This is a genomic window from Streptomyces sp. NPDC058274 (genome assembly GCF_042881375.1).
Classification (GTDB): domain Bacteria; phylum Actinomycetota; class Actinomycetes; order Streptomycetales; family Streptomycetaceae; genus Streptomyces.
This window is the reverse complement of the sequence record NZ_JBHVXW010000005.1, coordinates 55,787-111,417: the sequence shown is the minus strand read 5'-3', so window position 1 is coordinate 111,417 and position 55,631 is coordinate 55,787. Positions and strand designations below refer to the sequence as shown.

The 55,631-nt window shown below is 72.3% G+C and carries 52 protein-coding genes and 2 pseudogenes (2 of these 54 running past the window's edge); 27 read left to right on the top strand and 27 right to left on the bottom strand.

The features are described 5' to 3' along the window. From ACFVYF_RS12600 to mug, 8 genes are all read left to right on the top strand, one after another. Window positions 1–527 carry the 3' portion of an LLM class F420-dependent oxidoreductase gene (locus ACFVYF_RS12600; protein WP_389454937.1) on the top strand. 364 nt of this gene lie to the left of the window's left edge, so the window shows 527 of its 891 coding nt (coding positions 365–891); its start codon lies off the left edge, out of view; the stop codon is at window positions 525–527. 138 nt (window positions 528–665) lie between these two features. Beyond that, window positions 666–1,091, top strand: a complete 426-nt coding sequence (locus ACFVYF_RS12595) for a GNAT family N-acetyltransferase (RefSeq protein WP_389454935.1) — start codon at window positions 666–668, stop codon at window positions 1,089–1,091. Between the two features lie 172 nt (window positions 1,092–1,263). Further along, window positions 1,264–2,598 (top strand): hemolysin family protein, encoded by a 1,335-nt coding sequence (locus ACFVYF_RS12590; protein ID WP_389454933.1) that lies wholly within the window; start codon window positions 1,264–1,266, stop codon window positions 2,596–2,598. Then, a complete protein-coding gene (locus ACFVYF_RS12585) occupies window positions 2,595–3,608 on the top strand; it encodes a hemolysin family protein (RefSeq protein ID WP_389454931.1) in 1,014 nt (337 codons plus the stop codon). Before ACFVYF_RS12590 ends, ACFVYF_RS12585 begins: the two co-directional genes overlap by 4 nt. 113 nt (window positions 3,609–3,721) lie before the next feature. Further along, window positions 3,722–4,504, top strand: coding sequence for an SGNH/GDSL hydrolase family protein (locus ACFVYF_RS12580; RefSeq protein ID WP_389454929.1), 783 nt, complete (start codon window positions 3,722–3,724; stop codon window positions 4,502–4,504). Between the two features lie 246 nt (window positions 4,505–4,750). After that, entirely contained in the window at window positions 4,751–5,101 is a 351-nt protein-coding gene (locus ACFVYF_RS12575) for a DUF4326 domain-containing protein (protein WP_389454927.1), read from the top strand. 59 nt (window positions 5,102–5,160) lie between these two features. After that, a complete protein-coding gene (gene purB, locus ACFVYF_RS12570) occupies window positions 5,161–6,603 on the top strand; it encodes an adenylosuccinate lyase (RefSeq protein ID WP_389454925.1) in 1,443 nt (480 codons plus the stop codon). 44 nt (window positions 6,604–6,647) lie between these two features. After that, a complete protein-coding gene (gene mug / locus ACFVYF_RS12565) occupies window positions 6,648–7,151 on the top strand; it encodes a G/U mismatch-specific DNA glycosylase (RefSeq protein ID WP_389454923.1) in 504 nt (167 codons plus the stop codon). 55 nt (window positions 7,152–7,206) lie between these two features. On the opposite strand, the gene ACFVYF_RS12560 is transcribed toward mug, so the two are convergent. Genes ACFVYF_RS12560 through ACFVYF_RS12550 form a run of 3 tightly spaced genes read right to left on the bottom strand, consistent with a single transcriptional unit; the run spans window position 7,207 to window position 9,363 of the window. Further along, a complete protein-coding gene (locus ACFVYF_RS12560; protein WP_389454921.1) occupies window positions 7,207–7,650 on the bottom strand; it encodes a hypothetical protein in 444 nt (147 codons plus the stop codon). Window positions 7,651–7,699: 49 nt separating this feature from the next. Next, window positions 7,700–8,425 carry an ABC transporter permease gene (locus ACFVYF_RS12555; protein WP_389454919.1) on the bottom strand — a complete coding sequence of 242 codons (726 nt, stop codon included), beginning with the start codon at window positions 8,423–8,425 and terminating at the stop codon, window positions 7,700–7,702. Next, on the bottom strand, window positions 8,422–9,363 hold the full coding sequence (locus ACFVYF_RS12550; protein WP_389454917.1) for an ABC transporter ATP-binding protein: 942 nt from the start codon (window positions 9,361–9,363) through the stop codon (window positions 8,422–8,424). Before ACFVYF_RS12550 ends, ACFVYF_RS12555 begins: the two co-directional genes overlap by 4 nt. Before the next feature lie 108 nt (window positions 9,364–9,471). Between ACFVYF_RS12550 and ACFVYF_RS12545 the strand changes: the two genes are divergently transcribed. The 3 genes from ACFVYF_RS12545 (at window position 9,472) to ACFVYF_RS12535 (ending at window position 12,581) form a co-directional block, all read left to right on the top strand. Further along, window positions 9,472–10,626 (top strand): sensor histidine kinase, encoded by a 1,155-nt coding sequence (locus ACFVYF_RS12545; RefSeq protein ID WP_389454915.1) that lies wholly within the window; start codon window positions 9,472–9,474, stop codon window positions 10,624–10,626. A gap of 14 nt (window positions 10,627–10,640) precedes the next feature. Further along, entirely contained in the window at window positions 10,641–11,303 is a 663-nt protein-coding gene (locus tag ACFVYF_RS12540; protein ID WP_389454913.1) for a response regulator, read from the top strand. Between the two features lie 120 nt (window positions 11,304–11,423). Beyond that, the gene (locus ACFVYF_RS12535; protein WP_389454911.1) at window positions 11,424–12,581 is read left to right on the top strand and encodes an ROK family transcriptional regulator; all 1,158 of its coding nucleotides are present in this window, start codon (window positions 11,424–11,426) and stop codon (window positions 12,579–12,581) included. 412 nt (window positions 12,582–12,993) lie between these two features. On the opposite strand, the gene ACFVYF_RS12530 is transcribed toward ACFVYF_RS12535, so the two are convergent. Beyond that, window positions 12,994–13,755 (bottom strand): GntR family transcriptional regulator, encoded by a 762-nt coding sequence (locus ACFVYF_RS12530; protein ID WP_389454909.1) that lies wholly within the window; start codon window positions 13,753–13,755, stop codon window positions 12,994–12,996. 360 nt (window positions 13,756–14,115) lie between these two features. Next, window positions 14,116–15,000: an RNA polymerase sigma-70 factor gene (locus ACFVYF_RS12525; RefSeq protein WP_389454907.1), complete on the bottom strand. Its 885-nt coding sequence runs from the start codon at window positions 14,998–15,000 to the stop codon at window positions 14,116–14,118. A 284-nt stretch (window positions 15,001–15,284) separates the two neighbouring features. On the opposite strand from ACFVYF_RS12525, the gene ACFVYF_RS12520 reads away from it, so the two are divergent. Then, on the top strand, window positions 15,285–16,115 hold the full coding sequence (locus ACFVYF_RS12520) for an alpha/beta fold hydrolase (protein WP_389454905.1): 831 nt from the start codon (window positions 15,285–15,287) through the stop codon (window positions 16,113–16,115). Between the two features lie 93 nt (window positions 16,116–16,208). Here ACFVYF_RS12520 and ACFVYF_RS12515 read toward each other — a convergent pair. Next, window positions 16,209–16,994 (bottom strand): annotated as a pseudogene (locus ACFVYF_RS12515) (EamA family transporter); the annotation flags it as partial. Between the two features lie 47 nt (window positions 16,995–17,041). Here ACFVYF_RS12515 and ACFVYF_RS12510 point away from each other — a divergent pair. The 3 genes from ACFVYF_RS12510 (at window position 17,042) to ACFVYF_RS12500 (ending at window position 22,273) form a co-directional block, all read left to right on the top strand. Continuing rightward, window positions 17,042–18,526 carry a PLP-dependent aminotransferase family protein gene (locus ACFVYF_RS12510; protein WP_389454903.1) on the top strand — a complete coding sequence of 495 codons (1,485 nt, stop codon included), beginning with the start codon at window positions 17,042–17,044 and terminating at the stop codon, window positions 18,524–18,526. Window positions 18,527–18,937: 411 nt separating this feature from the next. Beyond that, on the top strand, window positions 18,938–20,524 hold the full coding sequence (locus ACFVYF_RS12505) for an alkaline phosphatase D family protein (RefSeq protein WP_389454901.1): 1,587 nt from the start codon (window positions 18,938–18,940) through the stop codon (window positions 20,522–20,524). 285 nt (window positions 20,525–20,809) lie between these two features. After that, entirely contained in the window at window positions 20,810–22,273 is a 1,464-nt protein-coding gene (locus tag ACFVYF_RS12500; RefSeq protein ID WP_389454899.1) for a GNAT family N-acetyltransferase, read from the top strand. Here ACFVYF_RS12500 and ACFVYF_RS12495 read toward each other — a convergent pair. Then, window positions 22,270–23,484 (bottom strand): trans-sulfuration enzyme family protein, encoded by a 1,215-nt coding sequence (locus ACFVYF_RS12495; protein WP_389454897.1) that lies wholly within the window; start codon window positions 23,482–23,484, stop codon window positions 22,270–22,272. The two genes, ACFVYF_RS12500 and ACFVYF_RS12495, sit on opposite strands and share 4 nt — an antisense overlap. Before the next feature lie 59 nt (window positions 23,485–23,543). Between ACFVYF_RS12495 and ACFVYF_RS12490 the strand changes: the two genes are divergently transcribed. Both ACFVYF_RS12490 and ACFVYF_RS12485 read left to right on the top strand, forming a co-directional pair. Then, window positions 23,544–24,083, top strand: a complete 540-nt coding sequence (locus tag ACFVYF_RS12490; RefSeq protein ID WP_389454895.1) for an Lrp/AsnC family transcriptional regulator — start codon at window positions 23,544–23,546, stop codon at window positions 24,081–24,083. Between the two features lie 33 nt (window positions 24,084–24,116). Beyond that, the gene (locus ACFVYF_RS12485; RefSeq protein WP_389454893.1) at window positions 24,117–25,808 is read left to right on the top strand and encodes a DUF885 domain-containing protein; all 1,692 of its coding nucleotides are present in this window, start codon (window positions 24,117–24,119) and stop codon (window positions 25,806–25,808) included. 278 nt (window positions 25,809–26,086) lie between these two features. Here the strand turns inward: ACFVYF_RS12485 and ACFVYF_RS12480 are convergent, their stop codons facing one another. Continuing rightward, on the bottom strand, window positions 26,087–26,602 hold the full coding sequence (locus tag ACFVYF_RS12480; protein ID WP_389454891.1) for an immunity 21 family protein: 516 nt from the start codon (window positions 26,600–26,602) through the stop codon (window positions 26,087–26,089). A 211-nt stretch (window positions 26,603–26,813) separates the two neighbouring features. After that, window positions 26,814–27,305, bottom strand: coding sequence for a rhodanese-like domain-containing protein (locus ACFVYF_RS12475; RefSeq protein ID WP_389455477.1), 492 nt, complete (start codon window positions 27,303–27,305; stop codon window positions 26,814–26,816). Between the two features lie 247 nt (window positions 27,306–27,552). On the opposite strand from ACFVYF_RS12475, the gene ACFVYF_RS12470 reads away from it, so the two are divergent. After that, a complete protein-coding gene (locus ACFVYF_RS12470; protein WP_383276187.1) occupies window positions 27,553–27,999 on the top strand; it encodes an Lrp/AsnC family transcriptional regulator in 447 nt (148 codons plus the stop codon). A 56-nt stretch (window positions 28,000–28,055) separates the two neighbouring features. Here ACFVYF_RS12470 and ACFVYF_RS12465 read toward each other — a convergent pair whose 3' ends face one another. The 5 genes from ACFVYF_RS12465 to ACFVYF_RS12445 all read right to left on the bottom strand — a co-directional run bounded on the left by ACFVYF_RS12465 (window position 28,056) and on the right by ACFVYF_RS12445 (window position 34,576). Beyond that, entirely contained in the window at window positions 28,056–31,052 is a 2,997-nt protein-coding gene (locus tag ACFVYF_RS12465; RefSeq protein ID WP_389454889.1) for an AAA family ATPase, read from the bottom strand. A gap of 58 nt (window positions 31,053–31,110) precedes the next feature. Further along, window positions 31,111–32,274 (bottom strand): exonuclease SbcCD subunit D, encoded by a 1,164-nt coding sequence (locus ACFVYF_RS12460; protein WP_389454887.1) that lies wholly within the window; start codon window positions 32,272–32,274, stop codon window positions 31,111–31,113. Window positions 32,275–32,333: 59 nt separating this feature from the next. Then, complete coding sequence (locus ACFVYF_RS12455; protein ID WP_389454885.1) at window positions 32,334–32,960, bottom strand: YigZ family protein; 627 nt, start codon at window positions 32,958–32,960, stop codon at window positions 32,334–32,336. A 393-nt stretch (window positions 32,961–33,353) separates the two neighbouring features. Beyond that, complete coding sequence (locus ACFVYF_RS12450) at window positions 33,354–33,899, bottom strand: SixA phosphatase family protein (protein WP_389454883.1); 546 nt, start codon at window positions 33,897–33,899, stop codon at window positions 33,354–33,356. Next, window positions 33,899–34,576: a hypothetical protein gene (locus tag ACFVYF_RS12445; protein ID WP_389454881.1), complete on the bottom strand. Its 678-nt coding sequence runs from the start codon at window positions 34,574–34,576 to the stop codon at window positions 33,899–33,901. The genes ACFVYF_RS12450 and ACFVYF_RS12445 overlap by 1 nt, the downstream gene beginning before the upstream one ends. A gap of 205 nt (window positions 34,577–34,781) precedes the next feature. On the opposite strand from ACFVYF_RS12445, the gene ACFVYF_RS12440 reads away from it, so the two are divergent. Next, on the top strand, window positions 34,782–35,189 hold the full coding sequence (locus tag ACFVYF_RS12440) for a CoA-binding protein (RefSeq protein WP_389454879.1): 408 nt from the start codon (window positions 34,782–34,784) through the stop codon (window positions 35,187–35,189). A 614-nt stretch (window positions 35,190–35,803) separates the two neighbouring features. Continuing rightward, window positions 35,804–37,753 carry an amino acid transporter gene (locus ACFVYF_RS12435; RefSeq protein ID WP_389454877.1) on the top strand — a complete coding sequence of 650 codons (1,950 nt, stop codon included), beginning with the start codon at window positions 35,804–35,806 and terminating at the stop codon, window positions 37,751–37,753. Between the two features lie 23 nt (window positions 37,754–37,776). On the opposite strand, the gene ACFVYF_RS12430 is transcribed toward ACFVYF_RS12435, so the two are convergent. The 5 genes from ACFVYF_RS12430 to ACFVYF_RS12410 form a co-directional block, all read right to left on the bottom strand. Next, a complete protein-coding gene (locus ACFVYF_RS12430; RefSeq protein ID WP_389454875.1) occupies window positions 37,777–38,634 on the bottom strand; it encodes an ABC transporter permease in 858 nt (285 codons plus the stop codon). Then, complete coding sequence (locus ACFVYF_RS12425) at window positions 38,594–39,466, bottom strand: ATP-binding cassette domain-containing protein (RefSeq protein WP_389454873.1); 873 nt, start codon at window positions 39,464–39,466, stop codon at window positions 38,594–38,596. The genes ACFVYF_RS12430 and ACFVYF_RS12425 overlap by 41 nt, the downstream gene beginning before the upstream one ends. Then, window positions 39,463–39,918 carry a MarR family winged helix-turn-helix transcriptional regulator gene (locus ACFVYF_RS12420; RefSeq protein ID WP_389454871.1) on the bottom strand — a complete coding sequence of 152 codons (456 nt, stop codon included), beginning with the start codon at window positions 39,916–39,918 and terminating at the stop codon, window positions 39,463–39,465. The genes ACFVYF_RS12425 and ACFVYF_RS12420 overlap by 4 nt, the downstream gene beginning before the upstream one ends. 70 nt (window positions 39,919–39,988) lie before the next feature. Further along, the gene (locus ACFVYF_RS12415; RefSeq protein ID WP_389454869.1) at window positions 39,989–40,543 is read right to left on the bottom strand and encodes a DinB family protein; all 555 of its coding nucleotides are present in this window, start codon (window positions 40,541–40,543) and stop codon (window positions 39,989–39,991) included. A gap of 60 nt (window positions 40,544–40,603) precedes the next feature. After that, window positions 40,604–41,251: a TetR/AcrR family transcriptional regulator gene (locus ACFVYF_RS12410; protein ID WP_389454867.1), complete on the bottom strand. Its 648-nt coding sequence runs from the start codon at window positions 41,249–41,251 to the stop codon at window positions 40,604–40,606. A 152-nt stretch (window positions 41,252–41,403) separates the two neighbouring features. On the opposite strand from ACFVYF_RS12410, the gene ACFVYF_RS12405 reads away from it, so the two are divergent. After that, complete coding sequence (locus tag ACFVYF_RS12405; protein WP_389454865.1) at window positions 41,404–41,964, top strand: NAD(P)H-dependent oxidoreductase; 561 nt, start codon at window positions 41,404–41,406, stop codon at window positions 41,962–41,964. Window positions 41,965–42,007: 43 nt separating this feature from the next. Continuing rightward, window positions 42,008–42,550, top strand: a pseudogene (locus tag ACFVYF_RS12400) (cation diffusion facilitator family transporter); the annotation flags it as partial. Between the two features lie 92 nt (window positions 42,551–42,642). Here the strand turns inward: ACFVYF_RS12400 and ACFVYF_RS12395 are convergent. Then, window positions 42,643–43,200 carry a YbaK/EbsC family protein gene (locus ACFVYF_RS12395; RefSeq protein ID WP_389454863.1) on the bottom strand — a complete coding sequence of 186 codons (558 nt, stop codon included), beginning with the start codon at window positions 43,198–43,200 and terminating at the stop codon, window positions 42,643–42,645. Window positions 43,201–43,277: 77 nt separating this feature from the next. Next, window positions 43,278–43,850, bottom strand: coding sequence for a helix-turn-helix domain-containing protein (locus tag ACFVYF_RS12390; RefSeq protein ID WP_389454861.1), 573 nt, complete (start codon window positions 43,848–43,850; stop codon window positions 43,278–43,280). Between the two features lie 92 nt (window positions 43,851–43,942). Here ACFVYF_RS12390 and ACFVYF_RS12385 point away from each other — a divergent pair, with 92 nt between their 5' ends. Beyond that, window positions 43,943–44,809 carry an EamA family transporter gene (locus ACFVYF_RS12385; protein WP_389455476.1) on the top strand — a complete coding sequence of 289 codons (867 nt, stop codon included), beginning with the start codon at window positions 43,943–43,945 and terminating at the stop codon, window positions 44,807–44,809. A gap of 51 nt (window positions 44,810–44,860) precedes the next feature. Here the strand turns inward: ACFVYF_RS12385 and ACFVYF_RS12380 are convergent, their stop codons facing one another. Further along, window positions 44,861–45,691, bottom strand: coding sequence for an acyltransferase (locus ACFVYF_RS12380; protein WP_389454859.1), 831 nt, complete (start codon window positions 45,689–45,691; stop codon window positions 44,861–44,863). Window positions 45,692–45,795: 104 nt separating this feature from the next. Between ACFVYF_RS12380 and ACFVYF_RS12375 the strand changes: the two genes are divergently transcribed. Continuing rightward, complete coding sequence (locus ACFVYF_RS12375; RefSeq protein ID WP_383276237.1) at window positions 45,796–46,329, top strand: gamma carbonic anhydrase family protein; 534 nt, start codon at window positions 45,796–45,798, stop codon at window positions 46,327–46,329. A gap of 36 nt (window positions 46,330–46,365) precedes the next feature. Here the strand turns inward: ACFVYF_RS12375 and ACFVYF_RS12370 are convergent, their stop codons facing one another. From ACFVYF_RS12370 to ACFVYF_RS12360, 3 genes are all read right to left on the bottom strand, one after another. Further along, window positions 46,366–47,022 carry a DedA family protein gene (locus tag ACFVYF_RS12370; protein ID WP_389455475.1) on the bottom strand — a complete coding sequence of 219 codons (657 nt, stop codon included), beginning with the start codon at window positions 47,020–47,022 and terminating at the stop codon, window positions 46,366–46,368. Between the two features lie 102 nt (window positions 47,023–47,124). Further along, a complete protein-coding gene (locus ACFVYF_RS12365) occupies window positions 47,125–48,699 on the bottom strand; it encodes a carboxylesterase/lipase family protein (protein ID WP_389454857.1) in 1,575 nt (524 codons plus the stop codon). Continuing rightward, a complete protein-coding gene (locus tag ACFVYF_RS12360) occupies window positions 48,696–51,176 on the bottom strand; it encodes a beta-glucosidase (RefSeq protein WP_389454855.1) in 2,481 nt (826 codons plus the stop codon). The genes ACFVYF_RS12365 and ACFVYF_RS12360 overlap by 4 nt, the downstream gene beginning before the upstream one ends. Window positions 51,177–51,562: 386 nt before the next feature. Here ACFVYF_RS12360 and ACFVYF_RS12355 point away from each other — a divergent pair, with 386 nt between their 5' ends. Next, window positions 51,563–51,982: a CBS domain-containing protein gene (locus ACFVYF_RS12355; RefSeq protein ID WP_389454853.1), complete on the top strand. Its 420-nt coding sequence runs from the start codon at window positions 51,563–51,565 to the stop codon at window positions 51,980–51,982. Window positions 51,983–52,223: 241 nt separating this feature from the next. Here ACFVYF_RS12355 and ACFVYF_RS12350 read toward each other — a convergent pair whose 3' ends face one another. After that, complete coding sequence (locus tag ACFVYF_RS12350) at window positions 52,224–52,661, bottom strand: DUF4442 domain-containing protein (RefSeq protein ID WP_389455474.1); 438 nt, start codon at window positions 52,659–52,661, stop codon at window positions 52,224–52,226. A gap of 85 nt (window positions 52,662–52,746) precedes the next feature. On the opposite strand from ACFVYF_RS12350, the gene ACFVYF_RS12345 reads away from it, so the two are divergent. Both ACFVYF_RS12345 and ACFVYF_RS12340 read left to right on the top strand, forming a co-directional pair. Next, a complete protein-coding gene (locus tag ACFVYF_RS12345) occupies window positions 52,747–53,715 on the top strand; it encodes a hypothetical protein (RefSeq protein WP_389454851.1) in 969 nt (322 codons plus the stop codon). A 66-nt stretch (window positions 53,716–53,781) separates the two neighbouring features. Continuing rightward, the gene (locus ACFVYF_RS12340) at window positions 53,782–54,804 is read left to right on the top strand and encodes a hypothetical protein (RefSeq protein ID WP_389454849.1); all 1,023 of its coding nucleotides are present in this window, start codon (window positions 53,782–53,784) and stop codon (window positions 54,802–54,804) included. A 30-nt stretch (window positions 54,805–54,834) separates the two neighbouring features. Here the strand turns inward: ACFVYF_RS12340 and ACFVYF_RS12335 are convergent, their stop codons facing one another. Next, window positions 54,835–55,631: the 3' portion of a spermidine synthase gene (locus ACFVYF_RS12335; protein WP_389454847.1), read on the bottom strand. 49 nt of this gene lie beyond the right edge of the window; the window shows 797 of its 846 coding nt (coding positions 50–846); the start codon falls outside the window, past its right edge; its stop codon occupies window positions 54,835–54,837.

The window sequence follows — 55,631 nt, the reverse complement described above, 5'->3', positions numbered from 1 at the left end:
TGCTGCGTACGGTCGAGGAGTTGGTGCGGCTGGTCGGCTCGGCCGACCATCAGCCGCAGGCGGTCCAGAAGCCCCGGATTCCCCTGCTGATCGGCGGCAACGGCGACCGGATGCTGCGGATCACCGCCGAGCACGCGGACATCGCCGCCTTCACGGGCGCGCGCTCCGTGCCGGGCAGCGCCACAGGAGAGCTGGCACCGATCACGGCCGAGGAACTCGACGAGCGGGTCGCCGCCTACCGGCGCCTGGCCGCCGGCCGTCCGGAGCCGGCCGAGCTGAACCTCCTCATCCAGCTGGCCGTCGTCACCGACGACCGCGAGGCGGCCGTCGAGGAAGTGTTGCCCCGCGTCCCGGACCTGACCCGGGAGCAGCTCCTCGCGCTGCCGATCGTCCTGGTCGGAACGGTGGAGGAGATCATCGGCCAGGTGCGGGCCCAGCGGGAGCGCTACGGCTTCTCGTATCTGACCGTCCTGGAGCCGTTCATGGAGGCGTTCGCGCCCGTGGTCGACGCTCTGCGCGGCCAGTGACGAGCAGCCCGGTGGCGGCCCCGCAAGCGCCGGGCTCTGCGCGGGCAGTGAGAAGCAGCCCTTCGGCGGCACCGCACGCGCCGGTCCGGATCGTGGAATTCCCGTCTCGCCGGTGACCGCCCGTGATGGGATCGCGGCATGACTGATCTACGGATACGGGCCGCGACGCCCGGGGACCTGGATTCCGTCCTGGCCTTCTGGAAGACGGCTGCCGAGGGTACGAGCATCAGCGACGACCGGGACGGGGTGGCGCGGCTGGTGGCCCGCGATCCCGAGGCGCTGATCCTCGCGGAGCGCGAGGGGGAACTGGTCGGCACGGTCATCGCGGGCTTCGACGGCTGGCGCTGCCATCTGTACCGGCTGGCGGTCCACCCGCAGCGGCGCCGGCTCGGCATCGGCTCGGCCCTGCTGGCCGCCGCCGAGGAGCGGTTCACCCGGCTCGGCGGGCGCCGGGGTGACGCGATGGTCCTGGAGCGGAACGCGACGGCGCACCATGCGTGGCGGGCCGCGGGGTACACGCCCGAGGAGCAGTGGCGTCGGTGGGTGAAACCGCTGACGGCCTGATCGAGCGACTTTGCTGATCCTTTACCATGGAGGGATCAGACGTCCCCCGCATGGAAAGGTGTGAGCGTCCGCCCATGGGCGAGCCCCCCAGTACCCGGCACCACCGTCCTCCCGGAGCCCGACATCGCGCGGTCCCCGCTCCCCTGGCCGATCATGGGACGGAGGTGACCCGATGACCGAAGTGCTCCTCCTCGGGGTGGCGATTCTGCTCTCCCTGGCCTGTGGCGCCTTCGTCGCGGCGGAGTTCTCGCTGACCACGATCGAGCGCGGTGAGCTGCAGCGCGCCGTGGAGCGCGGTGAGCGCGGCGCGGCGGGCGCCCTGAAGGCCGTACGCAACCTGACCTTCCAGCTGTCCGGCGCCCAGCTCGGCATCACGGTGACCAACCTGGTGGTCGGCATGCTCGCCGAGCCGTCCATCGCCAAGCTGATCTCCGGCCCGCTGGAGTCCGTCGGCGTGCCGCACTCCGCCTCGACCTCGGTCGCCCTGGTGATCGGTACGGCCCTGTCGACCGTCTTCCTGATGATCGTCGGAGAGCTGGTGCCCAAGAACTGGGCGATCTCCTCGCCGCTCGCCGTGGCCAAGCGGGTGGCGAATCCGCAGCGCTGGTTCAGCGCCGCGTTCCGCCCGTTCATCACCCATCTGAACAACACCGCGAACCGGCTGGTGCGGCGCTTCGGCATCGAGCCGGCCGAGGAGCTGGCCTCCGCGCGCAGCCCCAAGGAACTGGTGGCCCTCGCCCGGCACTCGGCCAAGGAGGGCGCGCTGGAGGCCGACACCGCCGAGCTGTTCGTCCGCACCCTCAACCTCGCCGACCTGACCGCGGAAAACGTGATGACACCGCGCGTCCAGGTCATCGCACTCGATCTCCAGGCGACCTGCGAGGACGTGGCGAACGCGACGCGCGCGACCGGCCTGTCCCGGTTCCCGGTCTACCGCGGTGGTCTCGACTCGGTCGTCGGCGTCGTGCACATCAAGGACGTACTGACCGTGCCCGCCGAGCGCCGGGCCCGCAGCGCCGTCTCCCAGATCATGCGCGAACCCCTGTTCGTACCGGAGTCGCTGACCGTCGACCGCCTGCTGGACCGGCTGGCCGGCAAGCGGACGATGGCCGTGGTCATCGACGAGTACGGCGGCACCGCGGGAGTCGCCACGCTGGAGGACATCGTCGAGGAAGTCGTCGGCGAGGTGCGGGACGAGCACGACCCGCACGAGACACCCGATCTGGCCCCGGCCGGCACGGACGACGAGGGACGCACGCTGTACTCCGCCGACGGTTCGGCCCGTACCGACCATCTCGCGCGGGTCGGCCTGCGGGTGCCCGACGGGCCCTACGAGACGCTCGCCGGGCTGATCGCGAGCGAGCTGGGCCGCATTCCGGCGGTCGGCGACACCGTCGAGGTGGCCGGCTGGCGGCTCGAGGTGACGGACGCATCGGGGCGCCGGGCCGCGCGCGTACGGCTGCACGCGCCCGACGCCGTCGCCCAGGAGAGGGAGGGGAAACGGTGACCGCCGTACAACTGCTGATCGGTCTCGCCACGCTCGTGGTCAACGCCTTCTTCGTGGGCGGCGAATTCGCCCTGATCTCGGTGCGCCGCAGCCAGATCGAGACGTACGCCGAGGACGGCGACCGGCGGGCGCGCAGCGTGCTGTGGGGCCTGGAGCACGTGTCCGCGCTGCTGGCGGCCGCGCAGCTCGGCATCACCCTGTGCACGCTGGTTCTCGGTGTGGTCGCCGAGCCCGCCATCGAGCACCTGCTGGAGCCCGTGTTCCACGTGGTCGGAGTGCCCGAGGGCGCGGGCCATGTGGTCTCGTTCGTGATCGCGCTGGCCGCCGCGACGTATCTGCACATGCTGCTCGGCGAAATGGTCCCCAAGAACGTCGCGCTGGCGGAGCCGGTGCGCACGGCACTGCTGCTGGGGCCGCCGCTGGTCGCGCTGGCCCGGGGCCTGCGCCCGGTGATCTTCTCGGTGAACGCCTTCGCGAACGCACTGCTGAAGGTGCTCAGGGTGGAGGCGAAGGGCGAGGTCACAGCGACGTTCTCGGACGACGAACTGGCCCGGCTGGTCAAGGACTCCAGCGACGCCGGCCTCATCGACAACCGCGCCCAGGAGCGGCTCCACGACGCCCTGGAGCTCGGTCGCCGGCCGGTGCGCGATGTCGTCCTCCCGCTGGAACGCGTGGTCTACGCGCGCGTGGGGGTCACCCCCGAGCAGCTGGAGCAGCTGTCCGCCGAGTCCGGGTTCTCCCGCTTCCCCGTCGTGGACGACGTCCTGCGGATCGTCGGCTATCTGCACGTCAAGGACGCGCTGGACGCGATGCCGCGCGACCTGCCGTTCCAGGTCAAGGACATGCGGTCCATCGCGCGGGTCCGGGAGGACACCCCGCTGGACGACGTGCTGACGGCCATGCGCAGGAGTCGTACGCATCTGGCGGCCGTCCTGGGAGAGGACGGCCGGCTCTCGGGCGTGGTGACCATGGAGGACGTACTGCGGGAGCTGTTCGGGCAGCCTGTGTGATGCCCGCGGGTGGCCGCGCCGGGTGAGGCGGCGTGCTGCCGCCGGGGGTCCACCTCGGATGGGGTGGGCCCACCGACCGGCGGGTATGGGATCGCGTTACCATCGCTTTCGCCATGCAGACGAATGCCACCTACACCAGTCTTGTCGCGGTCGGCGACTCCTTCACCGAGGGCATGTCGGACCTTCTGCCCGACGGTACCTACCGCGGCTGGGCCGACCTCCTCGCGGCCCGGATGGCCGCCGTCACACCCGGTTTCCGCTACGCCAATCTGGCCGTGCGCGGCAAGCTGATCCAGCAGATCGTCGACGAGCAGGTGCCCCTGGCCGCCGCGATGAAGCCCGATGTGATCACGCTGGTCGGCGGGCTCAACGACACGCTGCGGCCCAAGTGCGACATGGGCCGGGTGCGCGGGCTCCTGGAGGAGGCCGTGGAGGGACTCGCGCCCTCCTGCAAGCAGCTCGTGCTCATGCGCAGCCCCGGCCGCAACGGTCCGGTGCTGGAACGGTTCCGGCCGCGCATGGAGGAGCTGTTCATGTGCGTCGACGACCTCGCGGCCCGGCACGGCGCGCTCGTCGTCGACCTGTACGGGGCGCCGTCGCTCGCCGACCCCCGCCTGTGGGACGTGGACCGGCTGCATCTGTCGTCGGAGGGGCACCGCCGGGTCGCGGAGGCCGTCTGGCAGACGCTCGGGTACGACCCCGAGGACGCCGACTGGCACACGCCCGCGCCGCCCGCGCCGCCGCCCGGCTGGGTCGCCCGCCGCACCGCGGACGTCCGTTTCGCCCGGCAGCACCTGCTGCCGTGGATCGGACGCCGTCTGACGGGCCGCTCCTCGGGCGACGGCCTGCCGCCCAAGCGGCCGGACCTGCTGCCGTACGACGGGCCGGTGGGCTAGCCAAGCGCCCGACCTGCCGTAGGACCGGCCTTTGGGCTAGCCAAGCGGCCGGACCTGCCGCAGGACCGGCCTTTGGGCTAGCCAAGCGGCCGGACCTGCCGTACGACGGGCCGGTGGGCCGGTCGAGCGCCCGGACCTGCCGTACGACGGGCCGGTGGGCCGGCCAAGCGGCAGGATCGAAGGCGTATCCGGTCTCACGTGCCGGCCGGGTACGTCGTCCGCCACCCGGCATCGCAGGGAGACCGTGTGCGTACCTCAGTGATCAACCTCAAGGGCCGTATCCATGACTTCGGGCCGCGGCTTGAGCACGCCCCTGCCGAGCTCGTGTACGTCGGCCGCCGCTGGACCATGGGCCACTGGGACCTCCCGCAGCATCCGCTCTACAACCCGTTCGCGTACGACACCGCGACCAGGAAGCGGGACGGCACTCGCGCCGAGGTGATGGCCAAGTACCGGTCCCATCTCCTCCAGCGGCCCGATCTGCTCGCCCAGGTGCCCGCCCTGCGCGGCAGGACGCTGGCCTGCTGGTGCGCGCCCGAACTGTGCCACGGCGACATCCTGGCCGAGATCGCGGACGCGTCCGCTTCGGACTCGTAGCTTCCGACAAACGATCCCGCGGCGCTGGCCTGCAGGAATCGCCAGTAGAATCCGTACACGTGACTGCCGCGCCTGCAAAGCCCCGTATCCCGAACGTCCTCGCCGGACGCTACGCCTCCACCGAGCTCGCCACGCTCTGGTCCCCCGAGCAGAAGGTGAAGCTGGAGCGTCAGCTCTGGCTCGCCGTGCTGCGGGCCCAGAAGGACCTCGGGATCGAGGTGCCGGACGCCGCGATCGCCGACTACGAGCGGGTGCTCGACCAGGTCGACCTGGCCTCGATCGCGGAGCGCGAGAAGGTCACGCGTCACGACGTGAAGGCGCGGATCGAGGAGTTCAACGACCTCGCCGGACACGAGCACGTGCACAAGGGCATGACGTCCCGGGACCTCACGGAGAACGTCGAGCAGCTGCAGATCCGGCTCTCGCTGGAGCTCGTGCGCGACCGTACGGTGGCCGTCCTCGCCCGTCTGGGCAAGCTCGCGGGCGAGTACGGCGAGCTGGTCATGGCCGGCCGCTCGCACAACGTCGCCGCGCAGGCCACCACGCTCGGCAAGCGCTTCGCGACCGCCGCCGACGAACTGCTCGTGGCATACGGCCGGGTCGAGGAGCTGCTCGCCCGCTACCCGCTGCGCGGCATCAAGGGCCCGGTCGGTACGGCGCAGGACATGCTCGACCTGCTCGGCGGGGACGCGGCGAAGCTCGCGGACCTGGAGCGGCGAATCGCCCAGCACCTCGGCTTCTCGCAGGCCTTCACCTCCGTCGGCCAGGTCTACCCGCGCTCGCTGGACTACGAGGTCGTGACCGCGCTGGTGCAGCTGGCCGCCGCGCCGTCCTCGCTGGCCAAGACGATCCGGCTGATGGCCGGGCACGAGCTGGTGACCGAGGGCTTCAAGCCGGGTCAGGTCGGCTCCTCGGCGATGCCCCACAAGATGAACACCCGCTCCTGCGAGCGCGTCAACGGCCTGATGGTGATCCTGCGGGGCTACGCCTCAATGACGGGCGAGCTGGCGGGCGACCAGTGGAACGAGGGCGACGTCTCGTGCTCGGTGGTGCGCCGGGTCGCACTGCCGGACGCGTTCTTCGCGCTCGACGGTCTGCTGGAGACGTTCCTGACCGTCCTGGACGAGTTCGGTGCCTTCCCGGCGGTCGTCGCGCGCGAGCTGGACCGGTACCTGCCCTTCCTCGCGACCACCAAGGTCCTGATGGGCGCGGTGCGGGCCGGTGTCGGCCGCGAGGTCGCGCACGAGGCCATCAAGGAGAACGCTGTCGCCTCGGCCCTGGCCATGCGTGAGCAGGGCGCCGAGCGCAATGAGCTCCTCGACAAGCTCGCCGCGGACGAGCGCATCCCGCTCGACCGTGCGCAGCTCGACGCGCTGATGGCCGACAAGCTGTCCTTCACGGGCGCCGCCGCCGACCAAGTGGCCACGGTCGTCGGCCGGGTCGAGGAGATCATGAAGCAGCACCCGGTCGCCGCGACCTACACGCCGGGGGCGATCCTCTGACGCGGCTGACTGCCGCGGACCTGGAGGCCGCCCGTGACCGGCTCGTGCCGGATGTCGTCGCGGACGGCCTCCACGTCCTGTTCTGCGGTATCAACCCCGGTCTGATGACCGCGGCCACCGGACACCACTTCGCCCGGCCCGGCAACCGCTTCTGGCCCGTGCTGCACCTGTCCGGTTTCATGCCCCGTCTGCTGAAGCCGTTGGAGCAGGGCGAGTTGCTCTCGTACGGGCTCGGCATCACGAACGTGGTGGCACGGGCGACGGCGCGGGCCGACGAGCTGACCGCGCAGGAGTACCGGGAAGGCGGGGAGATCCTCGCCGCCAAGGTGGAGCGGCTGCGTCCGCGTCGGCTCGCGGTAGTGGGTGTGACCGCCTACCGAGCCGCCTTCGGTGACCGAAAGGCTCAAGTCGGCCCGCAGGAACGGTCGATCGGGGCCAGCCGGGTGTGGGTGCTGCCCAACCCCAGCGGGCTGAACGCGCATTGGACGGCCGCGACGATGGCGGAGGAGTTCGCGCGGCTGCGGGTGGCCGCCGAGGACGACCGCTAAGCCCTGTGCGCTCATTCCCATCATCCGCCCGGCAGAAGGGAGTTGACGACGGGGCCTAGGGCGGGTCGGTCTCCGTGACCACGGCCAGGAGCTGGAAGGGCAGCTCCCGGTCCCACTGGGAGACACCGAGGGCCACCCAGCGGTCGTGGCCGTCCGGCTTCCAGAGATGCACGTCCGGCACGTGCGCGCTCAGCGTGCCCCAGGGTTCGGGTATGTCCTCACCGGCTGTGGTCCGGTCGAAGACGCTCGACAGGCTGAAGTGCCGCGGGGTCCCCCAGCGGTGGGCCAGCCGCTCCGACAGACCGTCCCGGTCGGCCTCGAACTGCTCCTCCGTCTCCTCCCGGGCCGATCCGTCGTCCTCCCAGAACTCCTCGCTCGTCGCCAGCTCCGCTATGTGATAGCCGGGGCCCCCGGACCCGGCGGGCGACCGGCCCTGCTCCGCCGGGAAGTCCTCGGAGCACAGCCGGTCGATCGTGGCCAGTTGCTGTGCGATGGTCATGCCGTCCAGTAAACCGGCCCGCACTGACAATTGGCGGGCCGTCAGCCGGTCAGGCGTCCCGGCGCCGTACGCTCCACGCGCCGGCGAACAGGGCCGCCGCCGCCCAGGCCGCGGTCACGGCCAGGCCCGTCCACGGTCCCAGCGAGCCGTCCCAGGTCTCGTGCAGCACCACCTGACCCGCCTTGTCCGGCAGGAAGTCCGCCGCGCTGCCCGACACGCCGCCGACCACGAAGGACACGATGAGCAGGAAGGGGACCAGAATGCTCAGCGTCGCGACCCCACTGCGCAGCAGCGCGGTCAGTCCGGCCGCGAACAGCGCCATGAGCGCGAGGTAGACACCGCATCCCACAGCGGCGCGCAGCCCCTCGCTCCAGGTCACCCCGCTCCACCTGGTTCCGAGGACCGCCTCGCCCACCACCAGGCCGGCCGCGCCGGTGAACAGACCGACGAGCAGCGCCGGTACGGCGATGGCCACCGCCTTGGCCGCGAACCAGCGTCCGCGGTGCGGAACCGCGGCGAGCGTGACCCGCAGCGCACCGCCCTGAAACTCCACCGAGACGGCCTGCGCGCCGAAGGCGATGGCGGCGATCTGCCCGAAGCTGACACCGAAGAACGCCGAGAACAACGGGTCGAAGTCGCCGTCCGCCGAGTCGTCGAGCCCGGCGAGCGCCGAGAAGGCCGCGGTGACGAGGAGGACGGCGAGCAGCGCGGCGACGAGTGACCGCAGTGTACGGATCTTGATCCACTCCGAGCGGAGTACGGGTGCGAACGTCATGATCGTGCCTCCTGCTGCCGGGGCGGGCTCGGCATTCCGGTGAACTCGGTCTCGGCGGACGTCAGATCGAGATAGGCCTGCTCCAACGTGCCTTCCTCCGCGGCGAGTTCGAGGACCGGCACACCCGCGGCCGAGGTGAGGCGCCCGATGTCCTCCACGCGCGCGTCGAGGACGGTCCAGCGTCCGTCCTCGTCCTCGACCGCCTCGATCCCGTTTCCGGCCAGCAGACCGCTCAGTGCGGCGCCGTCGGTGGTGCGCACCCGGACGCGCGGCTGCACGCGCGCGTGGATGAACTCCCCCATCGGGGTGTCCGCGAGCAGGCGGCCCCGGCCGAGGACGACAAGGTGGTCGGCGAAGGACGCGGTCTCGTTCATGAGGTGGCTGGAGACGAGGACGGTGCGTCCCTCGCGGGCCAGCCGGCGCAGCAGTTCGCGGATCCAGATGATGCCTTCGGGGTCGAGCCCGTTGGACGGCTCGTCGAGCAGTACGACGGGCGGGTCGCCCAGCAGCGCGGCCGCGATGCCCAGCCGCTGGCGCATGCCCAGGGAGTACGTCTTCACCCGGTCTCGCGCGACCGACGCGAGTCCGGTCTCGTCGAGCACCTCGTCCACGCGGCGCTCCGGGATGCGGTTGCTCGCCGCGAGCGCCCGCAGATGATCACGCGCGGTGCGTGATCCGTGGGCGGCCTGCGCGTCGAGCAAGGCGCCCACGTGGCGCAGGGGTTCGTGCAGGGAGGCGTAGGGCCGGCCGCCGACGCCGGCGGTGCCGGAGGTGGGCCGGTCCAGGCCCAGCACGAGCCGCATGGTGGTGGACTTGCCGGCGCCGTTGGGCCCGAGGAAGCCGGTGACGCGGCCGGGGAGCACACGGAAGGTGAGGTGGTCCACGGCGCGCTTGCTGCCGTACTCCTTGGTGAGGTCTTGGACGTCGATGCTGGTCATGGGCTCAGCGTGTCCGCTGTCCGGCCGTCCCGTCCTCCCCCGCCGGCGGAGACCGTCTCCCTCGCTCGGGGGAGGCTCGTTGTCGGTGCCGCCTGGCACGATGACGCGATGGCCCGCTTTCTGCGCCCGCTGTTCCGGGGGACGACGTACACGCGCTTGCTGCATCTGTGGGTGCCGATGCTGTTCGTCAGCGTGTGGTTGTTCATCGACTCGACCAAGCCGTGGGTGCCCGCCGCGATACTGATTCCGCTGGGGCTGATTCCAGCCGTCCGGCGAGGTGAGGGCGTGCAGGCGCAGTTCATGCTGGCGCAGGGCGGCGGGGAGGAGGCGTTCTCGGTCGCGCCCTCGGTCAGTTGGCGGGATCGGTGGCGGACCGTGCTCTGGCTGGAAGTCCGGATGGTCGGTGGCTTGGTGGCCTCTGCGCTCACGGTCTGGCTGCCGGTGATTGCCTTCGATCTGGCCGGCGCGGCGACCGGCCACACGATCACCGACAACCCCTTCGTGCCGATTTCGGATCCGCACTGGGCCTATGCACTGCTCGTCCCGCTGCCCTTGCTCGGGCTGTACGGCGCGGTCGTCGCCCTCGGCGCGCTGGTCACGGCGCTCGCCCGCCGTCTTCTCGGCCCCTCCCCCGGCCAGCGGCTCGCCGCCCTGGAGGAGCGCACGGAGCAGCTCCTGGAGCGCACACGCATCGCCCGGGAGCTGCACGACTCCATCGGGCACGCGCTGACCGTCGCGGTGGTGCAGGCGGGCGCGGCGCGGGCGGCCGGCGACCCCGCGTTCACCGACCGGGCCCTGGGCGCCATCGAGGACACCGGCCGGGCCGCCCTGGAGGACCTGGACCGGGTCCTCGGTGTGCTGCGCGAGGCGGAGCGGCCGGTGAGCAGCCGCCCGACGCTGACGGAGGCGGACCGGCTCCTGGAGTCCGCGCGCGCCTCGGGAGCGAAGGTCGACGCCGAGGTGACGGGCCCGGTGGAGACGGTGCCCGGACCCGTCTCCCGTGAGGGCTACCGCATCCTGCAGGAATCGCTCACGAACGTCCTGCGCCACGCGGGGGGTGTCCCTGCCCGGGTCCGTATCGAGTGCCAGGACGCCAGACTGGTCCTGGAGGTCCGCAATCCGCTCACCGAGGAGATACCGGGGCCCGGCCGCGGCAGCGGGCTGCGGGGCATCCGTGAGCGGGCCGCGCTGCTCGGCGGCAGCGCCTCGACGGGCCCGGACCAGGGCGACTGGCAGGTGCGGGTGGACCTGCCACTGCCCTGATCTACGCTGACCGGATGCCGGTCACCGTGCTTCTCGTCGACGACGAACCCCTCGTACGCGCGGGCCTGCGTGCCGTCCTGGAGGCGCAGCCAGACATCGAGGTCGTCGGGGAGGCAGCCGACGGCGCGGCGGTGATCCCGCTGGTGCGGCAGCTGCGGCCCGATGTCGTCGCCATGGACGTGCGGATGCCCCTGATGGACGGCATCGAGGCCACGCGCGCGGTGCTGCGCACGGTGACCGATCCGCCGAAGATCCTCGTGGTGACGACGTTCGAGAACGACGAGTACGTCTACGAGGCGCTGCGCGCCGGCGCCGACGGGTTTCTGCTGAAGCGGGCCCGGCCCGCCGAGATCGTGCACGCGGTGCGGCTGATCGCCGAGGGCGAGTCCCTGCTGTTCCCCGCCTCCGTCCGGCAACTGGCCGCCGAGTACGGCGACGACGACGGCAACCCCGCGGCCCGGGCGGTGCTGGAGCGGGCCGCGCTCACCGAGCGTGAGGCGGAGGTGCTGCGCCTGGTGACCCGGGGCCTGTCGAACGCGGAGATCGCCGGTCGGCTGACCGTCGGGACGGAGACGGTCAAGTCCCACGTCAGCGCCGTCCTCGCGAAACTGGGCGCCCGGGACCGCACACAGGCGGTCATCACGGCGTACGAATCGGGGTTCGTCTCGCCCGGATGACGGACCGTGCCGCTCGGTCGATGCGGACCCGCCAGTAACGTGGGGGTCCCCGGCACTCGCCGGGGCCCGCCACGCCGAGTACGATCCGGCGAACACGCGCACGAGCTGGGAGGACGGACGTTGGGGCAGTTGACCGGCGGGGATCCCTCTCTGCTGCGAAGGATCAATTCCGCGGTGGTGCTGCACGCGCTGCGTGCCACGGACTGCGCGACGCTCACCGAGATCACCCGGGTGACCGGATTGTCCCGGCCCACGGTCGAGGGGGTCGTCGAAGGGCTGATCGACGGCGGGCTCGTCGTCGAGAAGGCGGCCGAGGAAGGCGCCGCACGGCGTCAGGGCCGGCCCGCCAGACGGTTCAGGTTCCGGGCCGAGGCGGGGCACCTGCTGGGCCTGGAGATAGGCCCCCACCGGGTCGCGGCGCTGCTCGCCGACCTGGACGGCCGGGTGATGGGCGCCATGTCCAAGGAAGTCGACGAGACGGCGTCCGCCGACGAGCGGCTGGAGCGGCTGCGCAGCGCGGTCGCCGACCTGCTGCGCCGGGCGGGCGTGGCCCGTAGTTCCCTGCGCGCGGTCGGGGTGGGCAGCCCCGGCATCGTCGAGGCGGACGGCACCGTACGCCTCGGCACGGCCCTTCCGGAGTGGACGGGCCTGCGGCTGGGCGAGCGGCTGAGCCGTTCCTTCAAGTGCCCGGTGCTGGTCGAGAACGACGCCAACGCGGCGGCGGTCGCAGAGCACTGGAAGGGCTCGGCCACCGAGTCCGACGACATCGTGTTCGTGCTGGCCGGGCTGAGCCCGGGCGCCGGGTCGCTGATCGGCGGACGGCTGCACCGGGGCTACGGCGGTGCGGCCGGCGAGATCGGGGCGCTGCATCTGCTGGGCCGGGAGGCGACCCCGGAGACGCTGCTGTCGACCACGGACGAGCCCTTGCACCCCCTCGACGAGCAGGCCGTCGCCGATGTCTTCGCCCTGGCGCGCGAGGGCGATCAGCGGGCCCGCGCGGCGGTCGACCGCTTCATCCAGCGCCTGGTCCACGACGTGGCCGCGCTCGTGCTGGCCCTCGACCCCGAGCTGGTCGTGATCGGCGGCTGGGCGGCCGGCCTGGACGGCGTACTGGAGCCGCTGCGGCGCGAGTTGGCGCGCTACTGTCTGCGGCCGCCCAAGGTGACCCTGTCCCTGCTGGGCGAGGCGGCCGTCGCGACGGGAGCACTGCGGCTGGCGCTCGACCACGTCGAGGAGGAGCTCTTCGCGGTGGAGAGCACGGTCACCGCGCGGCGCTGAGGGGCCGGGGCGAGGCGCTGGGGCGGCTGGGCGCCGGATCGGCCTCCTGTGCGGCTGAGGCGCGGAGCGGTCATCCATCGGCTGAGGCGCAGGAACCGTAAGGGCACGGCTCGGGCGCCGGAACCGTCAGGCACGACGGAAGCACCGGAGCGGTCACCGATGCGGCTCAGGCGCCCGAGCGGTCACCAACCCTCCCGAGGCGCCGGAACCGTCAGGCACGACAGGCACCGGAGCGGCCAGCCGTCAGGCACGCCAGATACACCGAAGCGGTCGGCAACGCGGCCGAGGTGCCGGGTTGGCCGGCGTGGCGCAGCCATGCGAGCCGTCCCGCGCGCGACGCAAAACGTCACGCCCCGGCGTAAGCGGGGCGTGACGTTTGTGGCTCGCTCGCGGCAGCGGTGCCGCCCGCGGTTCAGGAAGCGCGGCGCTCCGGCGTGTGGTGGATCTCGACGCCGCCGGCGTCACCGAAGGTCAGCCGGCAGGTGTCGGCGCGATACGTGGCGACGGAGACCGCCGCCGTGCGTCCCTCGGCGAAGAAGCGGGTGGTGACGACGAGGACCGGCGCTCCGGGGAGGCGGTCGAGTTCCTTGGCGTCGTCCGCACGCGCCGAACCGAGCTCCACGGCACGGTCCTCGCCCTCCAGCTCCAGACGCTGGAGCTCCCGCAGGACGGCACGCGCGCGTGCCGGGCCCGCGGGCGCGTCGATGGAGGAGAGGTCGGGCACCGAGGACGCCGGGATGTAGAGCAGCTCGGCGGCGACCGGCTGACCGTGCGTCACGCGGGACCGGCGCACCGTGTGCACCGCTTCGTCGCGGTCCGTTTCCAGCAGGTCGGCCACCCGGAGGGGCGGCGCCGCCAGGGCGCAGTCCGCGGGCTGCCAGGCGTCGCCCGCCGCACCCGGCCAGGTGTGCTGCTCGGACCCGACGGCCACACCCACGCGCGGCGGGGCGACCGTGGTGCCCACCCCGCGGCGGCGCTGCAGCCGGCCTTCCAGTTCGAGCTGCTCGAGGGCCTGGCGGAGCGTGGCACGGGCGACCCCGAAGCGGGCCGCGAGATCGCGTTCGTTGGGCAGGATCTCGCCCACCGTGAACTCGGAGTCGAGTGCCTCACTGAGCACGGTCTTGAGATGCCAGTACTTAGGCTCCGGCACCGTTTCCAGCTGCGTGGTCCCCACCCTGTCCTCCGCAATCGCCGTGGCCCGGCGGCTTTTTAGCGCCCTTGTTTATTAAAGGTTCCTGCACTATCCCTGCGACCATAAGCGCGGCCCCACCCTTGGTCAAGACCAATCCTCGATCCCTTACCGATTGCAGGGGCGCGGTGCCGCAGAGCGTTCATACGACGTTCGCGCTGGGAGATGTTCGCGACACAAGCGCGCAAGCCGGGCGTCCCCAGCACCGGGACCGGGCCTTCCCGGCGCACGGACCGGTTCTCCCCTGCGCACGGACCCGGCGTACCCCCCCCCGGGCCTCGTACACGACGGCGAAGCTCCCGCGGTGACGATGGGGGCTTCGGGGCCGTGGAGCGTGGGCCGCCGCTATTCGGGCGAGAGCGACAGCAGCTTCTCGGGGTTGCGGATGACGTAGATGCACTGGATCCGGCCGTCCGCGACGTCCAGCTGGAAGACGCTGTCGGCCTTGTCGCCCGACAGCGCCAGGAGCGCCGCGCCGCCGTTGACCTCAACCAGGTGGAACGACACGTCCGGGATCCCCTTGCGGGCCGCGCCGAAGATGAAGCGGCTCACCTTGTCGGCGGACTCGATGACCCGCAGCGGCGCCTTGGCCAGACCGCCGCTGTCGCCCACCAGGCGCACCTCGGGGGCCAGCAGGGACAGCAGGCCCGCGAGGTCGCCCTCGACGGCCGCGGCGAGGAACCGCTCGGTGAGCAGGCGGCGTTCGACCGGGTCGACCTCGTAGCGCGGCCGGCGCTCGTCGACGTGTTTGCGTGCCCGGCCGGCGAGTTGGCGTACCGCGGACTCGCTGCGGTCGAGGGTGGTAGCGATGTCGGCGTACGGGTATCCGAAGGCCTCGCGGAGCACGAACACGGCCCGTTCCAGGGGCGAGAGGGACTCCAGGACGACGAGCACGGCGAGGGAGACGGAGTCGGCGAGCACGGCCCGTTCGGCGGTGTCCGGGACGGTGTCCCCGAAGTCGGTCACATACGGCTCCGGCAGCCAGGGGCCCACGTACGCCTCACGGCGGGACTGCACGTGGCGCAGCCGGTCGATGGCGAGCCGGGTGGTGATGCGCACCAGGTAGCCGCGCGGTTCGCGCACGTCGGTCCGGTCCGCGCCGGACCAGCGCAGCCAGGCCTCCTGGACCACGTCCTCCGCGTCGGCCACCCGCCCGAGCATGCGGTAGGCGACGCCCGTCAGGACGGGGCGGTGCTCTTCGAAGACGTCGGTCGCGGTGTCGGTGGCCACTGATTCATCCCATCCGGCTCGTCCCGTCATGTCCAGGCAGATTCGGTGTCTGACCGAGCACACGCACGCGCGTGGAGGCGCCCGTACGGCCAGTGGTGGGCGGACTGGGCGTCGACCCGCACGCACGCGTGGAGGCGCCCGCGGAGCCGTTGACCGGCGCGTCGGCCGCCCTGACCGGGCACGCGTGCGGTTCGCGCCGCTCAGGGGCTACCCGTCGGTAGCAGTTGCTGACAAGCTGTCTACGAGCGTTTCCGTCACCGTGTCCCCACACGAGGAGCTGCACCATGTCCGCCACGGTCTCCTTCGACGTCCCCTCGGCGCACGGCCCCCGTGCCGTGACCCTCTCCTACGCGCGCGTGGGCACCGGCGAACCGCTGCTTCTGCTGCACGGCATCGGCCACCACCGGCAGGCCTGGGATCCGGTCGTCGACATCCTGGCGGCCGAGCGTGACGTGATAGCCGTGGACCTCCCCGGGTTCGGCGAGTCCCCGGCGCTGCCCGGCGGGCTCGCGCACGACCTCCCGACGATGAACTCCGCGCTCAGCGCGCTGTGCGAAAAGCTGGAGCTCGGTCGCCCGCACGTGGCGGGCAACTCGCTCGGCGGCCTGCTGGCCCTGGAGCTGGGACGCGAGAAGCTCGTACGGTCCGTCACCGCACTGTCTCCCGCCGGGTTCTGGACACAGGCCGAGCGGCGGTACGCCTTCGGGGTGCTGATGGCGATGCGGCAGGCCGCGCGGAGCATGCCCCTGCCGCTGGTGGAGCGACTGTCCACCACGGCGGCCGGGCGTACGGTCCTGACCAGCACCATCTACGCCCGGCCGGGCCGCCGTTCACCCGAGGCCGTCGTCGCCGAGACCCTCGCGCTGGCCCACGCCGAGGGCTTCGCCCCGACCCTCAGGGCGGGCACCGCGGTCCGGTTCACGGACGACATCCCGGGGCTCCCGGTCACCGTGGCCTGGGGCACGCGTGACCGGCTGCTCGTGCGCCGCCAGGGGATCCGCGCCAAGCAGCTGATCCCCCACGCCCGGCTGGTGCGGCTGCCCGGATGCGGGCACGTGCCCATGAACGACGACCCTGCGCTCGTCGCGCGGGTCATCCTGGACGGCAGCCGCTGAGCGGCGCGCCCGGCGGGTCAACGCCCCCGATCCCAGGGCGACTCCGGCTCCGACCAGGGCGCTGCCGACGGCCTGGGCGGCACCGTACGAGCCCGTCCCGACGAGCGGTGCGGTGCACGCGGCCGCCACGGGGATGAGGCCGGAGAAGAGCGTGGCGCGTTCCGCACCGATCCGCTGCATGCCCATGTACCAGCAGACGAAGCCGACGACCGTGACGACCACCGCCTGCCACAGCAGCGCGGCGGACTCGGTGGCGTCCGGCACCCGGAGCCATGCGCCACCGTCCGCGAGGACGCCGATCACGGCCGACTCGACCGCGGCGATCCCGCACACCGTCGCGGACAACAGGCGTGGCCCCAGCGGCCGCAGCACGGGCACCGCGAGAACGGCGAAACCGACCTCGCCGGCGAGCGCGCATCCGGAGAGGGCGATGCCCGTGCCGTCGGTACGTCCCCAGCCCTGCACCGTGAAGGCGCCGATCGCGACCCCCAACGCCCCGTACAGGACGAGGCGTTGAGGGCGGCGCCCCTCCAGGAGGGGAACGACGACGGCCACCACGACCGGAGCGCACCCCACGAAGACTCCGGGAACCGCCGGCTCCGCGGAGCGTTCCGCGGCGATCACCGCGAGGTTGAAGCCGACCATGCCGACGGCCGACAGCAGTGCGAGACGCGTCCACTGCCGTGGCGTGAGTGTGCGCAGGGGTGCCGTGCCACCCCTGCCGACCAGTGGCACCAGCAGCAGACAGGCCAGGCCGTAGCGCAGGAACTGGCCGCCCGCGTACGGGTACTGGCCCAGCACGCTGTTGGCCGTGAAGGAGCCTCCGACGAGGACACAGGCGAGGGCGGCGAGCAGCGCCCCTCGGGTGGTGACGTTCATGGTGGCGACGCTACGAAGGGCACCGGTCCGGTTTAAGGTCCACTTCCATGACGCCATCGGGGACCAATCCAGGCACGCCCGGCGCCGGGGCGGCGGGTTCGCCTGCGGGTGGTGGGGCCGAGCCGTCCGGGTGCGCTCCTTCGTGGGCCGCCGCCTGGGAGTTGCTCCTGCCGGCCGCTTCAGCACCGGCACGCGCGCGTGGCCGTACGCTCCAGGCCGCGCTGCGCGAAGCGGTCCGCTCCGGACGGCTGGCGCAGGGCACGCGGCTTCCGTCGAGCCGGGAGCTCGCCGCCGACCTCGGGGTCTCCCGGGGGCTCGTCACGGAGGCGTACGAGCAGCTGACCGCGGAGGGTTATCTGCGCAGCGGCCGCGGCGCCGGAACCTGGGTCGGCGGTGCCGTCCGGGCGGCGCAACCGCGCGCACGTGACCTCGCCCCGCGCTCCCCCGGCGCCCGGGCGGACTTCCTGCCGGGCACCCCGGACCTGTCGCTGTTCCCGCGGGCCGCCTGGACCGCCGCGCATCGCGGAGTGCTCGCCGAACTGCCGCACCACGCACTGGGTTACCCGGATCCCCGCGGGCTCCCCCGGTTGCGTACCGCCCTCGCGGAGCTGCTCGTCCGGCGCCGGGGCGTGGTCGCCGATCCGGAGCGGGTGGTGGTGGTCTCCGGCGTGGCGCAGGCGATGACGCTCCTCGGCTTCGTGCTCCACGCGCGCGGGATGCGTGCCGTCGGCGTGGAGGACCCGGGGAGCCCGGAACACGGCTCTCTGTACGCCTCGGCCGGGATCGGCACCGTACCGCTGCCGTTGGACGCGGACGGCCTGGCGACCGGACCGCTGCACGCCTCGGGTGTGCGTGCCGTCGTGACGACGCCGGCCCACCAGTTCCCGTCGGGAATCGGGTACTCCGCGCGGCGCCGTGCCGAACTGCTGGAGTGGGCACGGTCGGTGGACGGTCTCGTGATCGAGGACGACTACGACGGGGACTTCCGCTACGACCGTGCGCCGGTGGGCGCGCTGCAGGGGCTCGACCCGGAGCGCGTCGCGTACACGGGTTCGGTCAGCAAGTCCCTCGCTCCCGGGCTGCGGCTCGGCTGGCTCCTGGTACCGGCGTTCCTCGCCGAGGACGTCGTCGAGCGCAAGCGGACCATGGATCTCGGTCATCCCGCGATCGACCAGGCGGTCATGGCACGGTTCCTCGAACACGGCGACTACGACCGGCAGTTGAGGCGTTGCCAGCGCGCCTACCGGGAACGCCGCGACACGCTCGTATCTGCGCTGGACGAGCACTTTCCGGGCGCGAGGGTGTCCGGTGTCGCGGCCGGTCTGCACGCCATCGCGGAACTCCCGGACCGTTACGGGCCGCTGGACCGCTTCCTGGAGCGCGCGGCCGCCGCCGGGGTCGCGGTGCGGCCACTGACGGACTACGGAGAGTCGGTGGACGACGGCGTACGGCTGGTGCTGGGGTACGCGCACCTGTCGTCGGCGCGGATCCGCGAGGGCGTACGACTGATGGCGGACGCCGTGCGTGTGTGACACGGGGTCCTATTCGCGGGACGGCACGGGACCGCTGTGCGTGCGCAACGGCCCGGAGCCGGTGCCCGCGCAGGACGCCACACACCGCTGCACGAGCAGGACGGCAGCACGGCAGCACGGCAGCACGGCAGCACGGCAGGCAACCGCTGCACGGCAGACAACCGCTGCACGCGCGGTACGGCACGGACCGCGGCCCGCGCAGGGCGGCACAGGACCGCTGCCCGCGCAGGACGCCCACGGGACCGCTGCACGCGCAGGACGGCTCACGCGCAGCCACGACGCGTCGGGGATCGCACACCGGTTCCCCTGCCCCCGTGGTCAGTTGTTCACTTGTGGTTTCCGTGTGCGCTGCGGCGCACCAGTAGTTGTGGCACTGCACACTGGCCGGATCCCGTCCCTGGAGGCGCATTCATGTCACACCTTCCGCTCCCCGGCCGCCGCGGCGTCCTGCGCGGTTCGCTCGCCGCGTCGGCGGCACTGGCCCTGCCCGCCGCGGTCGGCGCGGCACCGGCGTTCGCCCTGTCCGGGCGGCCGAAGGCGGGGTGGGGCGTCCAGGCAGGAGACGTGACCGCCGACTCGGGTCTGGTGTGGGTGCGCTCCGACCGCCCGGCCCGGATGATCGTCGAGACGTCGGCCACCGAGTCCTTCCGCAACCCGAGGAGATGGCACGGCCCGCTGCTCGACGCGGAGACGGACTTCGCCGGGTCGACGCGGGTGCGCGATCTGCCCGGCGGCGAGCAGATCCACTACCGGGTGCTGCTCGCCGACCCCGACGACCCGCGGCGCACGGGCGAGCCGGTGACCGGCACCTTCCGCACGGCGCCGGTCAGGAGGCGCGACGGCGTGCGGTTCCTGTGGTCGGGCGACCTGGCCGGGCAGGGCTGGGGCATCAACCCGGACCGCGGGGGCTACCGGATCTACGACGCCATGGCAGCGCTGGACCCGGACTTCTTCCTGTGCAGCGGCGACAACATCTACGCCGACGGGCCGATCTCCGCGACCGCGACCCTGCCCGACGGCAGCATCTGGCGGAACATCACCACCGAGGAGAAGTCCAAGGTCGCCGAGACACTGGCGGAGTTCCGCGGGGCGTTCCGCTACAACCTGCTGGACGAGAACCTCAAGCGGTTCAACGCCCAGGTGCCGTCCATCGTCCAGTGGGACGACCACGAGGTGCGCAACAACTGGTACCCGGGTGAGGTGATCGCGGCTTCGGACACGCGGTACACCGAGAAGAGCATCGACGTGCTGGCGTCGCGGGCGAATCGCGCGTTCAGCGAGTACTTCCCGATCACCACGCTGCGGCCGGGTGCCCGGGAGGGCCGGGTGCACCGGGTGGTGCGCCACGGTCCGCTGCTCGACGTCTTCGTGCTGGACATGCGGACGTACCGCAACGCCAACTCCCCCGGCACCCAGACCACCGACACCCAGGGCATCCTCGGCACGGAGCAGCTGGACTGGCTCAAGCGGGAGCTGTCGCGGTCGCGTGCGGTGTGGAAGGTGATCGCGGCCGACATGCCCCTCGGCCTGGTCGTGCCGGACACCACCGAGGGCAAGCAGAACATCGAGGCGGTGGCCCAGGGTGACCCGGGAGCACCGCTCGGGCGGGAGCTGCAGATCGCCGAGCTGCTGCGTCACATCAAGCATCGGAAGATCACGGGAACGGTGTGGCTGACGGCCGACGTGCACCACACCTCGGCCCAGCACTACCAGCCGGCACGGGCCGCCTTCACCGACTTCGAGCCGTTCTGGGAGTTCGTCTCCGGCCCGCTCAACGCCGGCGCGTTCCCGGCGAGCACGCTGGATGCCACGTTCGGACCGGAGCGGGTGTTCCTGAAGGCGCCGACCGCCTCGAACGTGTCGCCCGCCGGCGGCTACCAGTTCTTCGGCGAGGTCGACATCGACGGCGACAGCGGCGAACTGACGGTGCGGCTGCGGGAGCAGGACGGCACGGTGCTGTTCACTCAGGCACTGCAGCCGGGCCGCGTGGGGCAGTGACGCACCACACGGGGTGATCATTCCCGTACCCTCGAACCACCGGGCAGCGCACCGGAGTCATCCCCCGGTGCGCTGTTCCGCTCGCGTCTCGCCCCTCGCCGAGACCTCGCGCCGCTGAGCCGCCGAGCCGTCGCCGCGGACGCACGCGTGACCACGTACGTCCGCGATCCGGTCAATAGATGCCACTGAGTAATAGAAAGAGCAACAAAAAGGACAGAAGGACACTTAACCGATCAGTCACAAACCGTTCGTGATCACGCAACACCGTTCGTCCACAGTGGCTGCATGACTCCAGACATGTCTGATGTGACGCGTGCCCGGCACGGTCGCCCGGTGCACCACTGGCGCCGGGACCTGGTCGAACTCGCCGCGCTGTTCACGGCCGTCGCCGTGGCGGACGGCGTCGCCAACCTGATCGGGCACGGCCCCGACGGCCCCGCCCTGCTGGTGATCTCGGCTGCCGCACTCGTCGCCACGGCCGGATTCCACACCTGGTGGGCACGACACCACGGTCACGCGCCCCCGCCGGGCGATACCGGCGCCCGGCCGCCTGCCGCAGCGCAGTCCGCCGGGCAGCCCGGCCCGTCGCCGGCGACGTCCGCAGCCGCCTCGGGGACCACCGTCCTGTGGCGCATGCGGACCACGGTGAAGGACGAGCCGGGATCGCTCGCCGCACTGTGCACGGCGCTGGCGGCCCACCGGGTCGACATCCTCAGCCTGCAGACGCATCCGCTGGCGGAGGGCACCGTCGACGAGTTCCTGCTGCGCGCGCCGGAGGAGCTGGCCGCGTCCGACCTCAGCCGCGCGGTCTCCCTGGCCGGCGGCACCGGTACCTGGATCGAGCGGGCCGATGCCCACGACCTGGTGGACGCGCCGACGCGCGTTCTGGGGCTCGCCACGCGCACCGCCCTCGACGCCGCGGAACTTCCGCTCGCCCTGCGGCAGTTGCTCGGACGCTGCACCATCCGTTCGCTGCCCGCCACGTCTCCCGGTTCCGGCCGCGCGGGACAGGCCATCCCCGTCGAGGGCGCCCTGGAGGACACGGTGATGCGGCTACGGGCCCCCGAGGGCGGAGTGATCACGGTGGAGCGGCCGTATCTGCCCTTCACCCCGACGGAGTTCGCGCGGGCGCGGGCGCTGGTGGAACTGGACGCGCGGCTCGGTCCGCGGATCCCGCGCAGCCAGGACGTACTGACGCTGCCCGAGGGCAACGCGATCACCGTGCGCCGCGCCGACACCTCCGACGTGGAGGCCGCGAAGGCCATGCAGGAGCGCTGCTCCCCACGCACGCTGAGCATGCGCTACCACGGTCCCGTGGGCCAGGCGGACCGTTACCTCAACCACCTGCTCAGTCCGCGCTTCGGGCGGACGCTCGCCGTGCAGACAGCGTCCGGACGCATCGTCGGCCTGGGCCACCTCCTGTGGGACGGCGACGAGACGGAGATCGCGCTGCTGATCGAGGACGAGTGGCAGCGCCGGGGCATCGGCGGTGAACTCCTGGGGCGTCTGGTGTCGATGGCGGTCGAGGCGGGCTGCGACAGCGTGTACGCGGTGACGCAGGCCTCCAACACCGGCATGGTCGCGGCGATGCGCGGTCTCGATCTCCCCCTCGACTACCAGATCGAGGAGGGCACCCTCGTCATCACCGCCCGCCTGAACTCGGCCCCGGCCACCCCGCAGCCGTCGTACGAGCAGGCGGAGGAGAGTCCGGGCGAGCCGATCGCCGGCCACCGGACACAGGCGCCCTAGGACCGCTGCGCGACCGCCGCCCGCCCCCGGTCCGTCGTCCCCGGCCGGGGCCCCAGGGCCCCGTCCAGGTCCGCCCACAGATCGTCGACGTCCTCCAACCCCACGGACAGGCGCAGTAGTTGATCGCTGACGCCGGAGCCGTGGCGGTCGGAGGGGGCGACGATGCGGTGGCTGATGGACGCCGGGTGCTGGATGAGGGTGTCGACGCTGCCGAGGCTGACGGCCGGGGTGATCAGCCGGACGGCGGCGATGACGTCGTGCGGGTCGCCGTGGACCTCGAAGGCGATCATGGCACCGCCGATCCGCGGATAGTGGACGCGGGCCACCCGGGGGTCGGCGGCGAGGCGCCCCGCGAGGTCGGCGGCGCCGGCGGACGCGGCCCGGACCCGTACCGGAAGGGTCGACAGACCGCGCAGCAGCAGATAACCGGCGAGCGGATGCAGTACGCCGCCGGTCGCGAACCGCACCTGGCGCAGCCCCCGCGCGAACTCCTCGTCGCAGGCCACCACACCGGCCATGACGTCCCCGTGTCCGCCCAGGTACTTGGTCGCGCTGTGCAGGACGAGCCGCGCGCCCTGTTCGGCCGGCCGCTGGAGGACCGGCGTCGCGAACGTGTTGTCCGCGAGCAGCGGGACCGAGCCGCAGGCGTGGGCGACCGCCCGCAGGTCCAGTTCGGCGAGCGTCGGGTTGGCCGGCGACTCGACCATGACCAGCCCGGTGTCCGGGCGCAGCGCGTCCGTGATGCCCGCCGGGTCGACCCAGGTCACCTCCGACCCCAGCAGCCCGGCGGTCAGCAGATGATCGCTGCAGCCGTACAGCGGCCGTACGGCGACGACGTGCCGCAGTCCCATCGCACCGCGGACCAGCAGTACGGCGCTCAGCGCGGCCATTCCGCTGGCGAACGCGACCGCGCTGTCCGTGCCTTCGAGACGGGCGAGGGCGGTCTCGAAACGGGCGACCGTCGGATTGCCGAGGCGGCCGTAGACGGGCGGCCCCTCCGGCTCGGCGCCGTCCGCGGCGAACGCGTCGATCCGGGCGGCCTCGCCCCGGCTGTCGTACGAGGGGTAGGTGGTGGAGAGGTCGATCGGCGGGGCGTGCAGTCCCTGCCGGGCGAGATCGTCACGGCCGGCGTGCACGGCCTCGGTGGCCAGCGCCCGCGGGGCAGGGCGGCCGTCGGATATGCGGTACGGGTTCGGGATGCCGGAGTCCATGGCCACAGCCTGAACACCGACCGGGTCCCTGGGGTAAAACCCCGTGTTACGTTCGAGCCATGGCCGAAACCGTCGTACTCGATCCGGTGGATCTCCATCTGCTGCGGCTGTTGCAGAACGACGCACGGTCGACCTACCGCGATCTTGCCGCACAGGTCGGTGTCGCGCCATCGACCTGTCTGGACCGGGTGACCCGGCTGCGCCGCTCGGGCATCATTCTCGGCCACCAGCTGCGACTCGACCCGGCGAAACTGGGCCGCGGGCTGGAGGCACTGCTGTCCGTGCAGGTCAGGCCGCATCGACGGGAGCTGGTCGGACCCTTCGTGGACCGGATCCGGGCACTGCCCGAGTCCCGTACGGTCTTCCATCTCACCGGCCCCGACGACTATCTCGTGCACGTCGCGGTCGCGGACATGGCGGATCTGCAGCGGCTGGTGCTCGACGAGTTCACGTCACGGCGCGAAGTGGCGCGCGTCGAGACCCGGTTGATCTTCCAGCAGTGGGATTGCGGCCCTCTGCTGCCGCCGCAGCGCGACGCCTCCGCGACCACACCGCCACATGCCGGGCACAGTGCCACGCCCTCAGCGGAATCGGGCTGACGCGGATCACGACCTCGTACGAGGATTGTCCGCATGCCAGACACCAAGAGCCCGCTGCCCCGCGAGATCGCCGACGCGTACGTCGACGAGCTCATCGCCCTCGACCCGGTCACCGGCACCTATCTCGGCGACAAGGCCAGTTCGACCAGACTGCCCGACTCCTCACCCGCCGGTCAGGAGGCCCTCGCGGAGCTGGCCCGGACGACGCTCGCGCGGCTCGACGAGGCGGAGCGGCAGCCCGGCGCGGACAGCGGCATCGAGCGCCGCTGCGCCCGGCTGCTGCGTGAGCGCCTTTCCGCGCAGCTCGCCGTGCACGCGGCCGACGAAGGCCTGCGGCAGGTGAGCAACCTGCACTCGCCCCTGCATTCGGTGCGCGGCGTCTTCAACCTCATGCCGACGGAGACGGACGAGGACTGGGCCGCGATCGCCGAGCGGCTGCGCGCGGTGCCGGCCGCGCTGGAGGGCTACCGCGCCTCCCTCGCGCTCGGCCTGGAGCGCAAGCTCTACGCGGGTCCGCGCCCCACCGCGACGGTCATCGGCCAGCTCACCGATTGGTCCGACCCGGGCGGGCAGGGCCGCGGCTGGTTCGAGGACTTCGTCGCACCTGGTCCCGAGTCGCTGCGCACGGAGCTGGACACCGCGGCACACACCGCGACGGCGGCCCTGGTGTCGCTGCGGGACTGGCTGCGCGATGTGTACGCGCCCACGATCGAGGGCGCCCCGGACACCGTCGGCCGCGAGCGGTACGCCCGCTGGTCGCGCTACTACCTCGGCGCGGAACTCGACCTCGACGAGGCGTACGCGTACGGCTGGTCCGAGTTCCACCGGCTGCTCGGCGAGATGAGGCAGGAGGCCGAGAAGATCCTGCCCGGAGCCGAGACCCCGTGGGTGGCGCTCGCCCATCTCGACGAACACGGTACGCACATCGAGGGGGTCGACGAGGTCCGCGACTGGCTGCAGGGGCTGATGGACGAGGCGATCGACGCCCTCGACGGCACCCACTTCGAACTCGCCGAGCGGGTACGGCGGGTGGAGTCACGGATCGCACCGCCCGGCGGCGCGGCGGCCCCGTACTACACGGCGCCGTCCGAGGACTTCTCGCGCCCCGGCCGTACCTGGCTGCCGACCATGGGCCAGACCCGGTTCCCCGTGTACGACCTGGTCTCGACGTGGTACCACGAGGGCGTTCCCGGCCACCACCTCCAGCTCGCGCAGTGGGCCCATGTCGCCGAGAACCTCTCGCGCTACCAGGCCACCGTCGGCCTGATCAGCGCCAACTGCGAGGGCTGGGCGCTGTATGCGGAGCGCCTGATGGACGAGCTGGGCTTCCTCACGGCAGCGGAGCGGCGGCTCGGCTATCTGGACGCGCAGATGATGCGCGCGGCACGCGTGATCGTCGACATCGGCATGCATCTGGAGCTGGAGATCCCGGCCGACTCGCCCTTCCACCCGGGCGAGCGCTGGACTCCGGAGCTGGCCCAGGAGTTCTTCGGCTCCCACAGCAGCCGGCCGGCCGACTTCGTGGAGAGCGAGCTCACCCGCTATCTGTCCATGCCCGGCCAGGCCATCGGCTACAAGCTCGGCGAGCGGGCCTGGCTGCTGGGCCGCGAGAACGCGAGGAAGCGGCACGGCGCCGACTTCGACGCGAAGGCCTGGCACATGGCGGCCCTGTCCCAGGGCTCGCTGGGTCTGGACGATCTGGTGGACGAGCTGTCCCGGCTGTGACCGACGGGCGGGGCCGGCGGATCGGGTACTCCGGTCCGCCGTCGGCCCGGCCCGCTCCGGACGTCAGCGGCGGAATCCTCCCTCGGAGTTCTCGGTGGGTGGACACACTTGGCCGTGGGACTGCCGGGATCCGGCGCGGGACGCACTTGACCGCGGGACCGCCGGGACTCGGTGGGTGGACGCACTGACCGCAGGACCGCCGGGTCATGGCGCGGGATGCGCGACGCACGGGAGGTGGCGGGTGGCCGGCGCCTGCGAGGTTGCGCGGGCCGGTGCCCTCAGGACGTGAGCCGCCGGAGTTGTACGAGGCCCAGCCAGGTCTCCGGGCCGGGCTCCACGTACGCCGCCCGCACCGCGTAACGCCCCGGTGCCAGCGCGACCCGCAGGTGGTCCGTGCGCTCCGAGGCCTTCCCCGGCCACGCCGCGTCGAAGAGCACGACAGGCCCCGGGACGTCCCACGCCACCTCCGGCTCCCATACGGCGGAGTCGAGCGCGGCGGGGACGCGGGCGAGGAGTTCGCCCTCGGAGTCGGCGGCGCACCACCGTACGAAGGTGTCGTGCTCGGGCAGATAGGTGGTCGAGGCGGGTTCGTCCCCGAGGACCAGGGCCCGGGTGTCCCCCACGGGCACGAGGCCGATGTACCCGTCGACGTCACAGGCCCGGTCGTAGTCGGTCGACATGTCGTCACCGTCGGCCCCCGCCCAGAACGACAGCACCACCTCGGGGATCGCTATGAGCGGCCCACCGCCCGACTCGACCCACTCCACCGCACCGGGTTCCGCGTAACGCGCCATGAGCAGAAGTTACAGCCTGGTGCCGGCCCGGGACTTCGCCCTCCCCCGCTCCGCCCGAAATCCGCTGTTCCGCCCCGGCCGTACGGCCATCCGCGCCGGGCGGATTGCCCCAACTCCCCCTGGAACACACGGACTCGGGCAGGCGTCGGCATGGACCTCGGCATGGACCTCGGCGTCGCAAGGGTGGCATCGGATCAAGAGCGGCAACCGCTCAGCAGCCGCAGTCCTCCGAGTCCACCGGCGACGTCAGCGGGTCGGCGGCGCGCTGCTCGCGCCCCTCCCAGGTCTCGTACGCGAAGCCCTCGCGCGCCCAGTACTCGAAGCCGCCGAGCATCTCCTTGACCTGGAAGCCGAGTTCGGCGAGCGCCAGGGCCGCGCGGGCGGCGCCGTTGCAGCCGGGGCCCCAGCAGTACGTGACAACGGGTACGGACTTGTCGAGGAGTCGCTCCGCCTGTTCCGGGATGAGCGCGGTGGGCAGATGGATCGCGCCGGGCACGTGTCCCTGGTCCCAGGATCCCGTGGAACGCGAGTCGAGCACGACGAATCCCGGGTCACCGCCGGCCGCAAGAGCGGAGGCCACGTCGGACACGTCCGCGTGAAAGGCCAGGCCGGCGCCGAAGTAGGCGGCGGCCGCGGCCGGAGCGGCGGGGGCGATCCGCAGAACGGGGTTCGGAGCGGTCGCGGCGGTCGCGGGGCTGGTCACGGCGGTCGCGGGGCTGGTCGCAGTGTTCTCGGGGCTGGTCACGGCGGTCGCGGTGCTGGTCGCGGCGGTCGCGGCGGTCACAGTCATGGTGTGGGCTTCCCTCCCGGTCCCGCCGTAGCGGTGCCTGACCGCGTCGGCCGTGCGGGACTTCATGACCGGAAATCTACGTCCGGTGTTCCGCGTCCTGAAGCCACGATCCACGGCATGACTCTTGATCCGCCGGGGATTTCCCTGCTACTTATCGGACATGACCGCGTATTCCCCGGACGCCACGGACTGGCGCATCCTCGATGTCCTCCAGCGCGAGGGCCGGGCCAGTTTCGCCGAGCTGGCCCGCGCCGTCTCGATGTCCGCGAGCGCGGTCACCGAACGCGTGCGCCGCCTGGAGGAGGCGGGTGTCATCCAGGGGTACGCGGCCGTCGTGGACCCGGAGAGACTGGGCCTGTCCATCCTCGCCTTCGTGCGGCTCAGGTATCCGAACGGCAACTACAAGCCCTTCCACGACCTCGTCGCGGTCACGCCCGAGATCCTGGAGGCGCATCACGTCACGGGCGACGACTGCTTCGTCATCAAGGTGGCCGCGCGCTCGATGCACCACCTCGAGGAGGTGTCGGGCAGGATCGGCGCCCTGGGCTCGGTGACGACGAGCGTCGTCTACTCCTCGCCGCTTCCCCGGCGTCCGCTGGGCCACTGAGAGCCTCCGGGATCCGCCGGGCCCGATGGAGGCGGGGGCGGAGCCCCTGCCTCCCCTCAGCCGGCCCCCCGCTGCCGTACGACCGAGCCCGTCCGCCCCTTCACGATCTCCAGCTGCGCATGGATCCGCCGCCGCAGGTCGCCGACATGGCTGACGATGCCGACGCTGCGGTCGCGCTCACGCAGGGAGTCGAGCACGTCGAGGACCTCGTCGAGGGTCTGGTCGTCCAGGCTGCCGAAGCCCTCGTCGATGAAGAGCGTGTCGAGCCGGACACCGCCCGCCTCGTCCGTGACGACGTCCGCGAGACCGAGGGCCAGCGCCAGCGAGGCGAAGAAGGTCTCGCCGCCGGAGAGCGTCGCGGTGTCCCGCTCGCGGCCGGTCCAGGCGTCGACGACATGCAGGCCGAGGCCGCTGCGGCCGCGCCCGGAACGATCGTCCGAGTGGACGAGGGTGTAGCGCCCGGACGACATGCGCCGCAGCCGGACGGTCGCCGCGGCGGCGACCTGTTCGAGGCGGGCGGCGAGGACGTACGACTCCAGGCGCATCTTGCGTTCGTTGTCCGCGGAGGTGCCCGCCGCGAGACCGGCCAGCCGCGCCACCCGGTCGTACTCCTCGCGCAGAGGGCCCAGCCGGCGCACTCCGGCGGCCGCCCGCGCGGACAACCGGTCGAGCTCGGCGCAACGGCGCGCCGCCGCGTCCCGTGCGGAAACGGCGCCCTGGAGACGGCCGGCCGCGGACTCGGCCGCCTGCTCGGCGGCCCGGAGACCGGCGGGCGGCTGCTGGGCGGCAGCCGCCGTGTCGGGTTCGGCGAGCACCGCGCGCACCGCCGCCTCGTCCGACTGCCAGGCGTCCAGGCGCCGTTGGAGATCGCGGTGAGCCGCGCCGTCCAGCAGCGCGTCGGCCGCGGCCTGCGGGGTGTCGAACCCGGCGCGGAAGGCGGCATCGGCCAGCCGCGCGTCGGCCGCCTTGAGCCGCTGGGCGGCCTCCTCGGCGTTGCGCGCGGCGTCCGCCGCTTCGGTGAGCCGTGCCGCACGCCGCTCCAGCTGGGCGAAGCGCGCGGACACGCTGCCGGCGTCTGCCCGAGCCTGCGCCAACTCGCGTTCCAGGACGGCCCTTTCGCGGTCCAGGGTGTCCCGGCGGGCGGCCCGGGAGGCGGTCCGCACCTCCGCCGCCTGCTGGGCTGCGACCCGGCGCCCATGCTCGCCCTCCGCCTGGGCGAGCGCTTCACGCGACGCGTGCAGCCCGGACGCGGCGGCGCGTGCCTCGGTGTGCAGCCGCTCCAACTCCTCCACCTGCTCGACGAGTTGCGTCGTTGGCGTGTCGCCTGCCTCCGCGGTGGCGGCGGCGAGCGCCTCGCGTACGACGCCCAGGCGTCGCTCGTCCTCGGTGCGCAGCTCGTCGGCGCGCTGGTAGGCCGCCAGCGCGGCCTCCTCGGCCTGCCGGTCGACATGCCCGGCGATCTTCCGTGCGGGCGCGGGGTGCTCGGTGGCTCCGCAGACGGCGCAGGGCTCGCCGTCGACGAGACCCGCGGCGAGTTCCGCGGCGATTCCCTGCAGGCGCTGTTCCTTGAGGTCGAGCCAGTGGGCGCGCGCGTCCGTCGCCCGCTCGCGTGAGACGAGTGCCTGCGCCTGCGCTTGGTCCGTGTCACCGGCGAGCTGGTCACGCAGGCGGGCGGCCTGGAGCCGCTTTTGGGCGGGCTCGCGCTGGACGGCCAGGTGCTCGGCCCGGGTGGCGGCTTCCTGGGCGGTCTCGATGCCCGACCGCAGGTCCGCGCGGGTCGTGTCCCAGGCGGCGAGCCAGCTCTCGGCATCCTGGAGGACGTCCTCGTCGGCGCGCTCCTGGCGGTCAAGGCCGGTGCGCTCCGCCTGCAGTTCGGCCAGTCGCTGTTCGGCTCGGCGCGCCGACTCCAGACCGCCCAGCTCCTCGGTGGCCTTGCGGGCGGCCGCCGCGAGTCCGGCCGCACCGGCATCGGCGTACGCCGCCTCGGGGAGCACCGCACGCGCGCGTGCGTCCGCGGCGGCCGCGCGCCGGTGCTCGGCGTCCGCGGACTCGCGCAGGTCGAGGGCGGGTGCCACCGCCTCGGCCTTGCGGGCCCGCTCCATCCGTACCCGCGCCTCCTGGTGGGCGTCGGCCCGCTCCGCCAGCCGCGCCGCCCGCTCCCGCGCCTCGGCGAACCGCCGCTGCAGGCGCGCCACTTCGCGTACGTCGTCGAGGTCGCGCTCGGCGGCGGCCCGGGCGGAGTCGGCGGCTGTGCGGGCGCAGTGGGCGATGGTGAGCCGTTCGCGGGCCGTGCTGCGGGCGATGGCCGCCCACGTCATGACGGCCTCGGCGAGCCCGGGATCGCCGGGCGCGAGGTCGGGCAGTGCCGGGGCGTCACCCGCCGCCTGGTGCATCCGGTGGGCGTCGGCGAGCAACTCGGTGTCGCCCTCGCGGACTTGGGCCTCGGCCAGCCGCCGCCGCTCGGCCAGGCGCTTCTCGACCTCGGCGAAGCGGTGGGTGTCGAAGAGGCGGCCGAGCAGCTTGCCGCGGGCCTCGGCGTCGGCCCGCAGGAAGCGCGCGAAGTCGCCCTGGGGCAACAGCACGACCTGGCAGAACTGTTCACGGCTCATGCCGAGCAGCTGGGTGATCTCCTCGCCGATCTCCTGATGCGAGCGGCTGAGGTCCTTCCAGGAGCCCGCCACGGCGTCGTACTCGCGCAGCCGGCTCTGGGCCTTGTCGGTGGTCGTGCCGGAGCCGCGCTTCTTGGGGCGCGCCCAGGGCGGCTGCCGGGTGATCTCCAGGCGGCGCCCGGCGACGGTGAGTTCGAGCCGGATCTCCGTGCGGGTCCCGGGGGCCGCGTGATCACTGCGCAGGGTGAGGCCCTGACCGCTCTGGCGGGCGCCCGGCACAGCCCCGTAGAGCGCGAAGCAGACGGCGTCCAGGACGGAGGTCTTGCCCGCCCCGGTCGGTCCGTGCAGCAGGAAGAGTCCCGCTGCGGACAGCTCGTCGAAGTCGACCTGCTGGGCGCCGCCGAAGGGCCCGAAGGCGGTGATGTCGAGCCGGTGCAGTCTCATCGGGCCTCCTCGATGTCCGGGAAGTCCTGGCGGTTGCGAGCGGCCGGCCGCAGCCGGGTCACCGGGCGACCTCCCGGACGGCGTCATCGGCGCGGACGGCGTCGAAGGCGTCCTGGAGCACGCCCTGTTCACGCGCGTCGGGACCGGCACCGCGCACATGCGCGACGAAGTCCTCGGCGATCTCCTGGTCGCTGCGCCCGGCCAGCCGCCGGGCGTACGAGATGTCGGGGTCCTCGGGGGCCCGCTCCGGGTCGAAGACGAGGCTGAGCGTGTGCGGGAAGCGCTCGGTCAGCCGGGCCATGGGGTCGGCGGGGCGCACCGGATCCGTGAGCGTCGCCTCGACCCACGCCTCCTCGTGTCCCGCGAGGCCGGGATCGGCGAGCAGGTCGTCCAACTGCCCCCGGATGCGGGCGAGCGGTCGCGGCACCGGACAGGCGACGCGCTCGGCGGCCAGCTCACCCTGGGGGCCGAGCTCCACGAGCCACATGCTCTTGCGGTGGTCGGCCTCCGAGAAGGAGTACGGCAGCGGGGAGCCCGAGTACCGCACGCGCTCGGTGATGGTCTGACTGCCGTGCAGATGCCCGAGGGCCGCGTAGTCGACGCCGTCGAAGACGCCGGAGGGTACGGCGGCGACTCCGCCCACGGTGATGTCCCGCTCACTGTCACTGGCCTCACCGCCGGTGACGAAGGCATGCGCGAGGACGACGGAACGGGTGCCCCCCGCGCGCGTGGCGAGGTCTTCGCGGACCCGGTCCATGGCGGCGGCGAGCACACTCTCATGACCCGCCTTGTCCACCCCGAACTCATCCTTCACCAGGGCGGGTTCGAGATAGGGCAGGCCGTAGAAGGCCACGTCTCCGTGTGCGTCGGAGAGGACCACGGGGGTGCCGCACGCCGCTGCGTCGGTCCGCAGGTGGATGCCCGCCCGCCCGATGAGGCCGGCGCCGACACCGAGCCGGCGCGCGGAGTCGTGGTTCCCGGAGATCATCACCGTCGGCACGCCGAGGGCGGCGAGCCGGTGCAGGGCGTCGTCGAAGAGCTCGACGGCGGCCAGCGGCGGCACCGCCCGGTCGTACACGTCCCCCGACACGACCACCGCGTCCACACCGCGCTCACGCACGGTCGTGACGAGATGGCCGATGAACTCGGCCTGGGCACCGAGCATGTTCACCCGGTGGAACGCCCGGCCGAGATGCCAGTCGGAAGTGTGCAGGAGCCTCATGATCCTCGAGACTAACGGGCGGGTCGGACATCACGGGCGGCTACTCCCGTATCGCGCCGTTATGCGTCCCCGTATGCCTCTCCGCCCAGTTCGAACCCGGCTGTCCCGGCGGTGGCGTCGGCCAGCCACGCGCGGAATGCCGCCACATCGGTGTCCGGCAGCCCGATCTCGATCGTGACGGCCTCCCCGTAGGTCACCTCGCGCACCTCGCGTCCGGTGGACCGCAGATCGTTCTGCACCTTGCCGGCGCGCTGGTGGTCGACGGTCACGGTCGCCAGCCGGAAACGCCTGCGCGTGAGCGTGCCGACCGCGTCCAGCGCCTCGCCCACGGCTCCCCCGTACGCCCTGATGAGTCCGCCCGCTCCCAGCTTGACCCCGCCGTAGTAGCGCGTGACGACGGCGACGGCGTACCGCATGTCGCGGCGCAGCAGCATCTGGAGCATCGGCACGCCCGCGGTTCCGCCCGGTTCGCCGTCGTCGCTCGCCTTCTGCACGGCGGCGTCGGCGCCGATGACGTACGCGAAACAGTTGTGGCTCGCGTCGGCGTGCTTCTTGCGGACGCCGGCGATGAACTCCTGGGCCTCCCGCTCGGTGGCGGCGGGGGCGAGCGCGCACAGGAAACGGGAGCGGTTGACCTCGGTCTCGTGCACGCCCGGGCGGGCCACTGTGCGGTACTCGTCCTGCATTCCGCCAGCGTATGCGCTGCGTGCACGCGGGGCGCACGCCCCGGGTAGTGCACGCTCCGAGTGGTGCACGCACAAGGTGGTGCACGCACAGGGTGGTGCACGCCGGGGCGCGCACCACATCCCGTGCGCCGCGCACGTGGGAACGCGCTCGGGGCAGTGATCGCGCGCGGGGCGCCCGCACGCGTCGTGCGCGCGGGCGCGAAGTCACGCGAAGTCAATCGTCGTCGCAGTGCGCCCCACGCATCTGCGCACGTATCCGCGGCGTGCACCGACGCGCAGCCGGCGTGCGCACCCGCCGCGTTCAACCGGCGCGCGCAACCGGCGCCCGAAACCGGCGTACGCACCCCTGGCGCACGCGGGTGCACACCACCTCGCGCCCCCGTCAGCCGAGCGTCACCGCTGCTTCTTCCCTCTCGGCACGATCAGGTCCGTCAGCAGTGCCGACCCGGAGGCCAGGTCGCGCCAGCCGTTGCCGTGCCAGGCGAGGACAGCGACGGCCGAGGTCGGGAACTTGGTCCGGGCGACCTCCAGTGTGTCGTCGAGACTGTCCCCGGCGAGTTCGAGCACCAGCTCCTCGAGCCCGGGGTTGTGCCCGATCAGCAGCAACGTCCTCACCGGGTCGGGGACCGTGTGCACGGCGTCGAGCAGATCCGGTACGCCGGCTGCGTACAGCCGCGGTTCGAAGCGCACGGGCGGCGGGGTGCCCCACTGCCCCGCGGCCAGTTCCCAGGTCTGACGGGCGCGCAGGGCGGTGGAGCAGAGCGCGAGGTCGGGCAGGCAGTCGGTCTCGGCGAGAGTCCGCCCGGCGGCCGGGGCGTCACGCATCCCGCGGGGCGCGAGCGGCCGCTCGTGATCGTCCATGCCCACGGGCCAGGCGGATTTGGCGTGCCGCAGGACGACGAGTCTGCGCAGTGGTCCCGCACCCGTGCGCGCGATCATCACAACGTCCCGATGTCACGGGTGAGTTCGATCCCGAGGAGCCGGTCCGCGTAGGCGTACGTCTCGAAACGGGCGCCGTCCGGCAGTTCCCCGGCGGCCTCCACCCGGTGCAGTACGTCGAGTACGGCCGGCACGTCGAGGTCGTCCTCCCAGGCGGCCCGCAGCTGTTGCCGTACCTCTTCGGGGACGGGCCGGGACGGACGGGTCGCCCAGTTCGCGACCGCCTTGCGCCAGCGGGAGAGCAGGTCGCGGGCCGCGGTGAGGGCCGCGGCGTCCAGATCGGCGGGCTCGCGGCGCGGACGGCTGAGGAGGGCGAGACGCAGGACCGCGGGTTCGGCGGTGCCGTGCGCCGGGGCGACCTCCACGTGGATGCCGTCCCCCGCGGTGTCGTCCGGCCCGAGCACATGGACGGCCTGACCGCCCAGCGCGGTGTGGGCTTCGGGCGGCCGGATGCCGAGTTCGAGCGCGCGGGCGCGGAGCTCGGCGGGTGGATCGGCGAGGGTGACCACCGGCGTCCCGCCGATCTCCAGGGCCCGGGCCAGGACGTCGGCGACCAGCAGGACGCGCAGGGCCGTGGTGCCGGCCCCCGAGACATGCGCCTCGACGCGGGTCAGGCCCCTGCGGGCGACGACGGCGTCCGTGGGCTCGCCGGTTCGGGCATCCGTGATACGCAGCACGGGGTGAGCGTAGGCGGGCGGAGGCGCGGGCGCAGGGTGGTGGGCCGCATTCCGGTCAGGCGTTTGGTACGCCGGGCACCGGGCGCCCCCGTCCCTCCCGGAACCAGCGCGCCCACCGTCCGCCCGGGGAATCTTCGCGCTTCCGGCGCTGTTGCCCGGCTGAAGGTTCATCACCGGAGAGCACAGGAACCCTAGGAGGCCGACCGTGTACGGCGACCCGGCAACGATCCGCAAGATCCTCACGGAACTCGGCGACACCTGGGCGATCGTCGGCCTCTCGTCCAATCAGCAGCGTGCGGCGTACGGCGTCGCGGCCGTGCTCCAGCGGTTCGGCAAGCGAGTCGTCCCGGTCCACCCGAACGCCGAGACGGTCCACGGCGAGCAGGGTTACCCCTCGCTGTCCGCCATCCCGTTCAAGGTCGACGTCGTGGACGTGTTCGTCAACGGTGATCTCGCCGGGCCCGTCGCCGACGAGGCCGCGGCCATCGGGGCTGAGGCCGTCTGGTTCCAGCTGGGGGTCGTCGACGAGAAGGCGTACGAGCGGACGCGCGCCGCCGGCCTGGAGATGGTCATGGACCGCTGCCCGGCGATCGAGATCGGGTCCTTGCGCTAGGGGGTGTCGGGGGCCACGCCTCACGACCGCCGCAACGACTGCGCGGTCGCCGGCGGCGGTCGATCAGCTGCCCTGACCAGCCGTCATTGATCAGCACGAAGACCGTGAGGTTGACGATGCCGAAGGCCGGGCCGGGGTCGCTGACCCCCGTTGACGATGCCGAAGGCCGGGCCGGGGTCGCTGGCCCCCCGTTGACGCCGCCCCCTCGGACACCGGCGGCCGACCGCGCATCCCTCGGACGGCGCATCGGGGCGAACCCCAGGCCGGCGTTCACGACCGGTCCCGGACCCGAAGGGGCCGGACCCGGCCCCGATCTGCCGAACGGACCGCCCAGGCGCCGCTCCCGGCCCGCCGTTCCCATCCTCCAGAAGCTGTCCCGACCCCTCGCTGCCATCCCGCCGGAGCCCATTCCGACCCGCCCGCCCCACCCCGCCGGCACCGTTCCCGGCCTGCCGATCGCGTGCCCGGTGACGACAATGGGCGGACGGACGGGCGGCGGCGTTCCTCCCCCGTGCGGAACCACCTGAGCCCGGGATCACCGACCGCGCACACCGGCCCCGCCGTCCGTGTGCGGACCGCGCTCCCCTGTTCGGCAGCACGTCAGGAGCACACGGATGGCCCGCACCGACCACGTCCGCACGCGTCGCCTGCGCGCGTGGATGCTGGAGGGCCTGTCCGACATGGGCAGGACCCCACAGGGGCCGCACGCCCCGCCGGAACCCGTGCACCAGGGGCAGCGGTGGTGGCGTGTGATGTGCCTGACCGGCGTCGACTACTTCTCCACCCTCGGTTATCAGCCCGGCATCGCCGCGCTGGCGGCCGGCCTGCTCTCCCCCGTCGCCACCATCGTGCTGGTGATCGTCACCCTGGCGGGCGCGCTGCCGGTGTACCGGCGGGTGGCCGAGGAGAGCCCGCACGGCGAGGGCTCGATCGCCATGCTGGAGCGGCTGCTGACCTTCTGGCAGGGCAAGCTCTTCGTCCTCACCCTGCTCGGCTTCGCCGCCACCGACTTCCTCATCACCATCACCCTGTCGGCGGCCGACGCCTCGACCCACCTGGTGGAGAACCCGCATCTGACCGACGCGCTGCACGACAAACGGATGCTGATCACGCTGGTGCTGGTGGCTCTGCTCGGCGCGGTGTTCCTGAAGGGCTTCCTGGAGGCGATCGGCATCGCCGTCGTCCTGGTCGGCATCTATCTGTCCCTGAACGTGGTCGTCGTGGTGGTGGGCCTGTGGCACGTGGCCACCGCCGCGCACGTGGTCACCGACTGGAGCAGCGCCCTGACCACCGAGCACGGGAACGTCCTCGCCATGGTCGGCGTCGCGCTGCTGGTCTTCCCGAAGCTGGCCCTCGGCCTGTCCGGATTCGAGACCGGTGTCGCCGTCATGCCGCATGTCCGGGGCGACGCGGGCGACCCCGAGGAGAAGCCCACCGGCCGTATCCGGGGCACCAAGAAGCTCCTCACCACCGCTGCCGTGATCATGAGCGTCTTCCTGATCACGACCAGCTTCATCACCACGCTGCTGATCCCGGAGAAGGAGTTCGACCCGGGCGGCCAGGCCAACGGCCGGGCGCTGGCGTATCTGGCCCACGAGTATCTGGGCAGTGCCTTCGGCACGGTGTACGACGTGGCGACGATCGCCATCCTGTGGTTCGCCGGCGCCTCCGCCATGGCCGGGCTGCTCAACCTGATGCCCCGCTATCTGCCGCGCTACGGCATGGCTCCGCACTGGGCGCGTGCGGTGCGCCCCATGGTGATCGTCTTCATCCTGGTGGCGTTCCTGGTCACCTGGATCTTCGACGCGAGCGTGGACGCGCAGGGCGGCGCGTACGCCACCGGTGTGCTGGTGCTGATCAGCTCCGCCGCCATCGCCGTCACCATCGCCGCGCGCAAGGCCGGGCAGCGCCACTGGACCATTGCCTTCGCCGTCATTTCGGCGGTCTTCCTCTATACGACCGTCACGAACGTCGTCGAGCGCCCGGACGGTGTGAAGATCGGCGCCTGTTTCATCGCCGGCATCATCCTGGTCTCCCTCCTGTCCCGGCTCGCCCGCGCCTTCGAGCTGCGGGTCACCAGCGTGCATCTGGACGCCATGGCCCAGCGGTTCGTACGGGACATCGCGAGCCGCCGTATCCGGTTCGTCGCCAACGAGCCGGACAACCGCGATGTCGCCGAGTACCGCGAGAAGATCGAGCAGATCCGGGCCGACAACGACGTCCCGCTGCAGGAGGACTTCGTCTTCGTCGAGGTCACCGTCCTGGACCCCTCGGAGTTCGAGGCGACGCTGACCGTACGCGGCGAAGTCCTGCACGGCCGCTATCGCGTGCTGACCGTGGAGTCCTCCTCCGTGCCGAACGCGATCGCCGCCCTGCTGCTGCACGTCCGCGACGCCACGGGCCACACGCCGCACATCTACTTCGAGTGGACCGAGGGGAACCCGTTCACCAACTTCCTGCGCTTCTTCCTCTTCGGCCAGGGCGAAGTCGCCCCCGTGACCCGGGAGGTGCTGCGCGAGGCCGAGCCCGACCGCTCACGCCGTCCCCGCGTCCACGTCGGCTGAGTACAGCGGGACCCGGATCCGGCTCAGCGGGCCAGCCGGCCCAGCAGGGACGAGGCCGCCGCGATGCCCAGGGCCGCCGCGACGACCAGGACGGCGAAGTCGAGGGCGAGGTGCGAGGGCGTTCCGAGCAGCAGTCCGCGCAGGGCGTCCACCTGGTAGCTCAGCGGGTTGGCCTTGCTGACGACCTGGAGCCAGCCCGGCATCACGGCCACGGGGTAGAGGGCGTTGGATCCGAAGAAGAGCGGCATCGTGATGGCCTGGCCGATGCCCATCAGCCGGTCGCGGGTGAGCACGATGCCCGCGATGGTCATCGACAGACAGGCGAAGAAGGCCGACCCGAGGACGACGGCCACCGCCACGCCGAGCAGCCGCAGCGGGTTCCACGTCATGCCCACACCGAGCAGGGCCGCGATGACGATGACGACGACGGCCTGGATCAGCGCCTTGACCCCCGCCGCGAACGCCTTGCCGGTGATCAGGGCCGACCGCGGGGTCGGTGTGACCAGGAGCTTGGTGAGGATGCCGGCGTCCCGTTCCCAGATGATCATGATGCCGTAGAAGATCGCGATGAACATCGCGGACTGGGCGATGATGCCGGGCGCGAGATAGTCGATGTAAGGGATGCCGCCGGTGGGGATCGCCTTGATCCTGGTGAACGTCTCACCGAAGATCAGCAGCCACAGGGCCGGCTGGACCGCCCGGGTGTAGAGCTCGGTGCGGTCGTGGCGCAGTTTCTGGAGTTCGACCGCGCACATCGCGGCGACCCGGGCGGGCAGGAGCAGCCAGCCCGTACGGGCCGGGGGCGGCGTCAGGAGCAGGTCGAAGCCCGGGCGGCCCTGGTCAGCCGACACGGGTCGCGGTGTTGCGGGTGCTTCGGACATCGCGGAAGTCTCCTGCCTGGTCGTCGAGGCCGCTGCCGGCGAGGTCGCGGAACACGTCCTCCAGCGAGGGCAGTGCGCCGGTCGCCTCCGTCGCCGTGGCACCGGCCGCGGCCCGCAGCCGCTCGCCGAGCCCGGAGCGCAGTTCGCCGGGGGTGCCGAGGGCGCGGATACGGCCGTGGTGCATCAGCGCGACCCGGTCGCAGTACTGGTCGGCCTCGTCCATGTAGTGGGTGGTGACGAGCACGGTCATGCCGGTCGCGGCGCGCACGGCGTTGATGTGGTCCCACACACTGGTCCTGGCGATCGGGTCGAGGCCGATCGTCGGCTCGTCGAGGATCAGCAGCCGGGGTGCGCTGACGAGCGCCTGGGCCAGTTCCAGGCGGCGGACCATCCCGCCGGAGTACGTCTTGGCGAGCCGGTCGGCCGCGTCGGTGAGGTCGACGGCGGCCAGTGCCTGGGCTACTCGTTCGGCGCGCTCGCGCCGCGAGACGTCGAAGACGCGGGCGAAGAGCTCCACGTTCTCCCGTCCCGTGAGTCCCGAGTCGGCGGACAACTGCTGCGGTACGTAGCCCAGCAGCCGGCGTACCGCCATGCGCTCCTTCGCGGCGTCGTGGCCGAAGACCCGGATCCGGCCGGCCGGGACCGGCAGCAGGGTGGTGATGCAGCGGATCGCCGTGGTCTTGCCGGCGCCGTTGGGGCCGAGCAGCCCGAAGACCTCGCCGTCGTGGACGGTGAGGTCCAGTCCGTCGATCGCCTTCGTCTCGCCGAAGGAGTAGGTGAGTCCGGAGCAGGCGACGGCCTCGGGGGCCTCGGCTGCTGGGTTCCGCGTCATGTGTCGTCGGCCTCCTCGTGAAGGTGCGCGGCCAGGTTCCGCAGGGCCGGAAGCGCCGCTTCCAGTGCCGCGCGGTCGGTTTCGTCCAGCCGGTCGACATGGCGGCGGACGAGGGCCGCCCGCCGCTCCTGCCAGTCACGCAGCCGCGCCCGGGCGGCCGGCGTGGGCAGCAGACGCGCGGCACGCCGGTCCGCCGGGTCGGTCTCCCGAACCAGAAAGCCGTCCCGCGCCAGCTGGTTGACCAGCGTCGACACCGAATTGCCCGCCAGATACAGCTCCTTGGCCGCCTCCGACACACCGATGCCGGGTTGGGACGCGACGAGACGCAGCAGATCCACCTCGGCACCACGCAGTCTCGGGCCGGTCACACCGCTGCGAAGCCGCCGCCGGATCAGCCGCTGCACACCGGCCAGGGTGTCGGCCAGGTCATCGGCGAAGCTCTCTGCCTCCATGTTTCGAGACTATCTCTGTATCAGAGCTAATGAGGGAAAGGGAGGGTCAAGAGTGGAGGGGCGGGCTCGTTCAGAGGCCGATGACGCCGTCGATCCGTTCCCGGAGGAGGTCGGCGTGGCCGTTGTGGCGGGCGTACTCCTCGACCATGTGGATGAGCACCCAGCGCAGTGACACCGCTCCGCGCCAGGAGTCCTGGCCCTCGAGGTCGAGATGGGGCGCGTCCCTGACGAAAGCCTCGGCGAACGCCACCTCCGCGCGCCAGGCTTCCCAGGCGGCCGCGATGACCAGCGGGTCGGGCACGGCGCCCGCGAAGTCACCGTCGGGGTCGTCCGGGGAGGAGAAGCGCGGCGGGGCGTCCTGCCCGGCCAGGACGTGCCGGAACCAGCGGCGTTCCACGTCGGCGAGGTGCCGGAGCAGTCCGAGCAGCGAGAGCGTCGAAGGAGCCGCGGACCGCTGCGACAACTCGGCTTCCAGACCGGTGCACTTGAGCTCCAGCGTCGCTCGCTGCGCGGCCAGGAAGTCGACGAGCAGGCGCCGTTCGTCGCCGGTGGCGGGTCCGTTGAAGCGATGCTCCTGGCCGGTGCCGTCGAGGAGGATGTCCGCTCTTCTGCTGGGCGTCGTCATGGCGTCCATCATCGACTCCGCCGTCCGGCACTGGCTCCCCGGCCCCCGGACGCCGTGAGTTCACGACGTGTAACGGGCCACCAGGTCGTACCAGCCGGATTCCAGACGGTCGAGGGAGAGCCCGCGCCGGGTGAGCAGATGATGCACCAGGGTGGGGTCGAGATAGCCGAGCAGGGTGTGCGCGACGAGTTCGGTGTCGCCGGCCGTCCGCGCCTGGCGCAGCAGGAGCGTGACATGCGTGAGCCGCAGGACGTACGCGGGTGAGGTGTGGCGGCGTCCCGACTCGGCGTGGGCGGCCAGGTAGAGGTCGCGGTGGGTGTGTTCGTGGCGGATGACCGCCGCACCGAAGGCCCGGATCCGCTCCAGGGCGGGGGCGTCCGGTCCGAGCGGCGCCGGGCCGGTCAGGAACGCCGCCTGGAGTTGCCGCTCGTGGTGGTCCAGCAGGGCCATCAGCAGCCCGGTGCGGTCCCCGAACCGCCGGAAGACCGTGCCCTTGCCGACCTGGGCGGCCAGGGCGACGGCCTCCATGGTCAGGTTGGCGGCTCCCCGCTCGGCCGCCAGCCGGGCGGCCACCTCCAGCAGACGCGAGCGGTTGCGGGCGGCGTCGGCACGCAAATGGGGCGGCTCGCCGACCGGCGTCAGCGTGAGGTCCAGCCGCCCGTCCGGGGTGTCGTGCGCTGGGGGCGAGGACGACAGGGGCGAGTTCATGAACACAGCGTAACGCTCACGGAGGAAAGTGGACCCCGGTCCGGATAGGTGATAAAAAATTGAGCGGACCCCGGTCCGGATAGCCGGGGACCGCTTGACGAACCGCATTGCGCCAGCCCGCTCCCGACCGCATCTCCCCCTGGAGTCCCGCCATGTCTGTACGTATCCTCGCGCTCGTCGGCAGCCTTCGCGCCGGTTCGCACAACCGTCAGCTCGCCGAGGCAGCCGTCAAGCACGCCCCCGAGGGCGTGGAGATCGAGCTCTTCGAAGGACTCGCGGACGTGCCCTTCTACAACGAGGACCTCGACGTCGACGGCGGCGTGCCGGCCACGGCCGCCCGGCTGCGCGCCGCGGCCGGAGAGGCCGACGGCTTCCTGCTCTTCTCGCCCGAGTACAACGGCACCGTGACGGCCGTCCTGAAGAACGCGATCGACTGGCTGTCCCGCCCCTACGGCGCCGGCGCGTTCGGCGGCAAGCCGGTCGCCGTGGTCGGCACCGCGTTCGGCCAGTTCGGCGGCGTCTGGGCGCAGGACGAGGCCCGCAAGGCCGCGGGCATCGCGGGCGGCACGGTACTGGAGGACGTGAAGCTCTCCATCCCCGGCTCCAGGGTCCGCTTCGCCGAGAGGCACCCCGCCGAGGACGACGAGGTCGTCACCGGGCTCACCGAGGTCATCCAGCAGCTCACCTCCCAGGTCACGGCCGCCACCGTCTGAGCCCGAACACCCTTGGGCGGGACGGCGGTTCAGCCGTCCCGCCCTCGGGTTCGCCGGCAACGAGTGGGTGGCCCGCTACCGGATCCGGGTGGGCCGCGCGATCGGCTCGGCCGCGCTCGTCGCGGACGGACTGCACGCCCGCACGGACGGTTTCACCTCGCTCGCCGTTCTCGTGGGTGCGGGCGGTGCGGCCTTCGGGTGGCAACTCGCCGATCCCCTGGCGGGGTTGGCGATCACCGCCGCCATCGCCCTGGTCCTGCGCGACGCCGCTCGCGAGGTCTTCCGGCGCGTGATGGACGCCGTCGAGCCGGAATTGGTGGACCGGGCGGAGCAGGCGCTGCGCGAGGTACCGGATGTGCAGGGGGTCGGTGAGCTGCGGCTGCACCGGATCGGGCACCGGCTGCGCGCCGAGGTGGCCGTCGAGGTCGACGGCGAGGCGAACGTACGCGAGGCGCACCGCATCGCCGTCGAGGGCGAACACGCCCTGCTGCACGCCGTACCCAAGCTGACCGCGGCCCTGGTCCACGCCGATCCGGCGCCCGCGCCGTGGGAGACGGATCCCCACCTCCCCCTCGCGCATCACGCGACCCGCGTGAGCCGGCCTGAACGGCACTGCACCCCGGCCACCGCCCGTACGCCCGCGCGCCCACGCACCCCGGCCACCGCCCGTACGCGGGATCAGACGACTCCCAGCCCCTCCAGCACCACGGCGTTCGGCAGCTGGGCGAAGGCCTTGCCGGGCACCAGCAGCTTGCCCCGCCGCCGTCCGCTGCCCACCAGCACATACGGCAGACCGACGACCGCCGAGTCCACCAGTACGGGCCACTCCCCCGGCAGCCCGACGGGCGTGATGCCGCCGTACTCCATCCCGGTTGCTCCGGTCGCGGTGTCCATCGGGGCGAACGACGCCTTGCGGGCGCCGAGTTGGCGGCGCACCGCGCCGTTCACGTCCACGCGGGCGGCGGAGAGCACGACACAGGCCGCCAAGGTGGCCTCACCGCCCCGCTTGCCCGCGACGACCACGCAGTTGGCGGACTGGTCGAGCAGTTCCGTGCCGTAGTGCTCCAGGAAGACGGCGGTGTCCGCCCACTCCGGCCGGGTGTCGACGTACAGGATCTGCTCGGCGGGCACGCTGCCGCTCCAGCGGCGGACGGCCTCGGCGACCGGGGCGGTGAGTTCGTCGAGGCAGTTGGGGGCGGGCGTGGCGTGGTCGAAGTCTCCGAGAGGTGCGCGCATGGCGGCACGCTAACAGCCGTGCGGGAGGCTCCCGCCGGACGTCCCGCGCAGTGGTGCGCGCGGGCCCACCGGGCGCCTCAGTGCACGGGCGGGACCGACACCGTCATGATCATTTCCATCGGTACGTCGCCGTAATTGCCGTACGTGTGCGGGGCGTTGGCCTCGAAGGAGGCGCTCGCTCCTGCGGGGACACGGTGTTCGGCGCCGTCGACGACGAGGGTCAGCTCGCCCGCCGTGACATGGACGAGCTCGACCGTGCCTGCGGGATGCGGGTCGGAGGGGCTGTCCTCGCCGGGCATCAGCCGCCAGTTCCACATCTCCAGCGGGCCGGGCGCCTCCGTACCGGCGAGCAGCCGGTTGTAGCTGCCCGCGTCGGTGTGCCACATCCGTACGGCCTGGTCGGCCGGGACGATCCGGACCTTGGGCCCCTGCTCGTAGTCGAGCAGGGTGGTGATGCTGACCCCGAGGGCGTCGCCGATCTTGACGACCGTGCCGATGCTGGGGTTGGTCCTGGCCTGCTCGATCTGGATGAGCATGCCGCGGCTGACTCCGGCGCGTGCGGCGAGCGTCTCCAGGGTGAAGCCCCGCTCGGTGCGCCAGCGCTTGACGTTGCGCGCGAGGGACTGGGTCAGGAAGTCGAGGTCCGACACATTCCGTCCAATATTCTGGATGACAGAGTTCAGTCTGCTGAACTACGGTGGGGTGCACCGGATTGTTCACTGCACTGTACTGCGAGGCGACCATGACAGCATTCTTCGCCCTGGCCACCAGCCTCCTGTGGGGCCTGGCCGACTTCGGCGGCGGGCTGCTGACCCGGCGCATGCCGGCGCTCACGGTGGTAGTCGTCTCGCAGACGATCGCGGCGACCGTGCTCGGCGTCCTCGTCGTCGCGACCGGCGGCTGGCGCGAGGCGGGGCCCCAGCTGTGGTTCGCCGTGGCGGCGGGGCTGGCCGGGCCGGTCGCGATGCTCGCGTTCTACAAGGCGCTCGCGCTCGGTCCGATGGGCGTCGTCTCGCCGCTCGGCTCCCTGGGCGTGGCCGTCCCGGTCGGCGTCGGCCTGGTCCTGGGCGAGCGCCCGGGGATTCTGCAGTTCGCGGGCGTCGCGGTCGCTGTCGCCGGTGTCGTGCTCGCGGGCGGCCCGCAGCTCAAGGGCGCCCCCGTCCAGCGTCAGGCGGTCCTGCTCACCCTGCTCGCGGCGTTCGGCTTCGGCGCGGTCATGTCGCTGATCTCGGAGGCCTCGACCACGGTCACCGGTCTCTTCCTCGCCCTCTTCGTCCAGCGCGTCACCAATGTGGTGGCGGGCGGCACCGCACTCTTCCTCTCGGTCCGCCGCGGCGCCGCGGCGCTCCCGGACGGCAGCGGCATGACCCTGATCCGGCGTTCCCTGCCCGCCCTCGCCTTCGTCGGCCTCGCCGACGTCGCGGCCAACGGCATGTACGCGACGGCGGCCCACTACGGTCCGGTCACCGTGGCCGCCGTACTCGCCTCGCTCTACCCCGTCGTGACGGCCCTGGCCGCCCGCGGCGTCCTCAGTGAACGCCTGCGCGGAATCCAGGCCGCGGGCGCGGGCCTGGCACTGGTCGGCACGGTGCTGCTGGCGACGGGCTGAACGGGGGGGCGGCCCGCAGCCGGGCCGCCGGCACCGGGACTCGGCACGGCATCACGACTCGGCGCGTACGTCCCCCGCGGACTCGGCGTCGAGTTCGTCCAGCTCGGCGAGACCGGCGACCGCCTCCGCGTCGAGGTCCGACAGCGCCAGCAGCTGTTCCGGGGTGACGCCCTCGGGAATCGGCACGGGCGCCGGAGTGCGCAGCGGCGGCTGCCAGCCCTGCACCGGATCCCAGCGCCGTACGACCTTCGCCGGGGCGCCCGCGACGACCGCGTGGTCGGGGACCGTGCCGCGCACCACCGCTCCCGCGGCCACCACGACGTTCCGCCCGATCCGGGCCCCCGGCAGGATGACCGCGCCCGTCCCGATCCAGCAGCCCGGCCCGATGGAGACGGGGTCCATCCGCGGCCACTGCTTGCCGATGGGCTGGTGCGGATCGTCGTACGAGTGGTTCGTGGACGTCACGTAGACATACGGGCCGAAGTAGCAGTCGCTGCCGATCGTGACCGTCGTGTCGGCGATGACATGACTGCCGCGGCCGAGGACCACCCCGTCACCAATGCTGAGGATCGGGTCCGGCCCGAGGTCGAGGTCGGGCATCAACCCCGCGGTCAGAGTGACCTGTTCGGCGATGATGCAGTGCGCGCCGAGGTGGATCCAGGGTTCGCCGAAGACGGTGCCGAGGGGGAAGGCCAGTCTGGTACCTGTTCCCATCGCGCCGAAGCGGAGCCGTCCCGGGTGCTCGGCCGTGACCGCGCCCGTGCGCTGCGCCCAGGCCCAGCCCGCGTGGACGACGCGCTGGGCGAGGCGGCGACGCCATGATGAGAACGTGTTCTTGCTCCTGGGCACCCGCTCACGGTACTCACCGTGCCGCGCGGTCATGCGGCGGAGCCCCTGTGATCTTCACCCCACCCGGCCGTGCCCGGCCGCCGCCCATCGCTTACGGTGCCGGTACCGACGGGCCATCGACGAACGAGGAGGGTGCGATGACGCACCAGGCGCTGATCGCAGGGGTGGGCGGCAAGGATCCGAAGGTGGATCCGGAGGCGTTCGCGGCGCCGACGTCGGTCGTGCTCGGCGAGGTGACGCTGCACCCGGGCGCGAGTGTCTGGTACGGCGCCGTGCTGCGCGCCGACTGCGGTCCGATCGTCATCGGCGCCGACAGCAACATCCAGGACAACTGCACGCTCCATGTCGACCCGGGCTTCCCCATCACGGTCGGCGAGCGGGTCTCGATCGGGCACAACGCCGTGGTGCACGGTGCCACCGTCGAGGACGACTGCCTGATCGGGATGGGCGCGACGGTGCTCAACGGCGCGGTGATCGGCGCGGGTTCGCTGGTGGCGGCGCAGGCACTGGTGCCGCAGGGCATGCGGGTACCGCCGGGCTCGCTCGTCGCGGGCGTACCCGCCAAGATCAGGCGGGAGCTGACCGACGAGGAGCGCGAGGGCATCTCGCTGAACGGCACCCTGTACGTGGAACTGGCGAAGGCGCACCGCGCGGCGCACGAGGAGAGCTGAACCCGCCGGAGGCCGGTCGCGCGGCGCCCGGGTGACTCAGTCCGCGGTCGGGGCCGGTACGGGCTCCGGCTCGGCCGCCGCGGCGTGGGCCATCGCCTGCTTCGTCTTGCGCCGGACGAGCAGCAGCGAGGTGAGCCCGATGAGCAGCGCCACCACCAGGCCCAGCCAGGAGAAGCGCTTGAGCCAGGACTCCGCGACCACACCGACGTAGTAGATGACCGCCGTGGTGCCGCCGGCCCAGATGATCCCGCCGAGGACGTTGGCGATCAGGAACTTCCAGTACGGCATCCGCAGCACACCCGCGAGCGGGCCGGCGAAGATGCGCAGCAGGGCGACGAAGCGGCCGAAGAAGACCGCCCACATGCCCCACTTCTCGAAGGACCGCTCGGCGGTGGCGATGTGTCCTTCGCTGAAGTGCTTGGGGAACTTGCCGCCGAGCCAGGCGAGCAGCGGACGTCCGCCCTTGCGGCCGATGGCGTATCCGATCGAGTCGCCGACGATCGCGCCCAGGCTGGCGCACGCTCCGAGGATGACCGGGTTGATGCCCGCGTGCTGCGAGGAGAGCAGCGCGGCCGAGACCAGGACGATCTCGCCGGGCAGCGGAATACCCAGGCTCTCCAGGCCGATGACCAGCGCCACCAGCGCGTAGATGCTGACCGCGGGCACGGTCTCGAGCCACTCCTGGACGTGCAACGCCGGTTCCTCCGTATCGCTGTGCATGAGGCGGGCGTGACGCGCACCGCGTGATCGCCCGGCGTGCGCTCCCCCGGGGCACACGCCGGGCAGCCTACCCGTTCACCCCGCGGGAACGGAGTCCCAGAGGTCGCACCGATGGGCACCGTGGACGTCGGCGCTCACCGTGTTTCCGCCCGCGGACGCCGTCTTCAGCGACAGGACACGCCCGGGCCCGGCGGGCATCGCGGGCTGCCCCGCGGCCCGCGGGACCCCGTCCCGGACGAAGCTTCCCCAGTACCGCACCATCTGGCGCGACAGCCTGCGCTGCTCCGCGTTCAGCGGCGAGGCGAGACCGAAGTGCTTGAAGAGGTACTGCACCTCGTTCACATGGGTCGCGCCGAAGTCGAAGTCCGTGTGCAGATTGCGCAGCGAGGCGAAGGGCGGCGAGGAGCGGTCGGCGAACTCGTAGGAGTGGACCGGGCCGCGCGCCGCCAGCACGCCGTCCAGGCGCAGCGCCGGGCAGGCCATCAGGTAGTCGCCGAAGGCCGTGCCGTACGCGAGGGAGGGCGACGGGTACGCGGAAAGGGGGTAGCGCCGCAGGACCCGCTCGCCGAGGTCCGCGCCGAAGACGGATCTGAGGGCCGCGGGGTACCGCTCGGCCGTGAGCGGGGTGCCGTTCGCGTCGAACCGGCCGAAGGCGAAGAGCCGGCCCTCGTCCTGGTTCGCGCCGTTCAGGACCGGCACCCCGGCCGCCGCACCCCGGGCGTACGCCTCGAAGGGCTGGACGGGCAGGAAGTCACCGCCCACCACCGGTCCCCAGTCGAAGGCGGCCTGCGCGGCGAGGATGTCCGCGGCCGGCCTGCCCCGCAGACAGGCCAGGGACAGACCCGGGCAGCCGGCCTTCCTCGCGAAGGCCGCGCCGTCCGCGACGGCCGCCCGGTGCGTGCGGCCCGCGCAGTCGCCGTACGCGCCGCTCTCGACAATCCCCGCCCGGTACAGCCCTGTTGAGGCCGGCGAGGCCAGCTGGGTGCAGACCGAGCGACCGCCCGCGGACTCGCCCGCGATGGTGACGCGTCCCGGATCTCCGCCGAAGCGGCCGATGTTGGCCGCCACCCAGCGCAGTGCGGTCTGCTGGTCGAGCATCCCGAAGTTGCCCGAGACACCGTCGCGCGTCTCCCCGTCGAGCGCGGCCGTGGCGAGGAAACCCATCGCCCCGAGGCGGTAGTTGACGGTCACCACGAGCGCACCGGTCCGCCGGGCGAAAGTGTCGGGCACGACGTCCTCACCCGCTCCCGCGGTGAGGCCCCCGCCGTGCAGCCAGACCATCACCGGCCGCCGCACGGCACCCCGGGGGACGTACACATTGAGGTCGAGGCAGTCCTCCGTGTGGCTGGGCCGCTCGTATCCGGGATCCCAACTCGCCGTCTGTACACAGCGGTTGCCGAAGTCCCGTGCGGTGCGCACCCCGTGCCACGGCTGGACGGGCCGCGGCTCGCGCCAGCGCAGTTCGCCGACCGGGGGCTCGGCGTAGGGGACGCCGAGGAACTGCCGTCCCTCGGCGGTGGTCTCGCCGCGTACCCAGCCCGCCCGGGTGCGCACGAGCGCGGGGTCCGCCGCCGCCTGCGCGGGCGCCGGCAGGAGCGCGACGAGTACGGCGGCGAGGGCCACGAGAGGCCCCGCGAGACGACGTATCACGAGGTCACCTCCGCGGTCGTACGCAGCCGCAGGTCGCGGGAGGACGAACCCACCCAGACGGTACGGCGCCCCGTGCCGCGCACCCACGCGTGCCGTTCCGCGTCCCAGGAGGACAGCGTGCGGGCGGCGACGGTCACGGTGACCCGGCGCCGCTCCCCCGCCCGCAGTGCGAGGCGCTGGTATCCGCCGAGCACCCGGACGGCCTGGTCGAGCCGGAGGTCGGGCGAGCGGCCCACGTACACCTGGGCCACCTCGATGCCGTCCCGCCGCCCGGTGTTGCGGACGGTGAAGCTCACCGCGAGACCGCGCCGGTCCTCCCGTACGCGCACGCCTTCGTAGGCGAAGGAGGTGTACGAGAGCCCGTGTCCGAAGGGGAACAGTGGCCGTACGTCCTCGGCGTCGTACCAGCGGTGGCCGACGTGGATGCGCTCCGAGTACTCCTCGATGCCGTCCCCGCCCGGGTAGCGGAGCGGATTGCCCGCGACCGGGTGGTGGGCGTCGTCGACCGGGAAGGACTGCGTGAGCCGGCCGCCCGGATCGCAGTCGCCGAACAGGACGGCGGCGGTGGCGGCCGCGCCCTCCTGGCCGGGGTAGTACATCTGGAGCACGGCCGCGGTCCGCGCCAGCCAGGGCATCGAGGTCGACGACGAGGTGTTGAGGACGACGGTCGTTCGCGGATTCGCCGCGGTCACGGCCTCGATCAGCCGCACCTGGTGGCCCGGGAGCGCGATCGTCGTGCGGTCCTGGCCCTCGGTGGCGTCCTCGTAGGCGAAGAGGACGACGCTGTGGGCGGCGCGCGCGGCCCGCACGGCCTCGGCGACGTCCTGTGCGCGGGTCGCGCCGGTGATGCGCCGCAGCCGGAACAACTGGCCGTGGTCCCCGCCCTTCGCGGTGATCTCGACCCGGTGGGCACCCTTCGCGAGGGTCAGGGTCCTGCGGCGCACGGACAGGCCGTCCGGCGCGGCGGAGATCAGCCCGCCCTGGAAGTACTCCCCGACTCCGGGCAGCACCGGGAAGAGGTCCTGGCCGTCGACGAGCACCCGGGGACGCTCGCCGGAGTAGTGGATGACGAAGGTCCACTCGTCGGCGTCCGCGACGGTGAGCGAGCCTTCGTACGTCCAGGTCTTCCCGGCGGCGACGCCCTGGGCCTCGGTGTTGACGCCCCGGCCGAGCGCGCCCTCGGGGATCGGCTTGCCGTAGAGGTCCTCACCCAGCGCGTACGACACCCGGGCGCCGCGGCCCGCGCGGGACCTGATGGCGTCGAGGGGGCTCTCGGCGCGGTCGGGGACGACGTGCGCGCTGCCGCCGCCGCTGACGAACGGGAGGGTGCCGGTGGGCCCGACGACGGCGATGCTGCGGGCGGCGGCCCCGGCCAGGGGCAGGGTGTGGTGCTCGTTGCGCAGGAGTGTCGCGCCGGCCTTGGCCACCTCCAGGGCGACGGCGGCCCCCGCGCCGGGATCGCGAGCTGGGCGGGGCGGCGCGCTCCCGTCGAGCAGGCCGAAGCGGTCCATCGTCGCGAGGATGCGGCGCACGGCACGGTCGACGTGCCGCTCGGGCACGCTGCCGTCGCGCACGGCGTTCTTCAGCGCGGTGCCGAACCAGGTCCCGTCCGGCATCTCCATGTCGAGCCCCGCGGCGAGCGCGGCGGCGGTGCTGTGCGCGGCGAACCAGTCGGTCATCACCCAGCCCTCGAAGCCCCAGCGGGTACGCAGGATGTCGGTGAGCAGGACCTTGTTCTCGCAGGCGAAGGTGCCGTTGACCTTGTTGTACGCGCCCATGACCGCGCCCGTGCCGGCGGCGACGGCCGCCTCGAAGCCGCGCAGTTCGACCTCGTGCATGGTCTGCTCGTCGACTCGCACGTCGACGGTCATCCGGTCCTTCTCCTGGTTGTTCATCGCGAAGTGCTTGACGGTGGCGATCAGGCCCTCGCCCTGGATCCCGCGGATCTCCGCCGCGACCAGATCGCCCGCGAGCAGCGGGTCCTCGCCGAACGTCTCGAAGTTGCGGCCCCCGTAGGGAGTGCGGATGAGGTTGACCATCGGGGAGAGCAGGACGTCCTGGCCGAGGGCGCGGCCCTCGCGGCCGATGACCTGGCCGAAGCGGTGGGCGAGGTCCGGGTCGAAGGCGGAGGCGAGCAGCACGGGGGCGGGAAGTGCGGTGGCGTGCTCGGTGACGCGGACGCCTGCGGGGCCGTCGGCGAGGCGGAGCGGGGGGATGGACAGGCGGGGGACGCCGGGCACGTATCCGGCCTGACCGAGCGAGTCCGGGTCGGTGGCGCCGTGGAGCAGGGAGATCTTCTCGTCGAGCGTGAGCTTGGCGATCAGGCTCTCCACGCGGCGGCCGGCTCCGGTTTCCGGTCTGTCCTCGCCGGCCGCGTATGCCGGGGCCATGGCGCCGGTTCCGGTGGCCGCCGCGGCGACGGCGACGGCGCCGCCCAGCAGGCGCATGGCCGATCGGCGGGAAAAAGTGTGGGACATGGGCCGTCACTCCTTCTGTGCGCGGACACGTCGTTGTGGACCGCGTTTACACGTGCCAACCACAGCCGCGTTCGGCCCTTGAACGCACTATGCGTCAGGGCCGACTTGACAAGTCGTCAGGCACCACGGGTACGGCGCGAAAACTATGACCGGTAGTGACTCGTGTCAATGAAGTGAACGGAAATGGCAGGCCGACCGACAAGAAATGAAGGGGGCGCCGCGTGCGGGAGGGCGGCCGGCGGGGTGCGCAGCCGCGCTCAGGGGTGTCGCTCGTACGAGATTGTGCGGGCCCGGCCGGCGAGGCGTGCCCCCTGCCCTCAGGGGTACTGGAAGGGTTCAGCGGCGGCCGCCGCGGCCGCCGGACGAGCGACCGACGGAGAGCCGCGATGACCCAGAAAGTGCACGAGATCATGACCAGCGCACCCGTCTCGGTGGGACCGCTCACCGCGGTCACCGAGGTGGCGCGGCGCATGCGCGACGAGAACATCGGCGCCGTACTCGTCACCGAGGAGGACGAGCCGCGGGGGCTGGTGACGGACCGCGACCTGGTCGTGCGCGTGCTCGCCGAGGGCAGGGCCCCCGGCGACACGACCGTTCAGGAGGCGTGCAGCCCGGGCCTCGTCACCGTCGCCCCCGAGGACGACGTCGACCGTGCCATCCAGCTGATGCGCGAACACGCGCTGCGCCGGCTGCCCGTCGTCGAGGACGGCAAGGCCGTCGGCATCGTCGCTCTCGCCGACCTGGCGATGGAGCGCGATCCGTCGTCGGCGCTGGGGGACATCAGCGCCGCGGCGCCCAATACGTGACGGCAACGGGGGTCTTGCCGCGGGGCTTTCACCTGGGGCACCGGAGCCGTGCCGGGAGGCTTTCACCTGGGGTGATGGCCGCCTTGTCGCGGGGCCTTCGCCTGGGGCTAGGGCCACCGCGCCGCGACGCCTTCACCTGGGGGCAATGGCGCCATGGCCCGGGCTTTCACCTGCGGCGACGGCACCGTCGACCGAGGCAGTCGACCGAGGCAAGGGTGGCGTGCCGCCCGGTGGAGTGTGCTCAGCTGTTCGGGCGGAGGGTCCAGACGACCGTCATCTCGCCGGTGACGGCGCCGTCCGCGCGCTGGATGGCGATCGCGACCGGGAACTCCGGGCGCTGACCGGCGTCGAGCTCGGCCACGATGTCGGCGGCGGGACGGCCGAGGGTCGCCGTGGCGGTCACCGGCCCCATCGCGAGCTTCTTGTACGCGATGTCGGCGCGGACGGCGAGCGGCACGGCACGCGAGAGCTGGTCCCCGAACGCGGCCAGCACGATCGCCCCGCTCGCCGACTCGCCCAGCGTGAACATCGCTCCGGCGTGCGGTCCGCCGACGTGGTTGTGGTACTCGCCCTGGTCCGGCAGGGCCACCACGGCCTTCTCCGGACCGGTCTCCAGGAACTCCAGCTTCAGGGTCCTGGCCATCGGCACTGTGGCGGCGAGCATCTCGCCGATCGACATCTGGTCTGCGCTCATGCCGTAATGTTACCCGCGAGTAGATATCTTTGGCCAGGGCCCCCGGGCGTCCCCCGTATTGTTGCGGCCCATGTGGCCAGGAGAGCAGCCGCCAGGGGGCGCGCAGAATTCGCAGCAGGACGCCGGGGGCGGGCAGCCGAACCCCTATCAGCAGCCCGGCTATCAGCAGCCGAATCCCTACGGGCAACAGGCGCCGTGGAACGCCCCGACGGCCCCGGCAGGCGCCGCGGTGCCGCCACCGACGGGCGGCGGCAACCGGACCGATCGCCGGACTCGGGTTGTGGCGATCGTCGCGGCGGCGGCCGTGGTGGTGGCCGCCGGGGTGACGGGGTTCGTACTGTTCGGCGGCGGCGAGGACGACAAGGCGGGGCCGGAGCCCGCCAAGTCCGGCTCACAGCAGCCGAGTTCGAGTGACCCGCGCAATTCCGACGCCCTGAAGCCGACCATCGCGGGCTGGAAGGTCGTGTTCAATCCCGACACGGGGATCGCCTTCGACGTACCGGCGCAGTGGGCGCCTTCTTCCAAGGACTGGGTCTCGTATGTCGTCGCGCACGACGACCCGGACGGCGACCCGCTCATCGCCATGAAGGCGCCTGCGTTTCTCCAGGAGAAGTGGTGCGGTTTCGACGACGACCTGGACGGCACGAAGGACTACTCGCCCCTCGGCGCCGCGGGCAGCAAGGGCAACAACGGCGCCAAGAACCCGGCGGAGATCGCCCGGTCGAACCCACGGACCTGGGTCTACGGGATGTACACCCAGCCCGACGAGTCGAAGGTCAAGTCGGGTCAGGTGACGCCGTACACCACGAAGTCGGGCATCAAGGGCAGCCTTGGCACCGCGTGGTCCACGGGTGTGGAGAAATCGAAAAAGTGCGTCACGGACGGGAAGGCGACGACGTTCGCCTTCAAGGACCCGGAAGGGGACCTGGTCTCCTGGTCGTTCTACGGTCCCAAGGGCGTGTCCGACGAGGTGCCGGACGCGACCGTGCGGAAAATCCTCGGCACCGTGCGGCTCTCCAAGGACCCGTCCGAGTCCTGATCCGGTACAGGTCTGACGAGGGGCAGTGACCCAAACGTGTCACAGGCGGCACTAGGGTTACTGCCCATGTGGCCAGGACAGCAGCCGCCCGGGGGCGAGCAGAACCCGCAGGACCAGAACCCGAACCCGTACCAGCAGTCGGGGTACCAGCAGCCGAATCCGTATCAGCAGCCCGGATTTCAGCAATCGGGACACCAGCAGCCCACTCCGTACCCGCAGCAGCCGGGATCGGGGCAGTGGGGTGTTCCCGGCCCCGCGGGCACGCCCGAACCGCCGCGCGGTGACGGCAAGAGCACGAAGATCGTCGCGATCGTGGCGGCGACCGCCGTGGTCGTCGCCGCCGGTGTCACCGGCTTCCTGGTGCTGAACAAAAACAAGGACGACAACGCGGACAGCGGCAAGGACGCGAAGGCGTCCGCCGGTGCGTCGAAGGACCCGAGCGCGTCGGCCTCCGCCGGCAATCCGCGGGGTTCGGACGACGAGAAGCCGACGATCGCCGGCTGGAAGGTCGTCATCAACCCCAAGTGGGGTACGGCGTTCGATGTTCCGGCGGACTGGGAGGTCCAGTCCCCTGACTCGGGCGTCGTCTTCGAGGACGAGAGCAAGTCGGACCTCAAGCCGCTCATCAGCGTGTCGGCGCCCGCTCTCTACCGTTCGAAATGGTGCACGTCGGACGACGACAAGGACGGCAGGAAGGACGACACGTCGCTGGCCGGCGTGGGGACCAAGGGCGCGAGCGGCGCCAAGAACACCGACGAGATCGCCGTCAACACCGTGCCCTGGTGGATCTTCGGCGGCTATACGCAGCCGGACAAGAAGAGCATCACGTTCGACAAGAAGGCCCAACCCTATAAGACCAAGTCGGGCGTTGAGGGCAGCATCGCCTGGGCCGAGTCGAACAATTCCCCCCAGAAGGGGAAGTGCGCGAGCGACGGCAAGGCGGTCACCTTCGGCTTCAAGAATTCAGCCGGGGATTTCGTGTCATGGAGCTTCTTCGGCGCCAAGGGCGTCAAGGACGAGGTCCCCAAGTCCACCATCATGCAGATCCTCAGCACCGTGCGCCGTCATGGGGACCCGACGGAAAACTGAGGAACCTCGCGCGTCAGGGCTGAATCCGGATCAGCCGATGCCGAAAGCCCCCGCGGGTGGCTCCGGGGAAGGGACCGCGTTCTCGTCGTGGACGGGGGTGGCGGTACCGGTGAACCGCCCGAGCGCGGGGCCGTGTTCCACGCGGGCGGGGAAGGCGTCGGACGCGGTGCGGCGGGCGAGGGCCGCGGTGTCGAGGGGGCGGTGGGAGGCGACGAGCACCGCGTTGCCGAAGCGACGGCCGCGCAGGACGCCGGGCTCGGCGATCAGGGCCAGTTCCTCGAACACCGTGGCAAAGGTGGCCAGTTGGGAGCGGAGGAAGGCGAACGGCGCCGCATCGGCGAGGTTGGCCAGGTAGACGCCGTCGGAGCGGAGCACCCGCTCGGCGGCGCGCGCGTACGCCGTGGAGGTCAGGTGCGCGGGGACGCGTGAGCCGCCGAAGACATCCGCGATGACGATGTCGGCGGAGTCGGGTGCGGCGGCCTCGAGCCAGCCGCGCGCGTCCGCGCCGTGCAGCGTGATGCCGGCGTCGTCGGGCAGCGGCAGGTGCTCGTTGACGAGGGAGAGCAGGCCGCGGTCCGCCTCCACGACGTCCTGCCGTGAGCCGGGCCGGGTCGCGGCGACATAGCGGGGCAGCGTGAGCGCACCCCCACCGAGATGCAGCACATCCAGCGCCCGTCCCGGTTCCGCGACCGTGTCCAGCACATGACCGAGCCGCCGTGCGTACTCGAACTCCAGGTGCGTCGGCGCGTCCAGATCGACGTACGACTGCGGCGCTCCGTCGACAGTGAGCAGCCAGGCCCGCCGCCGGTCGACGTCCGGCATCAGCT

Coding starts and splice junctions, on each gene's coding strand:
- ACFVYF_RS12360 (WP_389454855.1), bottom strand. CDS start 51,176: ATGTCCCACACTTTTTCCCGCCGATCGGCCATGCGCCTGCTGGGCGGC.
- ACFVYF_RS12460 (WP_389454887.1), bottom strand. CDS start 32,274: ATGAGGCTCCTGCACACTTCCGACTGGCATCTCGGCCGGGCGTTCCAC.
- ACFVYF_RS12415 (WP_389454869.1), bottom strand. CDS start 40,543: ATGACGACGCCCAGCAGAAGAGCGGACATCCTCCTCGACGGCACCGGC.
- ACFVYF_RS12405 (WP_389454865.1), top strand. CDS start 41,404: ATGTCTGTACGTATCCTCGCGCTCGTCGGCAGCCTTCGCGCCGGTTCG.
- ACFVYF_RS12385 (WP_389455476.1), top strand. CDS start 43,943: ATGACAGCATTCTTCGCCCTGGCCACCAGCCTCCTGTGGGGCCTGGCC.
- ACFVYF_RS12450 (WP_389454883.1), bottom strand. CDS start 33,899: ATGATCGCGCGCACGGGTGCGGGACCACTGCGCAGACTCGTCGTCCTG.
- ACFVYF_RS12340 (WP_389454849.1), top strand. CDS start 53,782: ATGTGGCCAGGACAGCAGCCGCCCGGGGGCGAGCAGAACCCGCAGGAC.
- ACFVYF_RS12555 (WP_389454919.1), bottom strand. CDS start 8,425: ATGACGTTCGCACCCGTACTCCGCTCGGAGTGGATCAAGATCCGTACA.
- ACFVYF_RS12500 (WP_389454899.1), top strand. CDS start 20,810: ATGACTCCAGACATGTCTGATGTGACGCGTGCCCGGCACGGTCGCCCG.
- ACFVYF_RS12410 (WP_389454867.1), bottom strand. CDS start 41,251: ATGAACTCGCCCCTGTCGTCCTCGCCCCCAGCGCACGACACCCCGGAC.
- ACFVYF_RS12545 (WP_389454915.1), top strand. CDS start 9,472: ATGGCCCGCTTTCTGCGCCCGCTGTTCCGGGGGACGACGTACACGCGC.
- ACFVYF_RS12490 (WP_389454895.1), top strand. CDS start 23,544: ATGGCCGAAACCGTCGTACTCGATCCGGTGGATCTCCATCTGCTGCGG.
- ACFVYF_RS12380 (WP_389454859.1), bottom strand. CDS start 45,691: ATGACCGCGCGGCACGGTGAGTACCGTGAGCGGGTGCCCAGGAGCAAG.
- ACFVYF_RS12430 (WP_389454875.1), bottom strand. CDS start 38,634: ATGTCCGAAGCACCCGCAACACCGCGACCCGTGTCGGCTGACCAGGGC.
- ACFVYF_RS12495 (WP_389454897.1), bottom strand. CDS start 23,484: ATGGACTCCGGCATCCCGAACCCGTACCGCATATCCGACGGCCGCCCT.
- ACFVYF_RS12485 (WP_389454893.1), top strand. CDS start 24,117: ATGCCAGACACCAAGAGCCCGCTGCCCCGCGAGATCGCCGACGCGTAC.
- ACFVYF_RS12590 (WP_389454933.1), top strand. CDS start 1,264: ATGACCGAAGTGCTCCTCCTCGGGGTGGCGATTCTGCTCTCCCTGGCC.
- ACFVYF_RS12510 (WP_389454903.1), top strand. CDS start 17,042: ATGACGCCATCGGGGACCAATCCAGGCACGCCCGGCGCCGGGGCGGCG.
- ACFVYF_RS12480 (WP_389454891.1), bottom strand. CDS start 26,602: ATGGCGCGTTACGCGGAACCCGGTGCGGTGGAGTGGGTCGAGTCGGGC.
- ACFVYF_RS12425 (WP_389454873.1), bottom strand. CDS start 39,466: ATGACGCGGAACCCAGCAGCCGAGGCCCCCGAGGCCGTCGCCTGCTCC.
- ACFVYF_RS12355 (WP_389454853.1), top strand. CDS start 51,563: ATGACCCAGAAAGTGCACGAGATCATGACCAGCGCACCCGTCTCGGTG.
- ACFVYF_RS12455 (WP_389454885.1), bottom strand. CDS start 32,960: ATGCAGGACGAGTACCGCACAGTGGCCCGCCCGGGCGTGCACGAGACC.
- ACFVYF_RS12595 (WP_389454935.1), top strand. CDS start 666: ATGACTGATCTACGGATACGGGCCGCGACGCCCGGGGACCTGGATTCC.
- ACFVYF_RS12520 (WP_389454905.1), top strand. CDS start 15,285: ATGTCCGCCACGGTCTCCTTCGACGTCCCCTCGGCGCACGGCCCCCGT.
- ACFVYF_RS12580 (WP_389454929.1), top strand. CDS start 3,722: ATGCAGACGAATGCCACCTACACCAGTCTTGTCGCGGTCGGCGACTCC.
- ACFVYF_RS12345 (WP_389454851.1), top strand. CDS start 52,747: ATGTGGCCAGGAGAGCAGCCGCCAGGGGGCGCGCAGAATTCGCAGCAG.
- ACFVYF_RS12350 (WP_389455474.1), bottom strand. CDS start 52,661: ATGTCGATCGGCGAGATGCTCGCCGCCACAGTGCCGATGGCCAGGACC.
- ACFVYF_RS12420 (WP_389454871.1), bottom strand. CDS start 39,918: ATGGAGGCAGAGAGCTTCGCCGATGACCTGGCCGACACCCTGGCCGGT.
- ACFVYF_RS12540 (WP_389454913.1), top strand. CDS start 10,641: ATGCCGGTCACCGTGCTTCTCGTCGACGACGAACCCCTCGTACGCGCG.
- ACFVYF_RS12505 (WP_389454901.1), top strand. CDS start 18,938: ATGTCACACCTTCCGCTCCCCGGCCGCCGCGGCGTCCTGCGCGGTTCG.
- ACFVYF_RS12435 (WP_389454877.1), top strand. CDS start 35,804: ATGGCCCGCACCGACCACGTCCGCACGCGTCGCCTGCGCGCGTGGATG.
- ACFVYF_RS12560 (WP_389454921.1), bottom strand. CDS start 7,650: ATGACCATCGCACAGCAACTGGCCACGATCGACCGGCTGTGCTCCGAG.
- ACFVYF_RS12550 (WP_389454917.1), bottom strand. CDS start 9,363: ATGACCAGCATCGACGTCCAAGACCTCACCAAGGAGTACGGCAGCAAG.
- ACFVYF_RS12395 (WP_389454863.1), bottom strand. CDS start 43,200: ATGCGCGCACCTCTCGGAGACTTCGACCACGCCACGCCCGCCCCCAAC.
- ACFVYF_RS12470 (WP_383276187.1), top strand. CDS start 27,553: ATGACCGCGTATTCCCCGGACGCCACGGACTGGCGCATCCTCGATGTC.
- ACFVYF_RS12375 (WP_383276237.1), top strand. CDS start 45,796: ATGACGCACCAGGCGCTGATCGCAGGGGTGGGCGGCAAGGATCCGAAG.
- ACFVYF_RS12465 (WP_389454889.1), bottom strand. CDS start 31,052: ATGAGACTGCACCGGCTCGACATCACCGCCTTCGGGCCCTTCGGCGGC.